This window comes from Rothia sp. P13129 (assembly GCF_048512865.1).
GTDB lineage: Bacteria > Actinomycetota > Actinomycetes > Actinomycetales > Micrococcaceae > Rothia.
On record NZ_JBLXYA010000008.1, the window covers coordinates 1 to 57671 of the forward strand.

General features: G+C 47.9%; 51 protein-coding genes, 3 tRNA genes and 2 riboswitches (1 of these 56 running past the window's edge). Of the genes, 44 read left to right on the top strand and 10 right to left on the bottom strand.

What is annotated here, in order from left to right:
* The first annotated feature begins 190 nt into the window (after window positions 1-190).
* Complete coding sequence (locus ACN081_RS06305) at window positions 191-913, top strand: transcriptional regulator (RefSeq protein ID WP_419103930.1); 723 nt, start codon at window positions 191-193, stop codon at window positions 911-913.
* Window positions 914-998: 85 nt separating this feature from the next.
* On the opposite strand, the gene ACN081_RS06310 is transcribed toward ACN081_RS06305, so the two are convergent.
* The gene (locus ACN081_RS06310; RefSeq protein WP_419107286.1) at window positions 999-1397 is read right to left on the bottom strand and encodes a globin; all 399 of its coding nucleotides are present in this window, start codon (window positions 1395-1397) and stop codon (window positions 999-1001) included.
* 133 nt (window positions 1398-1530) lie between these two features.
* Window positions 1531-4077: an aminopeptidase N gene (gene pepN, locus ACN081_RS06315; protein WP_419107287.1), complete on the bottom strand. Its 2547-nt coding sequence runs from the start codon at window positions 4075-4077 to the stop codon at window positions 1531-1533.
* A 237-nt stretch (window positions 4078-4314) separates the two neighbouring features.
* Between pepN and ACN081_RS06320 the strand changes: the two genes are divergently transcribed.
* Together ACN081_RS06320 and ACN081_RS06325 are read left to right on the top strand one after the other, a co-directional pair.
* Entirely contained in the window at window positions 4315-4803 is a 489-nt protein-coding gene (locus ACN081_RS06320) for a ribose-5-phosphate isomerase (RefSeq protein WP_419103927.1), read from the top strand.
* Between the two features lie 29 nt (window positions 4804-4832).
* Window positions 4833-5711, top strand: a complete 879-nt coding sequence (locus ACN081_RS06325; protein WP_419107288.1) for an Fpg/Nei family DNA glycosylase — start codon at window positions 4833-4835, stop codon at window positions 5709-5711.
* A gap of 157 nt (window positions 5712-5868) precedes the next feature.
* On the opposite strand, the gene ACN081_RS06330 is transcribed toward ACN081_RS06325, so the two are convergent.
* Window positions 5869-5942: transfer RNA gene (locus tag ACN081_RS06330), tRNA-Gly, on the bottom strand.
* 273 nt (window positions 5943-6215) lie between these two features.
* Here ACN081_RS06330 and ACN081_RS06335 point away from each other — a divergent pair.
* The 6 genes from ACN081_RS06335 to ACN081_RS06360 all read left to right on the top strand — a co-directional run bounded on the left by ACN081_RS06335 (window position 6216) and on the right by ACN081_RS06360 (window position 11533).
* Window positions 6216-6290, top strand: a tRNA-Pro gene (locus ACN081_RS06335).
* A gap of 128 nt (window positions 6291-6418) precedes the next feature.
* Complete coding sequence (gene tig, locus ACN081_RS06340; RefSeq protein ID WP_419107289.1) at window positions 6419-7717, top strand: trigger factor; 1299 nt, start codon at window positions 6419-6421, stop codon at window positions 7715-7717.
* Window positions 7718-7948: 231 nt separating this feature from the next.
* The gene (locus ACN081_RS06345; RefSeq protein ID WP_419107290.1) at window positions 7949-8581 is read left to right on the top strand and encodes an ATP-dependent Clp protease proteolytic subunit; all 633 of its coding nucleotides are present in this window, start codon (window positions 7949-7951) and stop codon (window positions 8579-8581) included.
* 32 nt (window positions 8582-8613) lie between these two features.
* Entirely contained in the window at window positions 8614-9291 is a 678-nt protein-coding gene (locus ACN081_RS06350) for an ATP-dependent Clp protease proteolytic subunit (RefSeq protein WP_419103923.1), read from the top strand.
* Window positions 9292-9534: 243 nt separating this feature from the next.
* Entirely contained in the window at window positions 9535-10824 is a 1290-nt protein-coding gene (clpX, locus tag ACN081_RS06355) for an ATP-dependent Clp protease ATP-binding subunit ClpX (RefSeq protein WP_419107291.1), read from the top strand.
* Window positions 10825-10906: 82 nt separating this feature from the next.
* Window positions 10907-11533, top strand: coding sequence for a DsbA family protein (locus ACN081_RS06360; protein ID WP_419107336.1), 627 nt, complete (start codon window positions 10907-10909; stop codon window positions 11531-11533).
* A 68-nt stretch (window positions 11534-11601) separates the two neighbouring features.
* Here ACN081_RS06360 and ACN081_RS06365 read toward each other — a convergent pair whose 3' ends face one another.
* Together ACN081_RS06365 and valS are read right to left on the bottom strand one after the other, a co-directional pair.
* Complete coding sequence (locus ACN081_RS06365; RefSeq protein WP_419107292.1) at window positions 11602-13005, bottom strand: LssY C-terminal domain-containing protein; 1404 nt, start codon at window positions 13003-13005, stop codon at window positions 11602-11604.
* Window positions 13006-13128: 123 nt separating this feature from the next.
* Entirely contained in the window at window positions 13129-15756 is a 2628-nt protein-coding gene (gene valS / locus ACN081_RS06370) for a valine--tRNA ligase (RefSeq protein ID WP_419107293.1), read from the bottom strand.
* Between the two features lie 143 nt (window positions 15757-15899).
* Between valS and ACN081_RS06375 the strand changes: the two genes are divergently transcribed.
* The 5 genes from ACN081_RS06375 (at window position 15900) to ndk (ending at window position 22890) form a co-directional block, all read left to right on the top strand.
* Window positions 15900-16703 carry an SDR family oxidoreductase gene (locus ACN081_RS06375; RefSeq protein WP_419107294.1) on the top strand — a complete coding sequence of 268 codons (804 nt, stop codon included), beginning with the start codon at window positions 15900-15902 and terminating at the stop codon, window positions 16701-16703.
* A 550-nt stretch (window positions 16704-17253) separates the two neighbouring features.
* Entirely contained in the window at window positions 17254-20544 is a 3291-nt protein-coding gene (gene ileS / locus ACN081_RS06380) for an isoleucine--tRNA ligase (RefSeq protein ID WP_419107295.1), read from the top strand.
* A 2-nt stretch (window positions 20545-20546) separates the two neighbouring features.
* Window positions 20547-21983: a bifunctional folylpolyglutamate synthase/dihydrofolate synthase gene (locus ACN081_RS06385; RefSeq protein WP_419107296.1), complete on the top strand. Its 1437-nt coding sequence runs from the start codon at window positions 20547-20549 to the stop codon at window positions 21981-21983.
* Window positions 21983-22423, top strand: a complete 441-nt coding sequence (locus ACN081_RS06390; RefSeq protein WP_419103916.1) for a DUF4233 domain-containing protein — start codon at window positions 21983-21985, stop codon at window positions 22421-22423. The genes ACN081_RS06385 and ACN081_RS06390 overlap by 1 nt, the downstream gene beginning before the upstream one ends.
* A gap of 50 nt (window positions 22424-22473) precedes the next feature.
* On the top strand, window positions 22474-22890 hold the full coding sequence (ndk, locus tag ACN081_RS06395) for a nucleoside-diphosphate kinase (protein WP_419103915.1): 417 nt from the start codon (window positions 22474-22476) through the stop codon (window positions 22888-22890).
* A 93-nt stretch (window positions 22891-22983) separates the two neighbouring features.
* Here the strand turns inward: ndk and ACN081_RS06400 are convergent, their stop codons facing one another.
* The gene (locus tag ACN081_RS06400; RefSeq protein WP_419103914.1) at window positions 22984-23628 is read right to left on the bottom strand and encodes a vitamin K epoxide reductase family protein; all 645 of its coding nucleotides are present in this window, start codon (window positions 23626-23628) and stop codon (window positions 22984-22986) included.
* A 461-nt stretch (window positions 23629-24089) separates the two neighbouring features.
* Here ACN081_RS06400 and ACN081_RS06405 point away from each other — a divergent pair, with 461 nt between their 5' ends.
* The 17 genes from ACN081_RS06405 (at window position 24090) to ACN081_RS06485 (ending at window position 42312) form a co-directional block, all read left to right on the top strand.
* Window positions 24090-27104: an Rne/Rng family ribonuclease gene (locus tag ACN081_RS06405; protein ID WP_419107297.1), complete on the top strand. Its 3015-nt coding sequence runs from the start codon at window positions 24090-24092 to the stop codon at window positions 27102-27104.
* 168 nt (window positions 27105-27272) lie between these two features.
* Window positions 27273-27367: riboswitch (TPP riboswitch) on the top strand.
* Entirely contained in the window at window positions 27361-28962 is a 1602-nt protein-coding gene (locus tag ACN081_RS06410) for a bifunctional hydroxymethylpyrimidine kinase/phosphomethylpyrimidine kinase (protein ID WP_419107298.1), read from the top strand. (Overlaps the previous riboswitch by 7 nt.)
* Before the next feature lie 237 nt (window positions 28963-29199).
* A complete protein-coding gene (gene rplU / locus ACN081_RS06415; protein WP_419101641.1) occupies window positions 29200-29511 on the top strand; it encodes a 50S ribosomal protein L21 in 312 nt (103 codons plus the stop codon).
* 51 nt (window positions 29512-29562) lie between these two features.
* The gene (rpmA, locus tag ACN081_RS06420; protein ID WP_419101340.1) at window positions 29563-29820 is read left to right on the top strand and encodes a 50S ribosomal protein L27; all 258 of its coding nucleotides are present in this window, start codon (window positions 29563-29565) and stop codon (window positions 29818-29820) included.
* Window positions 29821-29994: 174 nt separating this feature from the next.
* Window positions 29995-31548 (top strand): GTPase ObgE, encoded by a 1554-nt coding sequence (obgE, locus tag ACN081_RS06425; protein WP_419103911.1) that lies wholly within the window; start codon window positions 29995-29997, stop codon window positions 31546-31548.
* Window positions 31549-31720: 172 nt separating this feature from the next.
* Window positions 31721-31954, top strand: coding sequence for a hypothetical protein (locus ACN081_RS06430; RefSeq protein ID WP_419103910.1), 234 nt, complete (start codon window positions 31721-31723; stop codon window positions 31952-31954).
* Window positions 31955-32009: 55 nt separating this feature from the next.
* Window positions 32010-32711: a nicotinate-nucleotide adenylyltransferase gene (nadD, locus tag ACN081_RS06435; RefSeq protein ID WP_419103909.1), complete on the top strand. Its 702-nt coding sequence runs from the start codon at window positions 32010-32012 to the stop codon at window positions 32709-32711.
* A gap of 242 nt (window positions 32712-32953) precedes the next feature.
* The gene (locus ACN081_RS06440; protein WP_419103908.1) at window positions 32954-34204 is read left to right on the top strand and encodes a hypothetical protein; all 1251 of its coding nucleotides are present in this window, start codon (window positions 32954-32956) and stop codon (window positions 34202-34204) included.
* Window positions 34205-34268: 64 nt separating this feature from the next.
* Window positions 34269-34703 carry a ribosome silencing factor gene (gene rsfS, locus ACN081_RS06445; RefSeq protein WP_419103907.1) on the top strand — a complete coding sequence of 145 codons (435 nt, stop codon included), beginning with the start codon at window positions 34269-34271 and terminating at the stop codon, window positions 34701-34703.
* Window positions 34704-34889: 186 nt separating this feature from the next.
* Window positions 34890-34965, top strand: a tRNA-Ala gene (locus ACN081_RS06450).
* 242 nt (window positions 34966-35207) lie between these two features.
* Entirely contained in the window at window positions 35208-35654 is a 447-nt protein-coding gene (locus tag ACN081_RS06455) for a hypothetical protein (protein WP_419103906.1), read from the top strand.
* An 83-nt stretch (window positions 35655-35737) separates the two neighbouring features.
* Window positions 35738-36826, top strand: a complete 1089-nt coding sequence (locus ACN081_RS06460) for an App1 family protein (protein ID WP_419107299.1) — start codon at window positions 35738-35740, stop codon at window positions 36824-36826.
* Between the two features lie 556 nt (window positions 36827-37382).
* A complete protein-coding gene (gene nrdH, locus ACN081_RS06465; RefSeq protein ID WP_419101333.1) occupies window positions 37383-37607 on the top strand; it encodes a glutaredoxin-like protein NrdH in 225 nt (74 codons plus the stop codon).
* 70 nt (window positions 37608-37677) lie between these two features.
* Window positions 37678-38145, top strand: coding sequence for a class Ib ribonucleoside-diphosphate reductase assembly flavoprotein NrdI (nrdI, locus tag ACN081_RS06470; protein WP_419101332.1), 468 nt, complete (start codon window positions 37678-37680; stop codon window positions 38143-38145).
* Complete coding sequence (gene nrdE, locus ACN081_RS06475; RefSeq protein ID WP_419101639.1) at window positions 38142-40295, top strand: class 1b ribonucleoside-diphosphate reductase subunit alpha; 2154 nt, start codon at window positions 38142-38144, stop codon at window positions 40293-40295. Before nrdI ends, nrdE begins: the two co-directional genes overlap by 4 nt.
* Window positions 40296-40401: 106 nt before the next feature.
* On the top strand, window positions 40402-41400 hold the full coding sequence (nrdF, locus tag ACN081_RS06480) for a class 1b ribonucleoside-diphosphate reductase subunit beta (RefSeq protein ID WP_419101638.1): 999 nt from the start codon (window positions 40402-40404) through the stop codon (window positions 41398-41400).
* 201 nt (window positions 41401-41601) lie between these two features.
* Window positions 41602-42312, top strand: coding sequence for a lipoyl protein ligase domain-containing protein (locus ACN081_RS06485; protein ID WP_419107300.1), 711 nt, complete (start codon window positions 41602-41604; stop codon window positions 42310-42312).
* Window positions 42313-42351: 39 nt separating this feature from the next.
* Here ACN081_RS06485 and ACN081_RS06490 read toward each other — a convergent pair whose 3' ends face one another.
* From ACN081_RS06490 to ACN081_RS06500, 3 genes are all read right to left on the bottom strand, one after another.
* Entirely contained in the window at window positions 42352-42870 is a 519-nt protein-coding gene (locus tag ACN081_RS06490; RefSeq protein ID WP_419107301.1) for a GNAT family N-acetyltransferase, read from the bottom strand.
* A gap of 171 nt (window positions 42871-43041) precedes the next feature.
* On the bottom strand, window positions 43042-43365 hold the full coding sequence (locus ACN081_RS06495) for a hypothetical protein (protein ID WP_419103724.1): 324 nt from the start codon (window positions 43363-43365) through the stop codon (window positions 43042-43044).
* Window positions 43362-43667, bottom strand: a complete 306-nt coding sequence (locus ACN081_RS06500) for an ArsR/SmtB family transcription factor (RefSeq protein ID WP_419103725.1) — start codon at window positions 43665-43667, stop codon at window positions 43362-43364. Before ACN081_RS06500 ends, ACN081_RS06495 begins: the two co-directional genes overlap by 4 nt.
* A 224-nt stretch (window positions 43668-43891) precedes the next feature.
* On the opposite strand from ACN081_RS06500, the gene thrS reads away from it, so the two are divergent.
* The 3 genes from thrS (at window position 43892) to ACN081_RS06515 (ending at window position 48832) form a co-directional block, all read left to right on the top strand.
* Window positions 43892-45922 (top strand): threonine--tRNA ligase, encoded by a 2031-nt coding sequence (gene thrS / locus ACN081_RS06505; RefSeq protein WP_419101327.1) that lies wholly within the window; start codon window positions 43892-43894, stop codon window positions 45920-45922.
* Between the two features lie 148 nt (window positions 45923-46070).
* Window positions 46071-48128: a M3 family metallopeptidase gene (locus tag ACN081_RS06510; RefSeq protein WP_419107302.1), complete on the top strand. Its 2058-nt coding sequence runs from the start codon at window positions 46071-46073 to the stop codon at window positions 48126-48128.
* 140 nt (window positions 48129-48268) lie between these two features.
* The gene (locus ACN081_RS06515; RefSeq protein ID WP_419107303.1) at window positions 48269-48832 is read left to right on the top strand and encodes an HIT family protein; all 564 of its coding nucleotides are present in this window, start codon (window positions 48269-48271) and stop codon (window positions 48830-48832) included.
* Window positions 48833-48838: 6 nt separating this feature from the next.
* Here ACN081_RS06515 and thiE read toward each other — a convergent pair whose 3' ends face one another.
* Entirely contained in the window at window positions 48839-49543 is a 705-nt protein-coding gene (gene thiE, locus ACN081_RS06520; RefSeq protein WP_419107304.1) for a thiamine phosphate synthase, read from the bottom strand.
* A gap of 44 nt (window positions 49544-49587) precedes the next feature.
* Window positions 49588-49725: riboswitch (TPP riboswitch) on the top strand.
* Between thiE and thiO the strand changes: the two genes are divergently transcribed.
* From thiO to ruvB, 10 genes are all read left to right on the top strand, one after another.
* A complete protein-coding gene (gene thiO / locus ACN081_RS06525) occupies window positions 49719-51032 on the top strand; it encodes a glycine oxidase ThiO (protein ID WP_419107305.1) in 1314 nt (437 codons plus the stop codon). It overlaps the preceding riboswitch by 7 nt.
* Window positions 51010-51252 (top strand): sulfur carrier protein ThiS, encoded by a 243-nt coding sequence (gene thiS, locus ACN081_RS06530; protein ID WP_419107306.1) that lies wholly within the window; start codon window positions 51010-51012, stop codon window positions 51250-51252. Before thiO ends, thiS begins: the two co-directional genes overlap by 23 nt.
* A 39-nt stretch (window positions 51253-51291) precedes the next feature.
* A complete protein-coding gene (locus ACN081_RS06535) occupies window positions 51292-52104 on the top strand; it encodes a thiazole synthase (protein WP_419107307.1) in 813 nt (270 codons plus the stop codon).
* Window positions 52105-52129: 25 nt separating this feature from the next.
* A complete protein-coding gene (locus ACN081_RS06540; RefSeq protein ID WP_419107308.1) occupies window positions 52130-53317 on the top strand; it encodes a ThiF family adenylyltransferase in 1188 nt (395 codons plus the stop codon).
* Window positions 53314-54603: a MurT ligase domain-containing protein gene (locus tag ACN081_RS06545; protein WP_419107337.1), complete on the top strand. Its 1290-nt coding sequence runs from the start codon at window positions 53314-53316 to the stop codon at window positions 54601-54603. The genes ACN081_RS06540 and ACN081_RS06545 overlap by 4 nt, the downstream gene beginning before the upstream one ends.
* The gene (locus ACN081_RS06550; protein ID WP_419107309.1) at window positions 54603-55325 is read left to right on the top strand and encodes a type 1 glutamine amidotransferase; all 723 of its coding nucleotides are present in this window, start codon (window positions 54603-54605) and stop codon (window positions 55323-55325) included. The genes ACN081_RS06545 and ACN081_RS06550 overlap by 1 nt, the downstream gene beginning before the upstream one ends.
* A 98-nt stretch (window positions 55326-55423) precedes the next feature.
* Window positions 55424-56182: a YebC/PmpR family DNA-binding transcriptional regulator gene (locus ACN081_RS06555; protein WP_419101318.1), complete on the top strand. Its 759-nt coding sequence runs from the start codon at window positions 55424-55426 to the stop codon at window positions 56180-56182.
* Between the two features lie 16 nt (window positions 56183-56198).
* On the top strand, window positions 56199-56882 hold the full coding sequence (gene ruvC / locus ACN081_RS06560) for a crossover junction endodeoxyribonuclease RuvC (RefSeq protein WP_419101317.1): 684 nt from the start codon (window positions 56199-56201) through the stop codon (window positions 56880-56882).
* A gap of 27 nt (window positions 56883-56909) precedes the next feature.
* A complete protein-coding gene (gene ruvA, locus ACN081_RS06565; protein WP_419107310.1) occupies window positions 56910-57530 on the top strand; it encodes a Holliday junction branch migration protein RuvA in 621 nt (206 codons plus the stop codon).
* Window positions 57531-57650: 120 nt separating this feature from the next.
* Window positions 57651-57671, top strand: partial view of a Holliday junction branch migration DNA helicase RuvB gene (ruvB, locus tag ACN081_RS06570; RefSeq protein ID WP_419101636.1) — the 5' end (the start) only. Its footprint extends 942 nt past the window's final position; 21 of the gene's 963 nt are visible here — the first part of the coding sequence; its start codon is at window positions 57651-57653; its stop codon lies beyond the right edge, outside the window.

The window sequence follows — 57671 nt, forward strand, 5'->3', positions numbered from 1 at the left end:
AAAAACAATTGTTTTTTTGTGCCACCCCTCCTTTAACGGTCTCCCTCAAGAAAAGCTGAGAGAATTATCAGTGCTCTCGTTCTTTATCTTCTGTACACGATATTCTTATATAACGACTTGCACTAAAACTATGGTGCAGATATAAGGCCATATCACCTAAAAATATACGACGAATAGGTAGGACCGAAGAGTGCTTAACAAAACAGCAGAAAATGCTTCGTACCTTCAGCTGGTAGATGTTAACCAAATTAAAGACTTCAAAACCTATCTCGCCCGCGCAAAATCTTTAGATACACAAGCTTCAGTACGGCTCATTACTCGTGGCATGTCTGTCGGCGCCTATGTCTGTGCGTTGTCACCTGAAACACTCATCGATACCACCCCTACCATCCTTGGGCTCAGAGCACTTAACATCGCCTCTGCCCAGACACTTGACACAACAGTAGAAATCAGCGCTGTGCTAGATCGTCTTGCTCGTATCGACCAACAGAAAAATTATCTTTTTATACCGCCTGTGGTCACAACAGCATCATGGAGTGGGCAACTACCGCCCTTTAGTCAGTGGGAAAGAATTGGACACATCACAGTAGGAGAGCTTAAAAAAATAGCTCTTGACGGAATGAACGCGGTAGATAGTGCCCTTCCCAATAACCCTGGGCATGCTGTTTTGGCCACCGTTCGTTCCCGTATCTGGTCATCTCCTATGCCATGGGAAGCAACACCACATCCACAACATCATTACACCCCAGAGAACTACACGCTTCCTAGCGGCATTGCGTTTGCCGCAGAGGTGCTAGGCTTTTTGCCACCGGTGGCGCATATGCCAGTCTATATTTACTATTCTCAGGGGTGGATTAGATTATCTTGCCCCATGGGACACGTATTATGTAAAAAATCTTCAGCTACAGAATAACTTTTTATCTCCTTGCTGCCGGACTAAAACAACAAGCAGGTAGCGACTTTTAAACTGGTATACACATACAGAGAGATAAATACCTCTATGTGCGGTTTTGCATAGCGTGGGCTGCACGTTCTAAATAGTCAAGCATCACTGTTTCGTGAAGAGGAGATAGCCCAAGCGTCTTGACCGACTCCCGCATATACTGCAACCAAGTGTCTCGTTCTTTGGCTCCAATAGCAAAAGGGAAATGCCTCATTCTTAAACGTGGATGACCCCGTTCTTGCTGATAGGTGCTAGGACCACCCCAATACTGTTCTAAAAACATCCGAAGACGCCTTTCCGCTGGAGCAAGGTCCTCTTCCGGATACATAGCGCGAAACTCGGGGTCTGAGGCAACTCTTTGATAAAACTCTGAACAAAGCTTTTCAAAAGTTGGGGCGCCTCCAACTTGATCATAAAAAGACTGTTGTTCTGCTGGATGATTAAGGGAACTCACGTTCACTAGCCTACCAAGAGAAAAAGAGAGGTTGAAACATCAAAAGACCCCTCAACGAATATAGGAGTAAAACAACTTCTATTCGCTAAGGGGCTTTTCTTGACCCAACGTTTTATCAATAAAACATTGGAATTTATGAACGAACGTCTGCTTCTTGAGCCTTCAACGCACGCACCATAGAATCTCGACATTCAGCAACTTGCCGGTACAAGGAACCGGCATCTTCTGGTAACGATGCTAAATACTGTTCGGTACGTTCCAATAACTGTGCAGAATAATTCTGGGGGAATAGCCCGCCGATAATTTGCTGAGAAATCTCATGGCTACGAGAACGCCAAACCTGCTCAATCGCATCAAAATATCGTTCAACATAGGGTTCCATGAGCTGTTCGTCTGCACCGGTAAAGAATCCTGCAATAGCAGAGCGCTGAACAATATTCGAGAGCTCACCGGTTTCTACGATGTCATGCCACATCTTAGCTTTAGCTTCAGCTGTAGGAATGGACGCTTCAGCAGTAGCAGCAGCCTGCTGACCATTTGATGTGCGGTCTTGTTCGAGAGCTTGCGCAATTTCTTCTGCGCTGTATCGCCCACCGGCAGCTAGAGATTGAATAAAAGACCATCGCAAGTCCGTGTCTACGACGATACCTTCAAGAACAGTTGAACCATTCATTAATGATTGAACGCAATCAAGCTGTTGATCAGATTTTGCAAGACGCGCAAAAGCACGTACAAGCTGTAGCTGCTGATCAGAATAAGGCTGAGCTGCTTGAGTGATATCCCATAGACGATCTGCAACACGGATACGAAGCTCTTGTGCCTGAGAACGAGAGACATAGAAGGAGAGAGTATGCTCAAGATTGAGCAACTGCACACGCATCGATGTCGAGTTTGTCTCAGCACCAATATTATTGAGAACGAGCTCAACAAACTGGTGTGCGGGCATTTGCGCATCACGGGTAGTATCCCACAATGAGCCCCATACAACGCTACGAGCCGTGGGGGAGTCGATATCACCAAGATGGTCAATAGCTGTTTGCAAAGAGCGTTCGTCTAGACGAATCTTTGCATAAGCTAAATCTTCATCATTTAGAAGAATCAAATCAGGTCGTTCAACGCCGGAGGCTTCAGCCACGTCTGTAAGTTCACCATTAACGTCTAACTCAATACGCTTGGTACGTGTTAGTTTTCCTTCACTCAAAGAATAGAACCCGACGACAAGGCGATGCGGACGTAACGTCTCATATCCTTCCGCATAGCTTTGACGAATCTTCAACGATGAGATGTTACCGTTTTCATCTTCTTCAACTTCGCTAGTTAGCGTATTAACACCAGCGGTTTCTAACCATAGTGCAGACCATGAGCGAACGTCACGTCCGGAGGTAGCCTCTAACTCAACGAGTAAATCATCGAGGACAGTATTACCCCAAGAATGTTTTGCAAAATATTGGGTGAGTGCGGACATAAAGTTCTCTTGTCCAACCCATGCAACAAGTTGACGTAAAACAGAAGCACCTTTGGCGTAGGTGATACCGTCGAAGTTCACTTGCACATCGTTGAGGTCACGAATAGGCGCAACAATGGGGTGTGTTGATGAAAGCTGGTCTTGACGGTATGCCCAAGTTTTTCCTGATGCGGCGAAGGTTGCCCACGCTTGAGAGGAGAAACGAGTATTTTCCGCCGCTGCGAGAGTGCACATAAACTCAGCGAATGATTCGTTGAGCCAGAGGTCGTTCCACCATTTCATGGTGACGAGGTCGCCAAACCACATGTGCGCTAGCTCGTGAAGAATCGTAATGGCACGGCGCTCGACAAGAGCTTCAGTGGGTTTTGAACGGAAGATGTAGTTTTCTAAGAAGGTGACTGCACCAGCATTTTCCATGGCACCAGCATTGAACTCTGGTACAAATAGTTGGTCGTATTTCTCGAAAGGATATGGGGTGTTAAACATCTTTTCGTAGAATTCGAATCCTTGACGTGTCAAGGTGAAAATCTCTTCAGCGTCTAGGTATGGCATGAGAGATTTGCGGGCAAAGGCACCTAAGGCGATGGTACGTCCCTCAGCATTAACTAAAGAGCTTGTGACCTTCTCATAGGGGCCGGCAATGATTGCGGTGATATATGAGGAGATACGGGGAGTGGGCTTGAAATTCCACAGCATGCTATCTGCTTGTTTTTGAACAGATGTTTCGGGCTGGTTTGAGATAACTGTCCAATGCTCCGGTGCTTTAACGGAGAACGTAAAGGACGCCTTGAGGTCTGGCTGTTCAAAGACGGGGTAGACTCTGCGAGAATCTGGAACCTCAAACTGGGAATAGAGATAAACTTCTTGGTCAGCTGGGTCAACGAAACGGTGCAGACCTTCGCCGGTGTTGGTGTAGAGGAAATCTGCATCAATGATGAGGGTGTTCTTCTCTGCGAGTTCTGGTAGCTGAATACGCACTCCATCAGCGAGGTCTACTGGAAGTTCAACACCATTGAGGTTGATGGAACGGACAGTGTCGGTAATGGCATCAATAAAGGTTGAGGTGCCAGCTACTGCATCAAAGGTGATGGTTGCGTGGGTGCTGAAAATTCTTTCGCCTTGCGTCAAATCCAGTGTGATGGTGTAAGAATCAACGTGAGTTACGACGTTTGCACGTTCAGTTGCCTCAGCGCGTGTAAGGTTCATTCCCGGCATATAGCCCTCTCTTTTTCTAAAAATACGGGTGCAACGCAGACGCGTAGAATGCGTTACTCCTCAATCGTTACTAGAATCATTAGATAAGACCTAGCAGAACTATGAGCAAGTAGCTCTTCTCTCAAAGTCTAATGCCCTAGTTCACAAAGATGAAATAGGCGCTACCTGAATAACCACTGCACATAGCAGAAGAACTCCCCGTCTCTGCTGGCGTTATTGCTTTCAAGGAGCTTTATTATGCGCGTACATATTGCTACTGACCATGCTGGTTTAGAGATGAGTCAGTATTTTGTTCAGAAGTTAACTGAGAATGGGTACGAGGTGATTGATCATGGTCCCCGTGAATATGACCCATTAGATGATTACCCCAGCTTCTGTATTAATGCTGCTCTTGGCGTCCGGAAAGATAGGGAAGAGGGGCTAGACTCTCTTGGCATTGTTCTGGGAGGTTCGGGAAATGGTGAGCAGATGGCTGCAAATAAAGTAACTGGTATCCGTGCTGCTTTGGCGTGGAATCACGATACTGCTGCCTTGGCGCGTGAACATAATAATGCTCATGTGGTGGCTATTGGTGGCCGTCAACATAGCCTTGAAGAAGCGTGGGAAATTATTCGTGTTTTTCTCACGACTGTTTGGACTGGTGAAGAACGTCATCAGCGACGCATTCATCAGATGGCAGAGTACGAGGCAACTGGTGCTATTACTGGCCAAGAGATTAACTCTTAAAAGTTTTTTGAGAAGCCAATACGATAGTTATGCCAGAAGGTCACTCTATCCATCGTCTTGCTCATCAATTTACGGAGCTATTTTCAGGAAAAACTGTTTCTGTCACCAGCCCTCAGGGGCGTTTTAGTGATGGTGCTCAGCTCCTTGACGGGCAGACTATTATCGATGCATATGCTCATGGGAAACATCTTTTTGTGGGGTTTGACCATGAGCTGACTCTTAACGTTCATTTGGGGATTTATGGTGCTTGGACTTTTGGTGGTGAACATTTTATTGGTTCTACTGCCATTGGTGCCCCTCGTAAAGCTCACGAAAGAGAGCAGAGCGGACAGCATGTAGTAGCTACTGCTCCGCCTAAGGTGGCTCCAACTACGCGAGCGAGGATTATCGCTGACACATGTTGGGCTGATTTAGTTGGTGCAATGACTTGCCGTGTGCTAACACCTGCGCAAGTGCAAAAAGTGCGAGGCGACCTAGGGGAGGACCCCCTTTCTGTGGAGGGATCTGCAGAAAGGTTCTATCGTTCTCTGTGTCGTACGACTCGTCCCATTGCTGTTGTCTTAATGGACCAAAAGATTATTTCTGGTGTTGGAAATATTTTTAGAGCAGAATCATTATTCAGGTTAGGTATTGACCCGATGCGTCCGGCGCGGGAAGTCTCTGAAGAAGAAGCTGTGCAGCTGTGGGATGATCTTTGCGAACTATTGCATATTGGTGTTCGTTTGGGGAAGATTGTGACAACTCGTGGTGAGCATCGTGTTGGTATTTCTTTAGAAGATGCTTGGCCTGATGCTGCGTATTATGTGTATCAACGTCAGGGGCAGCCTTGTCTTTTATGCTCTTCTCATATTCTGATGAAAGAACTTGCTGGGCGTAAGTTATATTGGTGTCCTCAATGTCAGCAATAATCTTTGCGCATACGGTGAGCTGAACTTAATTTTTATAAAGCGTACGGCGCTATCTACACTTCTCTACGAATTGGGATTGTTAGGTAGCGCCGTATTGTTGTATCTGAGGGTATAAAAAAATCTCCCAGACTGTACTGTCTGGGAGATTTTCTATATTTGGAGGGGATGACGGGAATCGAACCCGCGTAATCAGTTTGGAAGACTGAGGCTTTACCATTAAGCTACATCCCCGTGGGACTCAATCAAGTAAACACTAGTTTTGGTGCCGTGTCAACTCGAAAAAGAGAATTTTTTTGATTTTTCTGCCAAAAGGGGTTTTTTAGGGGTTCTTGGAAAAATTTTTGAGATTTTTTCTCGTGTTATAAAAAACAGTTTTCACTAGGTTAAATGTTATTTTTTCAACGGTTGTAACGCTGTTTTTTGAGTTGAAAATTGCTCAAAAAATATTTTTCGAGTAGCGAGGATGAAAAAACTGTTATACACTGGATAACGCCTTGTGCTGAACGGGGTGTGGCGTAGCTTGGCTAACGCGCCTGCTTTGGGAGCAGGAGATCGCAGGTTCGAATCCTGTCACCCCGACATGAGTTAGCAGAACCCGTCGAAGTATTCTTTCGACGGGTTTTGCTTTATCATAAGAACCATTACAAGAATCTGCGAGTTAACAACGCTTGCGGATAACCGACTAAATATTCAGGAGATCAGCGGACGTGAAAACTGCCGTCGAGAAGATCAACCCGACCCTCGCAAAAATTGAGGTCGAGGTTCCTTTCGCAGAGTTCAAGACTTACCTTGACCGTACCTACAAGTCTCTGGCTCAGCAGATCCAGGTTCCCGGCTTCCGCAAAGGTAAAACTCCTCGTGCGCTTATTGAACAGCGCGCCGGATTCGACTTTGTTGTAGAGAACGCTCTCAACGAAGGACTCAACGAGTTCTACCAGAAAGCACTCGCTGAGAACGGTCTTATTCCTCTTGCGCAACCAGAACTGGAAATCCTTAGCAAGCCAGAAGAATCTGCGCGTGAAAATGATGTAAAACTTTCCATTCAGGTTACTGTTCGCCCTGAAATTGAACTTCCTGACTACTCTGGTTTGAGTGTAGAAGTTGAAGAAGCAACTGTTTCTGCAGAAGATGAACAGAAAGCTCTTGACGACCTTCGTGCACGCTTTGGAACCCTTAAAGCTGTTGACCGTCCCGCCGCAGATAAAGACTTCGTGACGATCAACCTCACTGCTTCTATCGATGGTGAAGAAGTAGACGCTGCAAACGACCTCTCTTACCAGGTTGGTGCGGGTACTATGCTTGAAGGTCTAGACGAAGCTCTCACTGCACTTTCTGCTGGCGAAGACGCAACTTTCGAAACCAAGCTTGCTGGCGGAGAACACGCTGGCAAAGACGCTGTTGTTAAGGTTGAACTTACCGCAGTCAAGGAACGCGAACTTCCAGAAGCTGATGATGAGTTCGCTCAGCTAGCTTCAGAGTTCGACACCATTGAAGAGCTCAAAGAAGATCTCAAAAAGCAGGCTCTCGAGTCTAAAGTTGCAGAACAAGGCGCGCAAGCTCGCGACAAAGTTCTTGCTCAGCTCGTAGAAATGACCGAAGTTCCTGTTCCTGAGAAAGTTATCGAAGATCAGCTAGAACAGCACTTCAAGTCCGCTGGTACTGAAGCTGACCACGATAACGAAGAGCACCGCGAAGAAATCCGCAAGAATGCAACCGAAGCTTTCAAGAACGAAATGGTTCTCGATGCTATTGCTGAAGCTGAAGAAATTGGTGTTGAACAGTCTGAAATTATTGACTACATCATTACCATGTCTTCTCAGTACGGTATGGATCCAAACCAGTTCGCTCAGATGTTAGAAGGCTCTGGACAGGCTGGTCTCATGGTCGGCGAAGTACGCCGTTCTAAGGCTCTTGCTTCTGTTCTTGAAAAGGCAGAGGTTAAAGACGCTAAGGGCAACATTGTTGACTTGTCTTCCTACCTAGGAACTGCAAAAGACGCAGAATAAATTTTCTGATATGACGGTGGGGCACACTCCTTGGGGAGTGTGCCCCACCGTCATATTATCTGAACGTTATGACCGAAACATCGCCATTAAATAGTGCAGGGGTGACACGAGGTGTTTCGTTGAACGTGAACTCACACCCGAAGCGATGAAAAGTTCGCTAGTCTTCTAAGTAACCGATATTTTCAATGAACCGACCCCCGTTCGGTATCAGCGAGTAAGGAAAAAGAACTTATGTCTGATATTTTGCCTCTACCATCGTTCTCTGCTGGAGTTACTTCACACGCAGAAACTCCCGCTGGGGGACAAGACGATTATGTATATAACCGTCTGCTCAAAGAACGTATTATCTGGCTTGGATCTGAAGTTCGCGACTCCAACGCAAACCGTATCTGCTCCCAGATGCTTCTACTCTCTGCAGAAGATCCTGAAGCTGATATCTACCTATACATCAACTCACCTGGTGGCTCAGTCACTGCAGGTATGGCAATCTATGACACGATGCAACTTATCCCTAATGATGTTGTAACCGTCGTAACCGGTATGGCTGCATCCATGGGACAGTTCCTCCTCACCGCAGGAGCGCCAGGGAAACGCTACGCAACTCCTAACGCCCGAATCCTCATGCATCAGCCTTCTGGCGGTTTAGGCGGTACCGCTTCTGATATTCGTATCCAAGCAGAACTCATCTTAGATATGAAAAAACGTCTATCGCAGATTACCGCAGAACGTACCGGACAAACCTTGGAAACTATCCTCAAAGATAACGACCGAGACAACTGGTTTACTGCAGAAGAAGGCCTTGCCTACGGCTTCTTTGACCACATCGCTACCAGTGCAGGAACACAGGTCTCAGCACAAAAATAATTGTGTATTGACAAAGTTTGAGGAGAATAATAATGAACTATAACCCCACATCAATGCCTGCTTACGGAATGCCTACTAACCGTTACGTACTACCAAATTTTGAAGAACGCACCCCCTACGGGTACAAGCGTCAAGACCCCTACGCTAAACTCTTCGAAGACCGTATTATCTTCCTTGGAACTCAAGTAGATGACGCCTCAGCAGATGACATTATGGCGCAGCTACTCGTGCTCGAATCTCAAGATCCAGATCGTGACATCACCCTATACATCAACTCACCGGGTGGTTCTTTCACCGCGATGACAGCAATTTATGACACTATGCAGTACATTCGTCCTGAGGTTCAAACCGTTTGCCTCGGTCAAGCAGCTTCTGCTGCAGCTGTGCTCTTAGCAGCGGGAACGCCCGGTAAACGTTTGGCTCTTCCCAACGCCCGTGTGCTAATTCATCAGCCAGCGTTGGGTGGACAACAAGGCGGGCAGGCTTCCGATATCGAAATTCATGCTAATGAAGTGATGCGTATGCGCCAATGGCTTGCAAACACCCTAGCGCTACACTGCGATAAAGATCCTGAAGAAGTAGATCGTTCCATCGAACGAGATAACATTATGACAGCACAAGCTGCTCTTGAATATGGCCTTGTCGACCAAGTGCTTGAATCACGTAAAGCGGTAAAACCAAAATTTAACACTGCAGAAGACTATAGCTAAAAATCGTGGTAGCCCCTTGAACACTCCTGTCAAGATGAGTGTTCAAGGGGCTCACTTGTATATTTACGATAAAAAGAAAACAAATAGTATAGTCTTATCTCAAACACCTCAAATGCCGTTATGATAGAAGTCAAAACTCTGTAACACAACCGTAGTTAAGACTTAAAACTGTGTGTAATTTGGACTCTGAGAGAATCAAGGTAGCCTAGAGACTGACAGAATCCGACGGAAAGGAATAGCAGCGTGGCGAGAATCGGCGAGGCAACCAACCTTCTCAAATGCTCCTTCTGTGGCAAAAACCAAAAACAAGTCCGTAAACTCATCATGGGGCCAAACATCTACATCTGTGATGAATGTATCGAACTGTGTAACGAAATACTTGAAGAAGAACTAGCAGAAACTCGTAAAAACAACGAACCTCTAGAGTTGCCTACACCACGAGAGATCTTTGCACACCTTCAAGAATACGTCGTCGGACAAGAAGCCGCGAAAAGAGTTCTCTCCGTTGCTGTCTACAACCATTACAAACGTATTCGCATGATGGAAAACCCCATCACCGAGGCGAGCGCACTCCTTGCCGCTGACGGGGAAGATGTTGATATTGCGAAATCTAACATCCTTCTCGTGGGGTCTACGGGTTCTGGAAAAACTTATCTCGCTCAGACTCTTGCTAAAAAACTGAACGTTCCTTTTGCCGTGGCTGATGCTACCTCTTTGACTGAAGCTGGATATGTTGGTGAAGACGTTGAGAATATTCTGCTTAAACTTATCCAAGCTGCGGATGGAGACATCAAAAAAGCTCAAAAAGGCATTGTCTACATTGACGAAATCGATAAAATCTCACGAAAAGCTGATAACCCGTCAATTACTCGAGACGTTTCAGGCGAAGGCGTACAGCAAGCGTTACTGAAAATTCTTGAAGGAACGGTAGCGGCGGTCTCTCCACAAGGAGGGCGCAAACACCCTCAACAAGATTTTATGCATATCGATACAACGAATATCTTGTTTATCGTTGCGGGTGCGTTTGCCGGTCTTGAAGAGATTGTGAGCGGGCGTGTTGGACGAAAAGGTATTGGTTTTGGTGCACGCATTGATAATGCTGGGCAGGACACTGATATCCTTCAAAAACTGATGCCAGAGGATCTGCTCAAATTTGGTTTGATTCCTGAGTTTATTGGTCGTTTACCGGTTCTTGCTACATTGAATACCTTGAGCGAAGAAGACCTCACAAGAATCCTTACCGAACCCAAAAATGCTTTGGTGAAGCAATATAAGCGGATGTTTTCTATGGATGGTGTAGAGCTTGTCTTTGAAGACTCCGCTTTGTCAGCTATTGCGAGACTTGCTATTGAACGTGAGACCGGTGCGCGTGGGTTACGAGCAATTATGGAAGAGATTTTACTTCCTGTCATGTTTGATATCCCATCACGTCAAGACGTATCTATTGTTATCGTCGACGCGGAGGTCGTTCAGGGGCATAAAGATCCCATTATGGTACTGGATGCAGGGGATAATTCTCAGAAATCGGCCTAAACGTTAAAGAACCTTTCTCTGAAAACACGAAGAAGATAGTATAGGGACTTAAAACCTTATCTCTCAATATTAAGGAGCCATGATGGCAGATAAAGCATCCGTAGAATTTTGGTTTGATCCAACTTGCCCTTGGTGTTGGATTACCTCACGCTGGATTAAAGAAGTTGAGAAAGTTCGTGATATTGACGTCGTGTGGAATCCTTTCTCACTATCCGTATTGAACGAGGGGCGTGACCTGCCTGAAAAATATCGTGAACATATGGAACAGGTCTGGGGTCCAGCTCGTGTTGTTACTGCGGTAGCTGAAAACTATTCACAAAAAGAAGTTGATGCACTATACACCGCTTTAGGTGAACAAATCCATCACCAACAGAACCATGGCGGTACCCGCTACGAAGAAGCTATTGTTGCTGCTTTAGCCGTGGTCGGTTTACCTGAAGAATATGCGCAGTACGCCCATCAGGACGAATACGATGAGCAGATGCGTTCTTCTACTCGTCGTGGTTTAGAACAAGCTGGGGGAGACGATATTGGTGTTCCGCTAATGAGCATTAACGGTGTCACCTTCTTTGGCCCTGTCATTAGTCCCGCCCCAACGGGAGAAGAAGCTGGAAAGCTCTTTGACGCTGCTCTCGGTTTAGCTTCCTATCCCGGTTTCTTTGAGCTGAAACGGCCCCGTACTGTTGGGCCAATCTTTAACCACCAATAAAAAGACCCTTAAAAGATAGAGGGGTTGGGACACAAAAGATATTGTGCCCCAACCCCTCACTTTTTGTCCTAACGGCGAGATTTCTGCCGAGTCATGTTGAAGGTATAGTTCACTGCACCGTCAGAAGTGAACTCTAAGAGTGCATACACTTGAGAGGCCATGAGCACATAGATGGTATAGGTAGTGCTAATATCTTGCTCCGTACCAAATACAAGGCTAAGTGCATTAGATATAAAAGAAAAAGACAATAACGCTAACAGAATTTTACGTGCTAGCTGGCTTCCGCGAATCGTCCACACCACGAGAAAAATTTGAATAATCGTGATGACTAGGACAACAACAATAACAACCGGTGCAATGTACATCTGCCAGAACCTTTGAACATCTACTTCAAAGGAATCTTTTGGGTTAACCAGAACACCTAAATGCGTAACGCTCAAGAACGCTTGTAGAAGAATCACTAAAGATGTAAAAGCAGAAGCAAGCCACACACTCAACGGCGCTTGTTCTACTAATTCCCAAGGCCTACGACGATGCATGCGCTCATGTCGTTGGGCGTTGTGACGTTCATCTTGACGATTGCATACCGACGTCAAATCGAGGATAGGTAAATCCCCATCGGTAAGAATGGTGTCTCCGCCACCGTTACGGGAATGATACCCAGAAGAGAAATCCTCGATCAGATCAGAGCGTGCCTTCTGATTACAGTACAACACTGTTTCAACGACATAGTCACGTTCTTTATCTGTCTCAGCGTCAATCTTATGAGTAATTTGAAAAGTGAATAGGGAGAGTCCTACTGCTCTGTCAAAAGTTGCTGCAGCAAGCCAATCAACGGGTTCGCCACCTGGCAATTTCCACCCTTCAGGTGCTTTCCAAAAACGAACATGGTGACGTTTGCTAGGGGAGCCATCTACCTCTTGCTGATAGGCAAAATTCTCAGAACGATGAAATAAATAAAGAGGTGAAACCGGAGCCGTTGGGTAAGGACGCTTCCTGAGCGTATTGACGATAATACGCCATGAGGATGCCAACGTAACGGGGTCTGCCTTGACCCATCCTGCTTTTTTCATCGCAGTATGAATCTCTTCTGCTGTTCCACGGAGTCCGATATTGACAGGGTCTCCGAGAAGACCATCACCTGTGCGGGTGCGTCCAATAAAATAGTCGGGAACATATAGGTCTGTCATGATGCGATGAAAACGAGGCAACGTGAGATAAGCAGAGAAGAACCAAAAACCAAAGGCGATGAGAATACCCCACCAGCTGTGATACCACGAATCAATCAGCGCTACCACCGCAAGCCAGATAGAGGCGATTCCAGCAAATACAAAATAAAGTTTATCGGCCCACCCTTCCAGAACTCGCTTTCCCATATTCATCATAAAATAGCGTTGTTTGCTGACGTTATTGGGATCTCCACGATATTTGGGGTACTGCGCATCAAAAGGGCGGGGAGAAGAATCCGACATAAGAAAATCCAAAATTTTGAAAAGAACTAAGAAAACAAAGATGGGGAGAACACCACCTGCTAAAACGCAGTGTTCTCCCCATCTTCTCGTTAACCGGATAGGTGCGGTAACGTGAGAGACATTTTATGCTTCGGTCTCTTCTGTAAGAAGCTCAACTTCTGAGACAGAGAGCTCAACGTCGGCGACAACAAATTGAAGCTCTCGCACATTTCCAGCAGCCTTAAGATCTTCGACACCAGCTTTAACCTGTTCTAGAACTTCTTGCGATGCAGAAATAGTTGCGGTAGCCACTTCGGTACGCTGTTTAACTTGAGCTTCAGACTTTGCCTTGCGTAAACCACCTAAGGCTAGACCTACGGTAGGCAGAACCTGAACATCTGCGTTCTCGAGTACCGCCTTATACCCCTCAGAGGTTGGCCATGAAGCACGGTGAACTGAACCTGAACGCCACCAGCTCCACACCTCATCGGTAGCAAATGGCAAGAACGGTGCAAAAAGACGCAAGAGTGCATCGAGAGTTGTTGCCAAAGCCGCTAGGACAGATGCTTGTTCTTCTTCACCGCGAGAACCATAGGCGCGGTCTTTAATGAGTTCTACGAAATCATCGGTGAAAGACCAGAAGAACGTCTCACAAAGCTGAAGAGCGCGAGCATACTCATACTTTTCAAAAGCAAGAGTGGCTTCTTCTACGACCTGTGCAAGTTTTGCCAGAAGAGAACGGTCCAAAGCGTTGGTCAGAACACTTGTTTGTTCTGCAGTAGTCAATACAGAATCTTGTGTAGCGCCAAGTCCGAGCACAAACTTTGAAGCGTTCAACAGTTTAATAGCAAGACGACGACCGATTTTCATTTGTCCTTCGTCATAGGCGGTATCTGCACCAAGACGAGCCGAAGCAGCCCAATAACGCACCGCATCAGAACCATACTTTTCGAGGACTTCATTGGGGACAACAACATTGCCCTTAGACTTAGACATCTTCTTACGGTCTGGGTCAAGAATCCACCCTGATAGAGCAGTATTTGCCCACGGAACAGAGTTCTCCAAAGAGTGTGAACGTACTACCGTAGAGAACAACCAGGTGCGGATAATGTCATGACCTTGAGGGCGCAAATCCATCGGGAACGTCACCTGATGAAGCTGTTCATCTACTGCCCAACCCGTAGCAATCTGAGGAGTCAATGATGAAGTCGCCCATGTATCCAGTACATCGGGGTCTGCAACGAATCCTCCGGGTACACCACGCTGATTTTCAGTGAATCCAGGGGCAGGCTCTGCGGCAGGATCGACCGGAAGCATCTGCTCATCAGGAATAATGGGCTCGTCGTAGTTTGGTTCGCCATCTTCATCAAGCGTGTACCAGATAGGGAACGGCACACCGAAGAATCGTTGGCGAGAAATCAACCAGTCACCGTTAAGACCTTCAACCCAGTTCTCATACCGTGAACGCATGAACGAGGGGTACCACGTCATCGCACGGCCGCGTTCGAGTAGTTCTTCTCTACGTGATACGTCACGTCCACCATTGCGGATATACCATTGACGGCTTGCCACAATTTCAAGAGGCTTGTCGCCTTTTTCATAGAACTTGACCGGATGGGTAATCTTTCGTGGCTCTCCATCCATTTCTTGAGCTTCAACAAGCATCTCAACAACGGTTTTCTGAGCGGTGAAGACGGTGGCTCCGGCCATACGTTCGTAGTTAGTTCGTCCTTGCTCGTCAGTAATCCACTCGGGGGTGTCACGGCTGAAACGACCATCACGACCAATCAGAGCACGAGTAGGAAGCTGTAGTTCACGCCACCAGGTGACGTCTGTGGTGTCACCAAAAGTACAGACCATCGCAATACCAGCACCTTTATCGGGCTGAGCCAACGGGTGAGCCTTAACCTCCACACTGACGCCAAATAGCGGTGAAGTAACAGTAGTACCGAAAAGTTCTTGGTACCGTTCATCATCAGGGTGAGCTACAAGAGCTACACAGGAAGGCAACAATTCGGGGCGTGTCGTTTCAATCCACACTTTTTCACCATTAGGACGGTGGAAAGAAATACGATGATATGCACCTTCACGTTCTTTATCTTCTAACTCTGCCTGTGCAACTGCCGTGCGGAACGTGACATCCCACATCGTAGGTGCCTCTGCCATATAAGCATCGCCATTTTTGAGGTCGTTGAGAAACGCAAGTTGAGAGACCTTACGTGAGTGAGCATCAATAGTTCGATATGTATGAGACCAATCAACAGAAAGCCCTAATGTGGTGAAAAGCTGCTCAAAGACCTTTTCGTCTTCAGTAGCTAGAGTCTCACATAATTCAATAAAATTTTGGCGCGAAATACGTGGCCAGTCACGCTGATTTTTAGCGGGCTTCTCTGGTGCTACAAACTCTGAGTCATAGGGGATAGCTGGGTCACAAAGAACACCATAATAATTTTGAACACGACGTTCAGTTGGCAGACCATTATCGTCCCAACCCAATGGGTAAAAGACATTTTTCCCACGCATACGCTGGTAACGGGCGATTACGTCAGTCTGGGTATAAGAGAACATGTGCCCTACATGTAAAGAACCCGATGCGGTCGGTGGCGGGGTATCAATAGAATACACTTCTTCACGTGTTGTCTCACGATTGAAAGCATACGTTTTTTCGTTAGCCCAACGTTCAGAAAGTTTCTTTTCGAGACCTTCTAAGCCGGGACGGTCAGGAACATTAATTGTTACGGGCGTGTCTGTGCCCTGGTTATTTTCAGCCATGCTGGTTATTCTCTCATGCTCTGGTTCTGTTCTGGGGGAAATCTGAGGTGATATCGGCAGGTGAACGCCCAGATAGAGAAAATGCTCTGTCATTTTTAAGGAATATCTTCCGCTGCTTAGCCATCTATCGGTAAGTTGGAACCATGGTAGAGACTTATATTCCTCAAAATCCTTTTGACGCCCAAGCCCACACCGGAAAAATTGCTGTCGTCACTGGTGCTTCTTCCGGCATTGGTAGAGCCACCGTCGAACAGATGTGCGCTAGCGGGTGGACTGTATATGCTGTAGCACGTCGTGTCGAACGTCTTGAAGAACTTGCCCAACGCACTGGTGCTATTCCTACACCGATAGATATCACCGACATTAACGCAGTACAAGCTACCAGTGCGCAGGTTCTCGAACAAACTGGAGGCACCTTACACGCCCTCGTCAATATCTCTGGTGGTGCTGTAGGCGTTGATCACGTAGCTGATGGAAAGCCTGATGATTGGGCTTTTATGTATCGACTCAACGTTTTGGGTACTTTGAACATGATTCAAGCCTTCCTACCTGCATTGCGCCAATCTGCAGAAGGAACCATACTGAACCTCACCTCTACTGCTGCTGAAGCTGGATATGAAGGCGGGGGAGGGTATAACGCTGCAAAGTTTGGTCAGCGAGGACTGACCGAAGCGCTCCGTCTAGAAGAAGCAGAACATAATATTCGAGTCATTGAAATTAGCCCAGGGATGGTTCACACGGAAGAGTTCTCAGCGAATCGTCTTGGCTCTGCTGAAGCTGCACAAAAAGTCTATGAAGGAGTTGAACACCCTCTGACTGCAGCAGATGTTGCACAAACTGTCACCTTTGCTGTCAACGTTCCACACCATATCAACCTAGACCGAGTAGTGATGCGCCCAGTAGCTCAAGCTGCACAATATAAAGTAATTCGTCGGCGCCGCTCCTAAAACACCATAAAATGGTGTTCAACGCGCCAGAATAAAATTGTAATTTTGGTGAGTCTGCTCGCCACAAAAAACTCCTTAACCACCACTATCTAGGGTTCGAACATAACTTTGACACAAGATATGGGGTTAAAAGACCTCAAAAACACTGTTTCACTGTGGATAACCTCTCACGGGGTGAACACTACAGAAAACACCCTGTTAGACAGACTCCCAAAACCTGCCTAAAATTGAGGTAGTTGCAAAGACCCGGCCATCACCGGCGAGCAATCCGGAAGAACAGGCCGTACCTGCACCTGTCCACTGTATCGTTGCGACGAGGATAGACTGCGGAATAGATACAGCCTTAGTAGAACCGGACGGGTAAGCCCGTCATAGCAGTCACGAAGCGACTGATAACGCTCGACTGCATTGTCTCCCCAACACTATGCTGCTGGGGAGACAATGCACGTTAAGTAGAATCAGTAAGCAAGGTGGTACCGCGCCATATCAAGACACCTTGAACGGCGTCCTTGCATGACCCATACAACTGACAAAACTCAAGGGATCATTCGTGACCACGAACAACATCTACCCACGCGTTAGCGCATCCGGAGCGCAAAACGTCGAATCATCACCGTCCTTCCCGAAACTTGAAGAATCCATCCTCGAATACTGGAAGAACGACGGAACCTTCGCTGAATCAGTGGCATACCGTGAAGCAGGAGAAAACGGCTCCAACGAATTTGTCTTCTACGATGGACCTCCCTTCGCTAACGGACTACCACACTACGGACACCTACTCACCGGCTACGTTAAAGATCTCGTTGCCCGCTACCAAACCCAACGAGGCCACAAAGTTGAACGCAGATTTGGCTGGGACACCCACGGACTTCCCGCCGAACTTGAAGCAATGAAACAGTTGGGAATGACCGACAAACAAGAAATTCTCGACATGGGAATTGACAGCTTCAACGACGCCGCACGAAGCTCCGTGCTCAAATACACCAATGAATGGCAAAACTACGTCACCCGTCAGGCCCGCTGGGTAGACTTCGAAAACGACTATAAAACCCTCAACATCGAATACATGGAATCGGTGATTTGGGCGTTCAAACAACTCTACGACAAAGGTCTCACCTACCAAGGCTTCCGCGTACTGCCTTACTGCTGGAAAGACGAAACACCCCTCTCCAACCACGAACTCCGCATGGACGACGACGTCTACAAAGACCGCCAAGACCCATCCGTGACTGTAGCGTTCACCATTACCAACGACACCTCACTGGCAAAAAATCCTGCCATCGCACAAGAACTCGCTGGTGTAGAAGCCATGGCATGGACAACCACACCATGGACCCTACCAACGAACCAAGCGCTCGCCGTCGGGCCGGACATCACGTACGTAGTAGTCGCTGGTGCTGGCAACTATGCAGAACGTCGTTTCCTCATCGCCGAAGACCTACTAAACAACTACGCTAAAGACCTCGGCTACGATGAGGCTCAAGAAGTACAAAACGCTATTATCAGCCGTTATCAAGGTCGTGATTTAGAAGGTCTACGATACGCTCCACTATGGGATTACTTTACTGATACCGAAAAGTGGAATACCCACAAAGCCTGGCAAATTCTTGTCGCTGAATACGTCACCACAAGCGACGGTACCGGCCTCGTTCATCAAGCACCTGCCTACGGTGAAGATGACCAAAAAGTCTGTGAAGAATACGGCATCCCCGTTATCCTTTCCATCGACGAAGGCGCAAAATTCTTACCGCTCTTTAGCGAAAAGACTCCAAGCGGTCAGAACGAGCTTGCTGACATTGCTGGCGTACAAATTTTTGATGCAAACCGCACCATCATCAACGCGCTCAAAGCGCAGGGTACTTTACTACGTGAAAAATCTTACGTGCACTCCTACCCACACTGCTGGCGTTGCCGCACACCATTGGTCTACCGTGCCATCACCTCATGGTATGTCAAAGTCACCGACTTTAAAGACCGCATGAGCGAATTAAACCAGCAGATTAACTGGATTCCTGAAAATGTTAAAGACGGACAATTCGGTAAATGGGTAGAGAACGCCCGTGACTGGTCCATCTCCCGAAACCGTTTCTGGGGTTCACCCATTCCTGTCTGGGTCTCTGACGACCCGAACTACCCTCGCATGGATGTGTACGGTTCCTTAGCTGAACTTGAAGCTGACTTTGGGCGTCTACCTTTGAACAAAGATGGCGAACCAGACCTACACCGCCCCTACATCGATGAATTGACTCGACCTAACCCCGATGATCCCACCGGAAAATCGACGATGCGTCGTGTAGAAGATGTCCTTGACGTATGGTTCGATTCTGGTTCTATGCCCTACGCACAGGTGCATTATCCTTTCGAGAATAAAGAATGGTTCGAAAATCATAATCCAGCTGACTTCATCGTAGAATACATCGGACAGACTCGCGGATGGTTCTACACCCTTCACATCCTTGCTACTGCACTCTTTGACCGTCCCGCCTTTACAAACGTCATCTCGCACGGCATTGTACTTGGCTCCGATGGCCAGAAAATGTCGAAGTCTCTACGGAACTATCCTGATGTCTCTGAAGTTCTTGACCGTGATGGTTCTGACGCAATGCGCTGGTTCCTAGTTTCTTCACCTATTTTGCGTGGCGGAAACCTCATCGTGACAGAAGAAGGAATCCGTGAAGGTGTCCGTCAAGTGATGCTTCCGTTATGGAACGTCTATCATTTCTTTGCTCTATATACGAACGCCGCTCACCAAGGTGCCGGATACCAAGCTCAACTACGTTACACCTCTGAGCACGTGATGGACCGTTTTATCCTCGGCAAAACGCGTGAACTCATCACTGCCGTAACTGAAGCCATGGACTCCTACGACGTCAGCGGTGCAACAGAAGCGTTACGTCATTACACAGACACCTTAACCAACTGGTATGTGCGTCGTTCTCGTGAACGTTTCTTTGAAGAAGATACCGTTGCTTTCGACGTGCTCTACACAGCGTTGACGACCGTTGTAAAAGTAGCAGCTCCTTTACTTCCTCTTGTGAGCGAAGAAATTTACCGCGGTCTAACCGGTGAGCGTTCTGTGCACCTTACTGACTGGCCAGATGTTGAATCATTTACTGACGAGAGCGACCTCATTGCTCTGATGGAGACAACTCGTTCGATTTGCTCTGCAGGTTCGTCTCTTCGTAAAACCCATAAACTACGTGTGCGTCAACCTTTGAGCTCTCTTACTGTTGCTGTTGCTCATGGTGCGGCGTTGTCTGGGGTATACGAGAATATTATTGCTGATGAACTTAACCTGAAAAAGGTACAGCTTCTTGATGCTGCCGATGTGAAGCCTGCAGATTTTGGTATTTCACAGCAGCTAAAGGTTAACGCACGCGCGGCTGGACCTCGTCTTGGAAAAAATGTTCAGCAAGCTATCAAAGCGACAAAGACCGGAGACTGGTCTGTTGCCGAAGACGGCACAGTGAGTGTTGCTGGAGGTTCTATTGCTCTGGAACCTCATGAGTACGAACTGCAAACTACCGTTGATGAATCTGCTGGACAGGCTCATCAGGCAGTTTCTGTTCTTCCTGGTGGAGGGTTCTTAGTCCTTGATACTCAGTTGACGGCAGAGCTTGAAGCAGAAGGAATCGCTCGTGACGTGATTCGCGCAATTCAGCAGGCTCGTAAAGACGCTCAGTTGGTTGTCTCTGACCGTATTGAGTTGACGGTCGCTGCACCTGAGCAGATTCGTCAAGCTGTGCAAGGTTTTGAACAGCTCGTTGCTGGTGAGACTCTTGCAACTTCGGTACACTATCAGGACGCTTCAGAACTTTCTATTACTGTGAAGAAGGCCTAATTTTGTCAGAAAACATGGATTCTCAATCCTTGTTGAACACCTCAAACGCCGTAGATACTTCTGCTGAAGATACCTACGGCGTTGAGGGCGTTTATCAAGAGTTACTCTCTCGTGCCCCTGAAAATGCGATGGCACCGAGGCTTAATGCGGTTCAGGACGCTTTAGATATTTTGGGTGCGCCTCATCAGGCGGCTCCCGTTATTCATATCACCGGTACGAACGGTAAAACCTCAACAGCACGTATGATTGAGCGTTTATTGATGGCTCATGATTTACGAACAGGGCGGTACACTAGCCCGCATCTGAGTAAAGTAACAGAGCGTATCAGTATTGATGGGCATCCGGTATCTGATGAGACGTTCGTGTGCATCTGGCAAGAGATTCGTCCTTATCTGGATATAGTGGATGCACAGTTGAGTGCTGCTGGTGAGCCTCGTATCACCTATTTTGAGGCACTTACGATTCTTGCCTTCGCCATTTTTGCTGATGAGCCAGTAGACGTTGTTGTTCTTGAAGTTGGTATTGGTGGAGTGTGGGATGCTACGAATGTTGCGCAAGCTCAAGTTTCTGTTGTAACACCTATCTCCTATGACCATACTGATATTTTGGGGCAAACATTAGCTGAGATTGCTGCTGAAAAATCAGGGATCATCAAAGAGCATGGGATGCTCATTAGCGCTGTGCAAGACCCAGAAGCTGCTCAGGTTCTCTTAGAACGGGCGCAAGCAGTTTCTGCTGGGTATCGTTTTGAGGGTGTTGAATTCGGTGTTCTTGACCGTCGTCCAGGTGTTGGCGGTCAGATGGTCGATATTCGTGGATTAGCGGATACCTATACTGATGTTCCTGTTCCTCTCTTTGGGGAACACCAAAGTCAAAATGCTGCGGTAGCTATCGCTGCGGTTGAAGCATTTTTAGGAGGGGCGGAAAAGCCTCTCAACGTTGAGCTGATTCGACAAGGATGGGAGGAATTAACTTCTCCCGGACGTTTAGAAGTTCTCAAGACTGCTCCGACAATTATTCTTGATGCCGCCCATAACCCTCACGGTATTCGGGCTTCTGCCCACGCTTTTAAAGAATCTTTTGCTGTCGGTTCTTTGGGCATCGTGATTGGTGTTTTGGGGGAGAAGGATGCCGTGGGCATCTTTGAAACAATTCGTGAAGAATACTTTGATTCTGCTGATTTTCAGACGAAGCTATACCTCACTGCATCTGACTCTGCTCGGGCCATTGACGTAGACACTCTTAAAGATATGGCTCTTGATGCTGGGCTTTCAGAGTTCGATCTTCAGACCTATGAGCGTCTTGACGATGCTTTGAGTGCTGCTGTCGATCAGAGCCTAGAACATGAAGAACACGCTTCAGCCATCCTGATTACTGGTTCCATTACGGTCATTGGGCAAGTGCGTTCTTCGTGGTTGCCTGATGGGGAAGGAGCATAATGGTTCGTTTGACGAAGGCTCAGCGTCAGTGGCGCCCAGGGCAGGTGAAGAAACCAAGCTCTATCAAGGTGATGTTTTCTTCTACCGTGCTAACATTGGAGGCTTTTGTAGCGTTCTTTGCAACATTGGCAATTTTTGGATTGAATTTCAATAGCCCTCTCCTCTATAAAATCATGATTTGGGTGTTAGGGCTTGCCTTAATTGGTGCGTTTTTAGCTGCGCCAGCATTTTTGCGTAAACCATGGGGCTATACCTTTGGGTGGGCCTTGCAAGGTTTATTGATTCTTGCTGGTGTGGCGTTACCGTCATTAGTGTTCATCGGGTTGTGCTTTACGGCTGCGTATTGGTATGCGGTACGTACCGGTGAACGTCTTGACCGCGAGAATAAAGAGCGTGAACGTGAACAGCTTGAATGGGAGAAACAACAGAAAAACCTGTAACCCCTGTTACACTAGGTGCAAGATGTTGCTTCACAAGGAAGGTTCCGTTCATGAGCGAACGTACTCTGATTCTGATTAAACCTGACGGTGTCAAACGTCAATTAGTGGGGGAGATTCTTCATCGTATTGAGCGAAAAGGATACACTCTAGCTCAGATGAAAATGATCACGCCCACTGAAAGTCTTTTGGCGCAGCACTATAGTGAACACCTTGAAAAACCGTTTTACCCAGCGCTTTTAGAGTTCATGCTCTCTGGCCCAGTGGTAGCAGCGGTCTTTGAAGGTGAGGACGTCGTAGAAGCTATTCGAACTATCATGGGACCGTCTAACCCCGTCAGTGCCCCTGCCGGAACGATTCGTGGAGATTATGGACGCGCATGGAGCACCTCCGTGCAACAGAACCTCATTCACGGCTCAGACTCCGTAGCATCTGCAGAACGCGAGATTGCTATCTGGTTTAATTCCTAAATCAGTATTGTGCTAACACCTAAGAGCGGGTGGGGAGAACCAAAATTTGGTTCTCCCCACCCGCTCTTGTCTGTCGGTGTTGATCAAGAAGTTTTAGAACATCCCGAGAATGATGTCGGAGAATCGGATAAAGATAATTCCGAAGATGAGAACAAAAACTAAAACAATAGCAAACCATGACCACCCAGCTACCGTCTCACGCAGGTGAAAAGGCGCCGGTATAATTCCCGCAATAATATTTCGTGCAGTAATCTTCCCCATCATAATGATTTGGGTAACCCACACAAACATACAGAAAAGACACAAAGCATTGATTTTGAACGTGGTGTTATACCAGAGCCAAAAAACGAAGACCGTTGCTAACAAATGCCCGATGTTCATTGCTAACCAATACCAGCGACTAAAACGAGCACCAGCCAAAATAGCGGTGCTAATCGTCAGAACAATGGCATAACCTACTAACCCAATAAACGGATTAGGAAACCCAAAAGCCTCAGCATAGGGGGTGCGCATGACCGTACCACAATTGAGCAAGGCATTAACATCACATGAAGAAACATGCGAAGCGTCAATATAAATTTGTAGACGTTCAAAAACAAGCATGCACGAAGACACGAAAGCAATAGCACCAGCAACAAGCACCAAAAAGGCAAGGCGACGGTCAAAACTTGCCTGCTCTGCGTCGCTCATTGTTATGGGGCCGTCGTCGATGAGTTTTTCTTCTGGAGTATAGGTCATGGGATTCTCCACACGGGGTACAAAACGTTAACTATCCTACTGTGTGAAGCTAAGTATTGGCTTTTCTTTTCTCGAAAGAATGCTTTAAGGGCACCGATTTTAGGAAGTATATGAGAGAATGAACATTGGTAGTCTTCTGCCCGCATACAGAAGTAGCTATCCAGTAGGTGGTACCGACACCGCGTTAATCAGATGAGACATAGCGCAATAAAAGTTCAGTGCGTAACGCACAGACTCGGGGAAACTACTGGCTCAGCTCATCGCGTGAAAACCTGCAATATGCCTTCAGACGTGTTCTAAGGTAAAGAAACAACACGCTAGAACTTGTATCAGACAACGAACAATAGCGTTGCTATAGCGTTTGAAACGAGCCGAGCAAGAATAAGCTTTTGTGAGATTTTCTCACCTGAAGCGTAAGAGCTAAATGCGGTTAGTTCCTTATGCAGGAGAACGTACATACTATGAGTGAAAACATCAAACATGATGTTGAGGTGAACGAAACCGAAGCGGATTCACCATCATCACAAACCACCCCAGAAGACAACTCGTTAACACCGGAAACAGAAGAGACTTCAACAGTAGAAGAGACCTCAGAAACTGAAACGGAAAATCACGAGACTGAGGACGAAAACAGCTCAGAACCTGCTAAGACCCCTGAAGAAGATTCTTCTGAAACAGAACCTGAGCCAGAAGAAAAACCTCAGCCTAAAACACAAAAAGAAATTCTCGCAGAAGAACTCAAAAACCTTACCGCTGCAGCTTCAACCTCAAACCTCTTATTCTTCTCACCAAACCTTGAAGAAATCGCTGAAAAAGCTCGTGCAGAACGTGAAGCTCGCCGCGAAGCACTCGAAGCAGAACGCCGTCAACGCCGACTCGCAGAAATCACTCTTGACGATGACGAAGTCACCTCACGTCGCCGTCGCCGCCGTCGCCGCGGAGAACAAGACATCGAAATTGAAGGTGGCACCGAGGGCGATCCAGAAAATACCGTCACCAAGGTACGCACCCCACGCCTATCAGACTCACACACTACAAACCGTGTCACCGGAGTACGTGGCTCTACCCGTCTTGAAGCTAAGAAAATTCGTCGCCGTGAATCACGCCATTCAGGGCGCCGTCAGCGCGGCATCACCGAAGCAGAATTCCTCGCACGCCGTGAATCTGTTGAACGACAGATGATTGTTCGACAAAAAGACGACAGAATCCAAATTGGTGTTCTCGAAGACGGCGTACTAGCAGAGCACTTTGTCTCAAAAACTCAACAAGATTCTCTCATCGGTAACGTCTACCTTGGTAAGGTTCAGAATGTTCTTCCTTCCATGGAAGCAGCCTTCATCGACATCGGACGTGGACGAAACGCAGTGCTCTACGCCGGCGAAGTTAACTGGGATGTCTCCGGATTAGAAGGTACTCCACGAAAAATTGAAAACGCCCTCAAATCAGGCGACTCCGTACTCGTACAAGTTACGAAAGACCCTGTAGGCCATAAGGGCGCTCGCCTAACAAGTCAGGTATCGTTACCAGGACGTTTCTTGGTGTACGTTCCTGGCGGCTCTATGACCGGCATTTCCCGTAAACTACCGGACACCGAACGCGCTCGTCTTAAGAAAATTCTCAAGGATAAACTCCCTGAAGGTGCCGGCGTAATCGTCCGAACTGCAGCGGAGGGAGCTTCTGAAGATGAGCTCACCCACGATATCAACCGTCTACGCGCCCAATGGGAAGACATCAAGAAGCTTGCTGAAGCGCCTAAGACTCTGGCTCCTGAAATGCTGTATCAAGAACCAGACCTCACCATTAAGACTGTTCGTGATGTCTTTAACGAAGACTTCAGCGCCATGGTTGTACAGGGAGACTCCGCATGGGACTCTATTGAAGCGTACTTAACCTACATGGCACCAGACCTTGTGGACCGTCTACAACGCTGGGATAACGAAGAAGACGTTTTTGAGCACTACCGTATTGAAGAACAACTTCATAAAGCTCTCGATCGTAAAGTTTTCTTACCTTCTGGCGGTTCTTTGGTCATTGACCGTACCGAAGCGATGACGGTTGTTGACGTTAACACCGGAAAGTTCATCGGCTCTGGCGGAAACCTCGAAGAAACCGTTACAAAAAATAACCTTGAAGCAGCTGAAGAGATTGTTCGTCAGCTACGTTTGCGTGATATCGGCGGAATCATCGTCATTGACTTCATCGACATGGTTCTAGAATCAAACCGTGAATTGGTTTTGCGTCGTCTGGTAGAGTGCCTTGGCCGTGACCGTACCAAACACCAAGTTGCTGAAGTGACATCTTTGGGTCTGGTTCAGATGACACGTAAACGTATGGGAACTGGGTTACTTGAAGTGTTCTCCGAAGCCTGCGAGAACTGCTCTGGACGTGGACTACTTGTTCATGACCAACCTCTTAAAGGACGTTCTGGCGGTGCTTCAGATTATATCCACCGTTATGAGCGTACTGATCGTGAAGATCGTCGCCGTGCTCGTCATCAGAAATCAGCACGTATTCGTGAATCTCATGCTGAGGCCCCTGCAGAAGAGTCCAACCTCGAACACGATCATCGTGAAGAGTCTCGTCGCGCTGCCGTTGCGTCTATCGCTGCTGCAACGCACGAGCATGAAGCTTCTGAGGACGTTACAGAGTCTAAGAGCTCTCGTAAGCGAAAGCGTCGTAAACCATCACGTCGTGATGTAGACGTGAAGAATGTTGAGCAGGCAGAAGACTCCTCATCAGAGCTAGTACTTACTATTGGTGGTGAAGTTGTTGAACTTCCTCATGCTCATGAGCAGGTAGAGGAACAAGAATCGTCAACTGAAGATTCTTCGTTTACTTTAGAATCTTTAGAACAAATCTTTGATTCTAAAGAAAGACAGAGCTCTGTTTCTGAGGACACTGCTGAACAGGAATATGATGAAAATCTTTCTTCTCGATTCACTCAGAACTCTGAACGTTTAGCGGCGATTCGAGCTGGAGAAGCTCGAGCGAGAGCAGCGCAAAAAGCTGGTCGAGATGTCCAACGTAAAGATGAGCAAGACTCATCTCAGAAAGAGGAGACTCCCGTCAAGCGTCGTCGTTCTCGTCGGGCATCTGCACCGGTCTCGTCTGCTGGTTCTTCGGTAGCGGTGAGCGTTTCTGACATCTCTAAAGAACAAGAAGCCCAGCAGTCTCTCGTAACTGGTGTTGCACAACCTGGACGTCAGCAGAGTATCGAAGAAAAAACTGTTCAGGAAGTAACCACTCCCGAGCAGGCTCCTGAGCATACACCAGCACCTCGTAAACGTCGTTCGCGTCGAGCAGTGAGCACTGGTGTGGGTTCTGAGGTGCAGCGTCAAGAACTTTCAGAAGGACAAGCTGCTAAAAGTATTGTTGCTTCTGTTGCAGAAGTACCAACAACCTCAGAACATGAGGAGCATACGGTCATGCTCGGTGTTGGGGTTTCTGCCGACCAGATTAAACGTGAAGGACGATAATCTCATCGTCTCCGCGGTGTGATAAAAGATGGTGTGTTCTATACAGAGCACACCATCTTTTGTTTTGCTGTAAAGAAGAGTCATAATCGCTGTCTTTGCTGAAAACTCTAGCCGTCAGAGTCTATTTTTCCTAGGCTAGTTTAAGCACTTCTACCATAGGTGCATGAATATCAGGACACGGGGTGCTTTCTATTGAGAGCTGAGAAAAACCCGCAGAACCTGCTCTTGTTAGTACAAGCGAAGGGATGTCGATTTTATGGGCGACACTTTAACACCGCATCAACTTTCTATTCAAACACGCGAATATCCGAGAGTGCTGACCATCGCGGGGTCTGATTCTGGTGGTGGTGCGGGAATCCAAGCCGACTTGAAATCTATTGCAGCGCATGGCGGGTACGGGTTGAGCGCTATTACTGCTTTGACTGCTCAAAACACTCGTGGTGTGCAACAGGCTTTTTTTCCTCCGGCACAGTTCTTATCTCAACAATTAGAGGCACTCAGCTCTGATATCGATATTGACGCTGTCAAAATTGGCATGTTAGGCACTTCTGACGTCATTGCTGCTGTGCGTTCATGGTTGCAAAAATATCGTCCTCCCGTTGTGGTTCTAGACCCTGTTATGGTTGCTACAAGTGGAGATTCTTTAGCTGAAGAAGACTCGGTAGCAGAGCTTTCTTCATTATTTCCTTATGCTGATGTCATCACCCCTAACGCTCATGAGATGGCTGTTCTGCTAGGTGAAGAATCTACTGAACAATGGTCAGTTTTATGTGAGCAGGGGCAGCGTCTAGCTGATTGTTATAAAGTCGCGGTTCTTGTTAAAGGTGGACATTGTTCAGGGGAGAGAACTTCTGATGCGCTGATGATGCCAGGTCATAGTGAACCAGTATGGGTTGGTTCTTCTGAACGTGCACAGGTTCGTACCACACATGGTACGGGGTGTTCTTTTTCTGCTGCTTTAGCGACTGAGCTTGCGCGTACAGGGTGCTGGCAGACTTCTCTAGAACGCGTTAAACGGTGGATTACGGGAGCTATTAACAACGGTCAAAGACTTGAGGTTGGTGGCGGGAACGGGCCGATTGATCATTTTTATCATGTTCATTCTGTGATATCTGAACAAAGTGCACGAGTTAGCGATGTCGATAAATATTTGCTACAGGCTCAAGACCTTGACATGGTGCGTTTGCGTGAGAGCTTCTCTGAATACGCCTGGGAATTGAGTACCTCTATCAGAGAACAGGTTAACAGCTGCCCTTTTGTTGAAGGTCTTGGTGACGGCTCTCTACCTCAGGATGCTTTTATCTATTATTTAGACCAAGATGGTTTATATCTTAAAGAATATTCTCGTGCTCTAGGGCAGGTTAGTATTCGTGCAACGGACACTGAGTCACGGATGTTCTTTGCTCACGGTGCAGTTGAAGCTGTTGAGGTTGAATCTGAGTTGCATCGCCGGTGGGTGAGTCGTTTTAGGGATTCTGCGTATGTTACGGGGATACCCAGTACGACGACAGAGGCCTATACTGGTTTTCTTTTAGCGCGCACCATGGAAAGTTATGGTGTGGGTGCCGCTGCTGTTCTCCCGTGTTATTGGTTATACGCTGAGATTGGAAAAAACCTATACTCTGCCTATCAAGAGTATGCGGGGGAGCACCCCTATGGTGAATGGCTTGAGGCGTATTCTTCAGAAGAGTTTCAAACATCAGCCCATCAGGCTGTGAACTTCGTCAATAAAATAGCTAGAATAGTGTCGGATGGCGAGCTGATTTCCATGAAAAACGCCTTTTTGAGAGCTTGTTGGCTAGAGCTTCGTTTCTTTGAAGAACCAATTTCGGCGTGTCACTTGCCCTTGCGGGGGTAGTTGTCGTAGTCTTGTCTTTCGGTGCTTCTTAAGTTCGTTTTACACGTTCGAGCCTAAGATAGCTACCACTGGTAGGAAACTACTAGATATAGCTCGATGAGCGCGAATCCTTAGAAAGCTCAAGATTCAACGAGAAATCTTCTCAGAGTCTTGTTGCACTACATGTTTTGGTACCAGGATCTGCGCTCTTTCGAAAAATTGTTCAATATAAAGACGTCGAGAGAAGTGAGTTCCCAAGTGGCATACGCGATTGTCCGCGCTGGCGGCCGCCAGGAAAAGGTTTCCGTAGGAGACCTCGTTACCCTTGACCGCGTCGCTGGCGAGCCCGGTAGCACCATTGAGCTACCTGTACTGCTGCTGGTAGATGGGGACAAGGTCACTGCAGATGCAAAGACCCTGGCTTCCGCCAAGGTAACTGCTGAAAAGATTGAAGACCTTCGCGGTCCTAAAATCGTTATTCAGAAGTACAAGAATAAGACCGGTTATAAGAAGCGTCAGGGCTTCCGCGCAGAGCTTACTACCGTTAAAATCACTGCGATTAACGCGTAAGTTCAGAACGTCCCGGATTTTCACATAATCTTTTACCTAAGGTAGGCACAGATGGCACATAAGAAGGGCGCAAGCTCCACCCGCAACGGCCGTGACTCTAACCCCCAGTACCTCGGTGTTAAGCGCTATGGCGGTCAAACCGTCAATGCAGGCGAAATTATCGTCCGCCAGCGTGGCACCCATTTCCACCCCGGCAACAATGTTGGCCGCGGCGGAGATGACACTCTGTTTGCTTTGGCAGCAGGTCAGGTTGAGTTCGGTACCCGTAAGGGCCGTAAAGTTGTCAACATTCTCGAAGTAGCTGAGTAATCTTAACTATTACGGAATGAATAAAAGAGGGCATGCACAGCTTGTGTTTGCCCTCTTTTGCATATAGTAAGCTATTAACCTTTAGAGGTATAGCGTCCAATACCGAGAGACTATTTCCCCAACCGATGAAATATATAAGAAATAGCCGCTCAAAGAAATAAGGAGAATTTTTTCGTGGCAGAATTTGTTGACCGCGTTGTACTGCATGTATCTGGTGGCCATGGTGGCAACGGTTGCGTATCTGTTCGTCGCGAGAAATTCAAACCATTAGGCGGACCGAACGGCGGTAACGGCGGTAACGGCGGAGACGTCATTCTCACCGTTGACGGGCAATCCACCACCTTATTGGAATATCATCACACCCCACACCAGCGTGCCCCTCATGGAGATATTGGACGTGGAGATATGCACCATGGTTTCAACGGGGAAAATCTCGTACTATCAGTACCTGAAGGAACCGTCGTCAAAGATAAAGACGGCAATGTTCTTGCAGACTTATTACATATTGGTGATGAGTTTATTGCTGCCCGTGGAGGACAAGGCGGACTGGGAAATGCTGCCTTAGCATCTGCAAAACGTAAAGCACCAGGCTTCGCTCTATTAGGTATCCCCGGTGAAGAACGCGATATTGTTCTTGAACTGAAATCAATTGCAGATATTGCCCTCGTAGGATTCCCCTCTGCCGGAAAATCTTCTCTGATTGCAGCCATCTCTGCTGCACGTCCTAAAATTGCTGACTACCCTTTCACTACTTTGATTCCCAATTTGGGCGTAGTACAAGCCGGTGACGTGCGGTACACGGTAGCAGACGTTCCCGGTCTTATCGAAGGCGCTTCAGATGGTAAAGGGCTAGGACACCGTTTCCTACGCCATGTTGAACGTTCTTCTGCTCTCGTCCACGTCATTGACTGTGCCACCTTGGAACCGGGGCGTGACCCCATCTCTGACTTCGACATTATTCGCGGTGAACTTGAAAACTATGAAGTTGATCCTACCGCTGGTGTGACAGTTCCTTTGCATGAACGTCCTCAAATTATTGTGCTCAACAAAATTGATGTACCTGAAGCTCGTGAACTAGCTGATTTTGTGCGTCCTGAGTTTGAAGAGCGTGGTTACGAAGTATTTGAGATTTCTACGGCATCACACGAGGGTCTACGTCAGCTTACCTTTGCGATGGCAAAACTCGTACAAGAAGACAGAGACCGCAGAGCTGCAGAAAAAGAACAAGCGGGCGAAGACGTTGCGGTTATTCGTCCTAAAGGATTCCGTCACCGTAAACAGCAAGAATTTATGATTCGTCGTGAAGAACGAAATCTTGAACCTCTCTTCCGCGTCATTGGCAAAAAACCTGAAAAATGGATTCTGCAAACAGATTTCAACAATGATGAAGCTGTCGGATACCTTGCCGACCGTTTTGCCCGTCTTGGCATTGAAGAAGAACTCTTTAAACAAGGTGCCCGCGCAGGGGACGCTGTCGTCATTGGTGAATCGAACGATTCTGTTATCTTCGATTGGGAGCCTACGATGGTTGGTGGTGCAGAACTTCTGACATCTCCTCGTGGAACCGACGTACGTCTTGAAGAAATCGTTCGTCCGACTCGAGCTGAAAAACGTGCTGAGTATAAAGACCGCATGGATGCTAAAGCTGCTGCTCGTGCAGAGCTTGAAGCAGAAAGAGTTGCAGGGGTTTGGACTGAATCCGTGGACGCTAAGAAAAAGAACAACTAGCCGTTGAGTTTTCTTTGCTGTACTCAGGGTCCAATCTCTGAGCGGAGAATTGGCTAAGATTCTATTTTCTCGTTGGTGTTATCTCACATTAAGAGCGAGATAACAGGTAGCATATGAGTGGGCTTTGAGCCTGCACCACACAATCATTACTTTGATGGAAGGAACTTCGAATATGCGTGAGGCACTAATTTTAGCGAGTGAGCACGGCGAACACGCGGAACATCTTGTATACGGCATTCCAACCTATGTGTATTTAGCATTGGCGGTTATCGCTTTTACCGTGATGTTCTTTATCTGCATTTCTTTTAGCGGTCGTGGTATTGTTCGCCCTGAGCACGGACCTAATCATATTGGTAGCGATGAAGTTGAAGCGCTCGCTGATTATCACGCAAAGCATAGTCATTAGAGCTGCATCTTTGGCTCAAGAGATATAAAGGATATAGCTCTGGAGCTGATGAGGCATGATGTTCACGTCAAGGAGTCCTGTGCGTCAGGAAAATACTGGTCAATCAGCCCCAAAAAATATGCTTTCTCGTGTTCCTGGTCGTACCCGATTAGGAGTTATGGGTGGTACTTTCGACCCCATTCATCATGGTCACTTGGTGGCAGCTAGCGAGGTTGCTGCTCGTTTAGATTTAGATGAAGTAATGTTCGTTCCGACGGGGTTACCTCTTCAGAAAAGTAAGCAGCGGACGGTAACCCCTCCCGAGGATCGTTATTTGATGACGGTTATTGCGACCGCTTCTAATCCTACGTTTACGGTGAGCCGGATTGATATAGACCGGGCGGGCCCTACGTACACGATTGATACGCTAACAGAGTTGAAGGAACAACGCCCCGATTGTGATTTGTTCTTTATTACTGGTGCTGATGCTATGAATCAGCTTCTGACCTGGAAAGATTCGGATAAGTTGTGGGACCTCGCGTTTTTTGTGGGGGTAACACGCCCTGGTCACGAACTTGAAAAACCAGAAATTGACCAAGAAAACTATATCTTGATGGAAGTTCCTGCATTGGCGATTTCTTCAACCGATATTAGGGATAGAGCGATGGCGCAAGCACCTATTTGGTATCTGGTTCCTGATGGAGTTGTCCGTTATATCGATAAACATCATTTATATGATGGAAAATCTTTGGATGAGAAGAACATCGCCGAGCGGTAAAGAAGAACCGTACCTGCGTACTATCCCATAAAAAAGGGGCTGTGTCGCCATAAGATTTATATTATTGGTTCCTTTTACAGTTCAGTATTACGTAAGAGAATAAACAAGACACCAACACAAAAGTAGCGGTTGTTCTTTTAAGATGAACATATAATGAGATAAAGATCGTGCCGCACTGTATTAGTTGGTAAAATCTTCAAAAGAATATGATTTATTCGATGCTAATAGTTTGAGGGGAATCAGTGACAGAACATAACGCTGAGGAACAGAAAGATTCATTGGAGGACTCTTACCTCTACGAATCCTTTGTGACCGAAGACGGAATTGAGGTTCCGCCTCCTACTCGCCCCATGGGGCCACGCCGTCTTGCGCGTTATCGTATTGATGCTGCAGCGTATTTGCGTGCTTTACGTGATGGGACTGAACTACCTGAAGAGACTGTCGCATATATGCCAGTTGCCCATGTGGGGTCAGGCGAAGCGTCGATTAGTGATGAGGCTTTGTCTGTTCAACAACGCTTCTCTGCACTAGCTGAACAAGGCGATATTCACTCTCATGATGATTTAAGCGGTGAACAGTTCACTGGTGAGAACGACACACGTGCAGATGTTGGTGTGATAGCTACTGCTCTAGGTGAAGAGGTTTCTTCTTTGCCCTCAGATGGGGAGCAGGCAGAGGCTCCTGACGTTCCTGCGCATGCTGTCTCTGCAAGTGACTATTCTTTTGCTGAAGATGAACTGGTGAGCGCAGAAGAATTTGAAGAGAGCGAAGCGGTCGATACAGCAGAAGCTGAGGCGGATAACTCCTCCGTATCAGAAACTCCAATCGAAACTGCGTCTGAAAACGAGCGAGAAGAACAGCCTGAAGAGCAAAGTTTGCCGAAGCCTGTCGCCGCAGTAGATGCTCACGGCTTAGATTTGGAATCTTGTGGTTACCATGTCCCAGAAGAGACCCTTGCTGATACTGAAGAAGAAACCTTACCTGCTGAACAAGCAGTAGACTCTACTGCGGCTATTCCGTGGGAGGGTAGTTTGACCTCTGCAACAGAAGAAGACGCAACTGCTGAAGCCTCAAGCACCACGGAAAATACTGTGGCACCTCAAGACACCGTAGAATCTACGGGTGAAACATCCTTTGGTGCTCTGCCTGTTGTTGCAAAAGATACTTCCTTTGAATCAGTGAATTTTGCTGACGATGTTGCCTCTATTGCCCAGAAAACAGCTAAGAGTCAAGATTCTGTTGCCGATAGCTCTGCTATGACACAAGAAACGATGAGTATTCGTGAACAGCTTGCTGCTTCAAGCGCCAAATACAACAATGATTCTTCTTCGTTAGTAAATGCTGAAGAATATGAGAACACAGACTATTCAGCGTTATCAGCATCTGAGAATACAGAGAATGAAGTAGAGTCTTCCTCTAAAGTGTGGCTCTTTATTTTGCTGGCTCTTGTTCTTGCGGCTGTTATTGCTGTATGGTTTGTATTCTTTCAATAATTTTTATCTCAGATGATTCGTGTCCTAGATTTTCACTGGATGCGAAGTGTCATGAAAGGACACGATGACTGCTTCCCCTCGATCTGTCGAAGCATTAAAAATTGCGGCTCAAGCTGCTGAGGATAAGCAAGGAACAAACCTCTTTGCTGTAGATACTGCCGAGAGAATGGGCCTTATTGACGGCTTCCTCGTTGTCTCAGCGCATAACGAGCGTCTTGTTAACGCCATTGTTGACGCGGTGGAAGATGACCTTCGTGAAAAAATGGATATGAAACCCGTTCGCCGTGAAGGTCGTTCTGGCGGACGTTGGGTTCTTCTAGATTTTGAAGATATCGTGATTCATGTTCAGCATGAAGAAGACCGTGCTTTCTATGCTCTTGATCGTTTATGGTCTGATGCTCCACGTATTACTCTTGGACTAGAGAGCGAAGCACCCGTGGTAGAAGAAACGATTGATCAAGAAAAAGATCAACAAATGATTCGTGAAGACGAAGGCTAACATCTGAGGCCGTATTTCTTGCAGAGGTTAAACATAGCGCAAACACATAGTTTGAGATGTTTAGCTTCTGTAAGAAAAACGATGAGTCAAAAGAATCATGGCAAAAATCTACTCAAGATATTTGCCTCCTGTCTTTTCTGTCGTGTATGATGGATGAGTACTTTGGTACAAGAAAAATTTATATATGGGGATATGGCGCAGCTGGTAGCGCACTTGCATGGCATGCAAGGGGTCAGGGGTTCGAGTCCCCTTATCTCCACCACTGAGATGCTGGCTTGGATACAATCCAAGCCAGCATTTTTTATCCTCAGGAAGGGGACAGCGCAGCTTTGCTAGTGCACATTTGAGCCAAGACCGAGCATCAAATCTGATAGGTTTACGGAGCATAGCATGTTAGGGGATACCTGAAGAGAAAACTTTACCCCACAAAATTTATTGACGAACTGTCGCAAAATACCTGAAATATACCCCGTCTTTTACTCGGAACACGCTATATTTTTGGGTATGGCTAATAAATCAGTTTTCGCTTCAATTGCATTGGTCGCAACGGCTCTACTTAGTGGTTGCGCTGAAGGATCAGTTCCTGGTCTTACCATCGAAAAGACCTCAGGTTTCGAAGAAAATCGCGACTTTGTGGTTATTGAGACAGAAGTGGTCACTGGCAATGCAGAAATCGGTGAAAAGCCACAACCTGGTACAGCGCGTTTCTTTATCGATCAGAAAGAATTCTCTGGCAACGAACATTCTTTTGGCGCAGAGCCAACCTTCTACCGAGTTAACGCAGACGACATCCATGACTTATCAGGTCATGTTATTGCGGTATCTGTTTATGCTAAAACACCTGAAGAGACTGTTCGGTGCGCTATCAAATCGATGGGAATTTTTGAGCCTGTAGAATCTGCTGAAGCAGAAGGTAAAGGGTCTGCTCATTGCGTCCTGACAATGCACTAAAAGAAAAACTTTTTAATGGTGTGAAGGTTCGTTATAAGACGAATCTTCACACCATTGTTTCGTTAATGTGAAAAACTAGAGGTATGGATTCATTAGGTACTCAAGATCTGCGCCAGATGGCCACCGAAGCCGCTGATGGTGCTGCTCATCTGGGATATCGTGTGGCGGGTTATATCCACCAATGGAGAGAAAAGCGAGCTCGCAAGGCAGCTAAAGAGCCCGTATTTGTTCCCAGCGTTGGCTATGGCACAACACGCTGGATTCGTGTCTTAGGGCGAGCGCTCTACAAAACTGACCTCTTTGAAAAGTTTTTTAATGCGGGGCATGATGATGCGCCCGAACAAAAAATTCGTGGTTGGCGTTCTTTCACCGCGATAGCGATTGCTCATGCCGAAGTGTCGGTTCAGATTGGTTCACAGATATTCTTGCTCAGGACAGATCGTGGTGGTGTACTTGATGCGCAATTAGAGATTTCTCTCGAGCCTGGTTTACATCGGGTAACCATGTCAGTTCTTGGGGGAGAGAGCGCAGAAACAACCGTGTATGTTGTTCCTCCAGAACAAAAAATTGGTGTTATTTGCGATGTTGACGATACCGTCATGGTAACGGCTCTGCCTCGTCCACTCTTAGCTGCGTGGAACTCTTTTGTTTTGAATGAGCACGCGCGTATTCCCACTCCTGGTATGTCCGTTCTTTTAGACCGTATACACCGTGAACATCCTTATGCCCCTTTCATGTACCTATCAACGGGGGCGTGGAATGTAACGCCTACGTTGCAACGTTTCCTATCACGTAATGCTTACCCTAAAGGGACGTTTCTTTTAACGGATTGGGGGCCGACCCCTCAACATTGGTTCCGTTCCGGTACAGAACATAAGGTGGAGTCGCTTAAGCGTCTTGCTGCAGAATTCCCTGAGATGAAGTGGATTCTTATTGGGGACGATGGGCAGCGAGACCCCGAAATTTATAACGGGTTTGCTGTGCGTTACCCTCAGAACGTTGCTGCTATTTTGATCCGTAATCTGACGATTGGCGAGTCCGTTCTAGCCTCGGGACGAGTGTGGGGAGATAGCCGCGCTCAAGAAATTACTAAAGGTAAGAGCTGGTCTGAAGCTAATGATGGGGCGAGCCTTATCCGCGAATTGCAAAATAGAGGGATTCTCAAAGATTAGAAGCATGGGGATTTTGAGCTACCTGCTATTTTTGATGCTTTGAGCCATATTTGAAGGCTTTAGAAGAGGGTGTAAGAAGTTCCTGTAAAAGCCTTCTTGACCCTCAATACGTGACGTGATATTTCGTTCTAGGCGACACACCAAGAGTAAAAAAAGCGTTAAAAATTTCTCTCAGAAGTGCTGGTAACAGCAAAGTTCAGGTTTGGGTTGAATCTCCTCCGTTGAGAATACGGGGCGCATTGGTGACACCTTTTTGCCGGTGTGTTAGAGACCTCCAAAAGGAGGGTGTCTAGACAGGTGTTTAAATGGGATTGTGGATAACTGCCATAAGCCCTATAAATAAGCGAAAAATGCTGTGGATTAAGAAAAATGGTGAGTAGACCACACTATCTAGGGCATCTAGAACTCCTCGCACACTAGATGTAGTATTAATCCGGTCGTTGCTCACCGACTTGATAAACACTGGTCTTCAAAGAGCTCACCACAACGAACCCATAATCTATAGCCCTACGACGAGAACCTATCGCCACCTGCTGGTGATACCAAGGAGATAACAATGTCAGTAACGGTGTACACTAAACCGGCTTGTATGCAGTGCAATATGACATATCGTGCACTAGAGAAAAACGGTATCGAGTACAACATCGTAGACATCACCGAGAACGAGCAAGCACTCGAAGACATCAAAAAACTCGGTTATCTCCAAGCCCCCGTCGTCATCGCTGGAGACCAACACTGGTCAGGCTTCCGCCCAGACCTTATCAGCTCCTTGAGCGCATAAACCTTTGAACCTCGCATCAGTCTGGCTCATCACCGCACCCTAAACCGCATAGATAAGGTTGGAGCTTCTCATGGAACAACAAACACGCGAAGCAGACTCCACCGTGACCACCACATCTGGTAGCCCTCTGGTTGTTTACTTCTCATCGGTTTCTGAAAATACTCATAAATTTATTCTTAAAACGGGGGTTCGAGCCATACGCTTACCCCTAAAAACTAGCGAGGAAACTCCACGAGTACACGAACCGTATGTACTCTGTGTTCCGAGCTATGGCAGACCCGGCGGATCAGGCTCTGTTCCACCGCAAGCCACAAAGTTTCTTAACGTTCCCGAGAACCGTGCTCTAATGCGCGGAGTCATAGGAGCCGGAAACACCAACTTTGGTTCACTCTACTGCGTCGCCGCAGATATTGTGTCAGCAAAATGTCAGGTTCCTGTCCTCTATAAATTTGAGTTGATGGGAACACCCGAAGACGTCACCAACGTTCAAGAAGGATTGGAAAAATTTTGGATTCAAAACTCCCTGTGCCCGGCATGAGCCACGAACCTGGACACGAAGACCCCACCGTGCCAGAAAAGTTCCGCGGACTTGGATACCACGAACTCAACGCTCTTCTCAACCTTTATGATGAAGACGGACAAATTCAGTTTGACGCTGATCGTCAAGCCGCACGCCAATACTTTCTCCAGCACGTCAATAACAACACCGTTTTCTTCCACGACTTGGAAGAAAAAATGGATTACCTCGTCAAACACCAATACTATGAAGAGCGCATCTTTGAGATGTATGACTTCGAGTTCATTAAATCTCTTTCTAAATTGGCGTACTCCAAAAAGTTTCGGTTTCCTACCTTCTTGGGTGCATTCAAGTTTTATACCTCATACGCTCTCAAAACCTTTGACGGTCAGCGCTACCTAGAACGCTTCGAAGACCGCGTTGTCATGGTCTCATTGCTCCTTGCTGAAGGTAACGAAGAACTAGCCGTCAAAATTGTTGAAGAAATCATCTCCGGACGATTCCAACCAGCAACCCCAACCTTCTTAAACGCAGGTAAAAAACAGCGTGGCGAACTCGTCTCTTGCTTCCTCCTTCGTGTTGAAGACAATATGGAATCCATCGGACGTTCCATCAACTCCGCTTTGCAACTATCTAAACGTGGCGGCGGTGTTGCTTTCGCCTTGACAAACCTTCGTGAAGCTGGTGCACCTATCAAAAAGATTGAGAACCAGTCCTCTGGTGTCATCCCCGTGATGAAACTTCTTGAGGATTCTTTCTCCTACGCAAACCAGCTAGGTGCTCGTCAAGGTGCTGGTGCAGTATACCTGCACGCTCACCACCCCGACATCTACTCGTTCCTTGACACCAAGCGTGAAAACGCGGACGAAAAAATTCGTATTAAGACGCTCTCTCTCGGTGTTGTTATCCCCGATATCACTTTTGAGCTGGCAAAGAAGAACGAGGACATGTACCTCTTCTCCCCGTACGACGTTGAACGAGTATACGGCAAGCCACTTTCTGATATTTCTGTCACCGAAAAGTACTACGAGATGGTCGATGACGCCCGCATTAAGAAAACCAAGATTAATGCCCGTGAATTCTTCCAAACTCTCGCAGAAGTACAGTTCGAATCCGGATACCCCTACGTCATGTATGAAGACACCGTCAACCGAGCAAATCCCATTGACGGTAAAGTCATCATGTCGAATCTCTGCTCAGAGATTCTTCAGGTATCAGAACCGTCCTATTACAATGCTGACCTAGGATACGAGACCATTGGTAAAGACATCTCTTGTAACCTTGGCTCTCTCAACATTGCGTTGACGATGGACGGCAAAGACATCGGCTCAACCGTTAACGCGGCAATTCGTTCTCTTACCGCAGTATCTGATCTTTCAGATATTCGTTCCGTGCCCTCTATTGAACGCGGTAACTCGATGAGCCATGCCGTGGGACTTGGCCAGATGAACTTGCACGGTTATCTTGGTCGTGAACGCATCAAATATGGTTCAGAAGAAGCTCTAGACTTCACCAACATCTACTTCTATACGGTCACATACCACGCGATTCGAGCCTCAATGGAAATTGCGCGTGAACGCCAAGAAACCTTCGTTGGCTTTGAGAAATCAAAATACGCTAGCGGAGAGTTCTTCCAGAAGTACATCCAACAAGAATGGGAACCTGCAACTGAACGCGTGCGTGAACTTTTTGCAGGACACAGCATCCCCACCCAAGAGGACTGGAAAGCTCTTGCAGCTGATGTTGCACAATACGGTATGTACAACCAGAATCTTCAGGCTGTTCCGCCTACAGGTTCTATCTCATATATCAACGGTTCAACATCTTCTATCCACCCCATCGCCTCAAAAATCGAAATTCGTAAAGAAGGTAAGCTTGGGCGCGTCTATTACCCAGCTCCTTACCTTTCAAACGAGAATATCGAATACTATGAGGACGCATACGAGATTGGGTACGAAAAGATTATTGACACCTATGCTGTGGCAACACAACACGTTGATCAGGGTCTCTCGTTAACACTGTTCTTCCGTGATACAGCTACCACTCGTGACGTGAACAAGGCACAAATCTACGCATGGCGTAAAGGCATTAAGACCATCTACTACTCACGTATCCGACAGATGGCTCTTGAAGGAACAGAAGTTGAAGGTTGCGTTTCCTGCATGCTCTAATGTCGCTGTGCGCGCATAAACTATGATGGTGTGGGGTAGTAGCACTCGAACTGCCCCACACCAGAGCAACAACACATACATCACATGAGATTGTGAAGAACAGTTCATCGATAAGGAGAACACAATGATGATGAGCGAAAAGGTGAAACTGATTCACCACGTTGAAGCTATTAACTGGAACCGTATTGAAGACGAAAAAGACCTCGAAGTGTGGGATCGCCTAACCGCTAATTTCTGGTTGCCTGAGAAAGTCCCACTGTCTAACGACGTTCAGTCGTGGAAGACGCTCACTCCTGAAGAACAACAGCTCACCATGCGAGTCTTCACAGGCTTGACTTTGCTCGATACCATTCAAGGTACTGTTGGTGCAGTTTCTTTGCTACCTGATGCTGTGACTTCCCACGAAGAAGCTGTATACACCAACATCGCGTTCATGGAATCTGTCCACGCGAAATCATATTCTTCAATTTTCTCCACTCTTGCTTCAACGAAGCAGATTGATGAGGTATTCCGCTGGTCTGCAGAGAATGAACACTTGCAGAAAAAAGCAAATATTGTGATGGACTACTATCAAGGCGAAGACCCCTTGAAGAAGAAAGTTGCTTCTACATTGCTAGAATCTTTCTTGTTCTACTCTGGTTTCTACCTTCCGATGTACTGGTCTTCTCACGCGAAACTCACGAACACTGCTGATTTGATTCGTCTGATTATTCGTGATGAAGCTGTTCACGGATACTACATTGGTTACAAGTTCCAGCGCGGTCTAGAAAAAGAAACTCCTGAACGTCAGCAAGAACTCAAGGACTACACCTTTGACTTGCTCTATGAACTGTACGAGAACGAAGTTCAATACACTCATTCTCTCTACGATTCTGTGGGCTTGAGCGAAGATGTTAAGAAATTCTTGCACTACAACGCTAATAAAGCGCTGATGAACCTTGGGTACGAAGCAATGTTCCCTGCATCGGTAACAAATGTTTCTCCTGCTATCCTTTCGGCGCTGTCTCCTAATGCTGATGAAAACCATGACTTCTTCTCTGGTTCTGGTTCTTCATACGTTATTGGTAAAGCTGTTAACACCGAAGACGATGACTGGGATTTCTAAACCGTTCTGAATAACATTTAAAAGTTGATGGTGGTGCGCTTTCTGTCCGGTAAGGGCAGAGGGCGCACCACTTTTCTTAATATATGGGGGGGGAGAGAGAGACACCGTATCTGTTGTGTTATGTCTCAATGCATGTTCTCTTTCTATCAGCGATGATAGAAAGAGATGATTGCTGGTGTACTAGGTTAAGAGGGCTTTGTCATGCAAATTATTTTAGATACCGAACACCCCGGAGAACATATTCATCCGTTCTCAGAGTCTGTGGAGTTCTTGCGCCGTGTGGCTCGAGGTCAAGAGGAACAAACGCTTCGTTTGTATCGTCCTGCCCCCAATATGGCGTTTGGGCGACGAGACAAACATAATCCTTCTTTTGAGGATGCAGCTGAAGCCTCTCGCCGTTTAGGGTTTTTACCGCAGGTGCGACCTGTGGGCGGTCATGCTGCTGCTTATCATGCGGGCTCGTTAGTTATTGATCATTTTGCTCCTTCTGCTGATGCTATTAGTGGGAACAATCGTCGTTTTGAGTTTTTTGCACAATTTTTTGTTCAGGTGCTTTCATCCTTAGGGTTTTGTGCAGAAGTGGGTGAGCTACCGGGGGAGTATTGTCCTGGTGAATATTCTGTTTTTGTTCACTCTGCTCAAGGTCAACGTTTTAAGATTATTGGCACTGCTCAACGCGTTGTTTCTGGCGCGTGGTGGTTTAGTACGGGAATTGTTGTAGAGGATTCTGCTTCGTTGAGAGGTGTGACGGAAGAAGTGTATCGTCACTTAGCGATGCCTTTAGACCCGCAGACGGTTGGTGCGTTGAACGATGTTATCTCACAGGTCAAAGTTGAAGATGTGGAGGACGCTGTCCTTGAAGGGTACGAGAAGTTCTGGACAGAACACGTTGTAGAATCCCGTGGGCTATGAAGATGAGGAGGGCATAGTCCAACGGTGCATATCTGTCTATTAGGGGAGAAGTGCGTCGTCTTGAGGAGTCCAGCGTTGCCACCCGAGAGTGAGGTAGAGAGCGAGCGCTGCGGCGTTTCTTTCGCTGATATGTGTACTTGCCTCGTCATAATGATGATTTTGCATAATGTCGAGGGCGTAGGTGATGAGTTCTTCGGCAATTCCTTCACGGCGTCGTGAAGGTGCAGTGATGAGCTCTAATAGTGTGGGTGTTTCTTCTGGACCGTTATGGTCTAATCGGTTTTTGAGGCTGAGGAGAACAGCAACTGCTCGACCGTTATCGTCAATGAGGAGAGGGGAAGCTTCGGGGTAGAACTCTCCGTATGTTCCAGCGAGTATTTCTTTGACTTGGCGTTGTGCATCTTCTTGGGTGACGAAGGTTGATTCGTCGTAGGAAGAGAATAAGAGCCGTGCGATGGCTTCTGTATCTTCTGGCGTGGTGGGGCGTAGAGTGAGACGCTGAGGTGATTTGCGCAGTGGAGTGGTGGTGTTGGTGATGAGGGTGATGTACTTTTCCATGGCAAGTCCTAGGTATTGTGGGCAACGTCATGTATGTAAACAGGCTAGCGGATATTTCTCTTAACCGGCAATAGCTTATTGTGTGGTGTCTTGATGATTTTAAAATACGGTGGGTGATAAGGACTAAGTCCTTATCACCCACCGTATTTTAGCCTGTGTGTTGAGCTATATTTATGCTGCGTGGTTGCAGGTTGCGCACTGGCAGTTTTCGCAGACGCAGTTGACGCATGCGTCTGAGCAGTCGCCGCATTCGCAGGTTGCGTGGTTGCAGGTGGGGCAGTTGCAGTTGTCGCATTCGCAGGTTGCGCAGCTATCGTTGCAGTCGCCGCATTCGCAGGTGACGCATTCGTCGTAGTGTCCATCGTGTTCACGGTGTACGTGGTCGCCGTGGATGTAGTCGACGTGGTCGTGGTGGATGACTGCTAGGTGACCGCAGTTTGGTCCGTGGGTGTGTGCATGTGCTTCTGATTCGCGGTGCAAAGTTGCGGTGCTCATGAGTTATTCTCCTTGGTGTGTTCGTAGACATCGTTAATGATGTGCGTGACGTGATGGTCTGCTACTTCGTAGATGATGCTACGTCCTGTCTGTGTGCTGGTAATAACTCCAGCTTCTTTGAGGATTTTGAGGTGGTGGGAGACAAGAGGTTGTGAGACTCCCATACATGTAAAAAGCTCACTGACGGTATGTGATCCTTTGGACAGATGGTGAGTCAAAGCTAGGCGCAATGGGTGCGCTAATGCTGCAAAGAGTGCAACGGAGCCACTGTACTCTGTTTCCCAAGTTCTCTCGCTATCCATAAAAGAAACTTTATATAAAGATTTCTTTGTGCGTCAAGGTATGTATCAAAAAAATTTTATGGATGTTAGATACTCCACAACCAGTCGTCACGACACTGCAGATAAAGAACCCCCATGACAAAACACATGTAAACTAAAGAACAATGTGCGCTCTTGTACCGCGCACTATCAATACCGAGCATGCCCTTAGTACGGGCGTGCACAACACACAAACAAGGAGACAGATGTCTGTCGCACACATTTCTGTAGACGTTGCCGGAGAAAAACGCACCATTGAAGACGGCACCACAGCCGCCGAACTCTTCACCGAAGACCGCGATATTGTCGTTGCCCGTATTAACGACAAACTCGTAGACCTCTCAACACCCCTACACGAGGGGGATTCTATCGTCCCCGTCAGCATCCACGAACAAGAAGGTCTAGAAGTCCTCCGTCACTCCGCCGCGCACGTCATGGCTCAAGCAGTCCAAGAATACCGAAAAGACGCAAAACTCGGCATCGGACCATATATTACCGACGGCTTCTACTTCGACTTTGACGTTGAAGACCCCTTCACCCCTGAAGACCTCAAAAAAATTGAGAAAATGATGATCAAAATCATCAAATCAGGACAAAAATTTGTACGCCGCGTTGTGACCCCAGAACAAGCAGCGCAAGAAATGGCGCAAGAACCCTACAAGCTCGAATTGCTGAGCCTCAGCCAAGGTCCCGGTTCTGGGGCTGACGCAGCAGAAGGCGCCTCCGTAGAAGTCGGCGCCGGCGATATCACCATCTACGACAACGTTCACCCCAAAACTGGGGAAACCGTATGGCGTGACCTCTGCCGTGGCCCACACCTACCCAACACAAAACTTATCGGAAACGGGTATGCCCTCATGCGCGCAGGTGGAGCCTACTGGCGCGGTTCTGAAAAGAACCCCATGCTCCAACGCATTTACGGAACTGCATGGCCTAGCAAAGAAGAGCTCGTAGCCTACAAGGAACGTATCGCAGAAGCTGAACGACGCGACCACCGACGACTCGGAGAAGAACTAGACCTCTTCTCCTTCCCTAAAAACATCGGCCCCGGTCTACCCGTCATCCACCCCAAAGGTGGCATTATCAAACGTGAGATGGAAGACTACGTACGCACACGCCACATCCAAGAAGGCTTCCAATACGTCAGTACCCCTCATATCTCCAAAGAAGACCTGTTCTACACCTCTGGGCACCTGCCATACTACTCAGACGGTATGTTCCCCTCCATGGAACTCGATAACGGAAACTACCGTCTCAAGGCCATGAACTGCCCCATGCACAATGAGATTTTCCGATCACGAGGACGCTCCTACCGAGAGCTACCATTACGACTATTCGAATTTGGAACCGTCTACCGTGACGAAAAATCAGGTGTACTACAAGGACTCACCCGAGTTCGTATGATCACCCAAGACGACTCACACAGCTACGTCACCAAAGAACAAGCACCCGATGAGATTCGTCATCTGCTCAAATTTATGCTCAGCCTGCTAGAAGATTTCGGTATGACAGACTTCTACCTCGAATTGTCTACCCGAGACACAGAAGGCGATAAAAAAGACAAATTTATCGGCACCGACGAACAATGGGAACAAGCAACAGCAGTCCTTGAACAAGTCGCCTCCGAAACCGGTCTAGAACTTGTACCAGATCCAGGTGGAGCAGCATTCTACGGACCTAAAATCTCCGTACAAGCGAAAGACGCCATCGGCCGTACCTGGCAGATGTCTACTGTTCAATATGACTTCAACCAGCCACAACGATTCGGGTTAGAATACCAAGCCTCAGACGGAACACGTCAAGAACCTGTCATGATTCACTCTGCAAAGTTTGGTTCGTTTGAGCGCTTCCTCGGAGTTCTCACCGAACACTATGCAGGAGCATTCCCCGCATGGCTATCACCCGTACAAGTTGTAGCAGTGCCCGTAGCAGAAGCCTTCAACGACTATATGGCAGATATTGCTACCAAGCTTCGAGCTGAAGGGGTTCGCGTAGAAGTCGACTACGGAACTGACCGTTTCCCCAAAAAGATTCGTACCGCTTCCAAAGAGAAAACACCGTTTATTCTCATCGCCGGCGGAGAAGACGCAGAAAATGGGGCAGTATCGTTCCGCTACCGTGATGGCTCCCAAGAAAATGGTGTGCCTGTAGCAGAAGCTATCCAACGCATTGTTGAACACATCAAGAACCGTGTGAACGAAGACCCTCGCGCAACAACTGAAACACCGGCAGAATAGAAGAAAAACCTATACAGCCAAGACATCTCATGTGTTGAAACTGTCGCTCTTGTAAAGAATCCTTCCGACAAGGAAAAACTTTACAATAGCGACAGTTTGCTTTAACACAGCAGACAGGAGGAAAAAACCACCGCTAAAATAGAGAACTATGACACATAAACTATTACAAGCATCATCAGATATCGGAGGATACCCACAACTAGCCTCCACCACCAGCCATGACATACACCAAGCGTTAGAAGAAGCCGTACAGGCTCAAAAACTTGCGTGGAACAACATCTGTGCAAATAGCGAAACACCAACCTTTGCAAACACCATTGAACCGTTAGAAGACAGCTACCGAGAATTCTCACGAGCAACAGGCATCTACTACACGTACCTGTCCTCCATGGGAACACCAGAAATACTAGAACTCAGCGAATACTGGGAACCCAAACTCGCCGAACACACAACCGCCATGGCAAATAACGAGCCTCTTGCTACTCGCATCGCCAACGTTGAAGAGCACAACCTCACCCCAGAACAACAACGAGTGCTCAAGCTCTGGAAAGAAACATTCACCGACGCAGGAGCATACCTCAGCAAAGATGCACAACAACAGCTCGCAGCACTCGAGGCCGAACTAGCAAAACTGAGTGCAGAATTCTCTAAAGCACTGCTGACCGGAGCACAACAAGCAGCACTTCTCATCCACGACGAAGAAGAACTTGCAGGACTCGACGAAAGCACCCGAGAACGTCTTGCCCTCAACGCCGCAAAAAACGGACACGAAGGAGCGTTCCTGCTACCTCAAGATCTCTTTGCCGCACCGGCACTTCTTGAATCACTAGAGAACCCCGCGACCCGCGAAAAATATTATGCAAACTCCATCAACCGTGGACGAGCACACACTCGAGATGCCGGTAGCGCAGATACACCACAAACCATCCAAACTGGCGCAAAAATGTCATACCTGCGAGCGCAACGAGCAGCACTCTTCGGAGCAAAGAACCACGCAGAACTGACCATTCGCCGAGCTGTAGCACAAAAATCTGATGAAGCACTAGCGATGCTTGAAAAAATGTTGCCACAAGCATTAGCAAACTTCCGTAAAGAACTAGAAACCATGGCAGAAGTTGCGGGAGTGCCTGTTGAAGACATCCATGCTGCTGACGTACCTTACTACCTCAAACGTGTGGCAGAAGAAAAATATCGTGTCGATATACAAGCTCTACGACCCTACTTTGAGCTTAACTCTGTAGTAGAACGAGGCGTCTTCTACGCCGCTGAAACTCTTTACGGAATCAGCTTCACCGAACACCCCGAACTGTCGAGTTATTACCCCGACATGCGGGTATGGGAGGTCAAAGACGAGAACGGCACTCTCATCGGTATTTTTGCTCTTGACCCGTATGCTCGCGCCACCAAACAAGGCGGAGCATGGATGAACGACCTTGTACCACGTGATGAACGCATCCAACAAGTGCCAGTAGTGCTCAACACCCTCAACATTGCAGAACCTGCTGAAGGTGCACCGGCGCTACTGACCCTTGATAATGTACGGACACTTTTCCACGAATTTGGCCACGCACTACATTCCTTGTTAAGTACCGCTAAGTATCCTTCTGTTGCTGGTACGAACGTTCCCCGTGACTTTGTTGAATATCCCTCACAAGTTAATGAGATGTGGATGTTCCACCCAGCAGTAGTAGGGAACTACGCACGCCATATTGATACAGGAGAAACACTCCCACAAGAACATATTGATGCGCTACGCGCTAGCGAACAGTGGGGAGAAGGATTTGCCACCAGCGAATATCTAGGAGCCGCCCTCCTCGATATGGCATGGCACACCCGTAGCGTTGAAGACGGGCTCATCGACAGTTGTGAAGATGCTAAAGCCTTTGAAGATGAAGTGCTCAAACGTTATGGCTTCGACCAATACCCAGTATCTCCGCGCTACCTTACCGGAATGTTCAAACACATCTTTGGTGGAGGATACGCCGCCGGATACTATGCTTACATCTACTCCGAGATGATGGACGCAGAAACTGTTGATTGGTTTGAAGAGTCCGGGGGAGCAACCCGCCACAACGGTGAAACCTTCAAAAACGCTATCCTCGCAACAGGAAATAGCCAAGACCCAGCAGAGTCTTTCCGACAGTTACGAGGACGAGACCCACGAATTGAACCACTATTACGTCGACGTGGACTACTTGAAGAATAGTTAGAACCTATTCTGCTAGGAGTATCGCGCTCGCATAATCTGTGTGGATGCTACCGGAAAAGACTTATCCGGTAGCATCCACAAGAATCTTTTAGCAACATTCACATAGAGCGTATGAGCCTACAGGTACACTAAAGACCATGGAGTACACCACCGATAGCTTTGAACTGCCACAAGTCCCAGATGCTTTCCAACGGCTTTGGACACCTCACCGTAAGGCATACGTCAGCGGAGGGCAAAAAGACTACCAAGAACAGACGTGCCCCTTTTGTAGTGCTCCCGAACGCTCCGACGAAGAATCTCTGATTGTTCATCGAGGTAAATACGCATACGCCATCTTAAACCTCTACCCATATAACCCAGGGCACCTGCTGATTCTGCCCTACCGGCATATCCCATATTACGATGACGCAACCGTCGAAGAACTAACCGAAATAGGGGTTCTTACCCAACAAGCGATGCGTGTGCTACGTCAAGTCAGCAAAACAGACGGATTCAATATTGGGATGAATCAAGGCAAAATTGGGGGAGCCGGAATAGCCGATCACCTACACCAGCATATCCTCCCACGATGGTCTGGCGACACCAATTTCTTACCGATTATCGCCCACACAAAAACCATGTCACAGACACTAGGACAGATACACACTCTCGTAAAACAAGGGTGGGAAGAATACCTTTCAACGACAACCAAAACTCTTTAGAGAAAGCTAAACAACTTCTAACGCACCCTTCAGCTGTTTTGCTGCGCTACGAACATCAGTAGCTTCGGTTAAAGCACGCACCACAACAATACGTGAGGCACCTGCCTGACAAACCTCTGACACCGTATCCACGTTAACGCCACCAATAGCAAACCACGGTTTCTGACCGGCAAACTGAGCAACCTGCTCAAGATACTCCACGCCTGTTGCTGCACGCCCCGGCTTCGTCGGTGTCGGCCACACCGGCCCACACGCAAAATAATCAATATTCTTATCGGTAGCAGCCTCCTGCCCCTGAGACACTCCATGTGTTGAAGCACCTACAAGAACATCGGCACCTAATAACCTGCGCGCCTGCACTGCAGAAAGATCGTCTTGACCTCGATGAAAAATATCAGCACCCATAAGAGCGGCAATATCAGCACGGTCATTGACCGCAAAAAGCTTATCGTGACGACGCGCCACCTTTTTGAGAACCTCTAAAGCTGCTAGCTCCTGTTGCACAGAAATCTTCTTATCACGCAGCTGAATAATATCAACACCGCCACTATAGGCTTCATCCAGAAAAGACTCTAAATCTCCACGAGATAAACGCGCATCCGTACACAAGTACAAGCGTGCTTTGTGAAGCTTTTCAAGGCGCTCGCGACGAAGCGTTGAAGAAGAATTCACGAAAGAAGTGGCGAAAGGCTGTTGTTCATAAACGGACATAGTTTTGAGGTCTCCTTGTATCAAAAAGATTGAGGCTTATACTTAGAGTGACCTACGGGAGCGTCAGATATATCGCGCCATATCACAGTAGATATATCTTCACGACGCTGAGAGGGCTAAGAGAGCCGACCGTCTTACTTGATGCGGGTTATGCCGCCGGAAGGAAGTGTTCGTCATGGGTGCGACGTTGTTTAACCCGCACGATGAAGATTCAACTATTCATCAATATATACCCGAACTATCCAAAGAACCACCCTCAACAGTAGATATTGCAGTCATCGGTGCAGGAATTATCGGATTATCGACCGCGTACCGTCTCCAAAAAATAGGGTATAGCGTTGCTGTCTTAGACCCACAGCCTGCTTCAGAAGCAACACGAGCAGCCGCCGGAATGCTTGCCCCAGCATCTGAAACACAATTTCGCCAAGAACCATTAGTTCAGCTGATGAAACGGGCAGCGCAACTATACCCATCCTTTGCACAACACATTCAAGAAGAATCCGGTATTCATGTTGGTAGACAAGAAACAAAAACCCTCGTGTGCGCCTACGATCATGCTGATAAAAATGCTCTAGAAGACCTCCAACAATATCAGCAAGAGCTAGGTTTAGAAACCCAAAAAATATCCATCCGAAAAGCTCGTTCTCAAGAACCAAGCCTCTCCTCGCGTCTTGCAGGAGTCGTGGAAATAGCCGGCGACCACCAGATTAACCCGCGCTGGTACTGCCAAGGGCTCATACACCTCTTACACGAACAGCTCTACCCTGTGAGAGCCCAAAAAATTCTTCTCGACGCAGACCAAACACACGCTCGCGGCATCTACTGGGAATACCAAAACCCCACGACAGGGCAACAGCACACCGGAGAACTCCACGCAACATATATCATCGTCGCTAACGGCCTCGGAACCTTAGAACTTCAGGGCATACCAGCGCTCAAAGAACTCCCTTTACGACCCGTCTACGGTGATGTGCTTCGTCTCCGCGTACCTGAAAACCAGCGGCCCTTCATCACCTCAACAATTCGCGGTATCGTCCGCTCCCAACCTGTTTACATCGTTCCCCGTGAAGACAACACCGTCGTCATCGGTGCAACATCACGTGAAGACCATATGCCCGGTATCAACGCTGGCGGAATATACCAACTACTACGTGATGCAAGAGAGCTTATCCCCGCCATCACAGAACTCGAACTCTACGAAATAATCTCACGAGCACGCCCCGGAACACCCGACGACCTGCCCCTCATCGGCACAATCGAACACCACGGTAAACCACTCAAAAACCTCATCCTCTCAAACGGCTACTTCCGTCACGGAATACTGCTTTCACCACGAGCAGCAGAACTCGTAGAACACCTCATCACCGAAACCCTCACCGAAGACGACAGAAAAGACCTCTACGCTTGCCGTCCACAACGCTTCACGCCAACCCAACAAAACCCTAAACCAACGGAGGAAAACCCCAATGAACATCACCCTCACAATTAACGGTGCAGAACACACCTATACGACACCACAAACCATCAAAAAACTCGTCGAAGACACCATCAACACCGCCCTCAACGACCAAGGAAACGCCCAAGACGGAACACCCCTTGGCATCGCCGTAGCACTCAACGACACCGTACTACCACGCAATCAATGGGCACACACCACCGCAAACCACTATGACAGGCTAGAAATCATCACCGCCGTACAAGGCGGATAACACCACCAGCACAAACAACAAACTCGAGATAAAAAGAACATGACACCAACAAACATTCCACCACTGAACATCGACGGAGTAGACCTCAACTCACGACTTATCATGGGCACCGGAGGAATCACCTCACTACAACACCTCGAAGAAGCACTCCTTAGCTCAGGAACAGAACTGACCACCGTCGCCATGCGACGATACAACCCCAGCGGAAAAGAATCTCTCTACTCCATTCTGAAACGCAACAACATCAAAATTCTGCCGAACACCGCAGGCTGCTACACCGCAAAAGACGCACTACTAACCGCAGAACTTGCCCGAGAAGCACTCCAAACACACTGGATTAAGTTAGAAGTCATCGCAGACGAAACAACACTCCTACCCGACACCTACGAACTAATCGAAGCCACCGAAACACTCGCCGAACGAGGCTTTACCGTATTCGCCTACACCAACGACGACCCCATCACCGCACGACACCTACAAAATGCAGGCGCCAGCGCCGTCATGCCCCTCGGCGCACCCATCGGCACAGGACTAGGAATACTCAACCCACACAACATCCAACTCATCACCAGCGAACTAGATGTTCCCGTCATCATCGACGCCGGCATTGGAACAGCTAGCCAAGCAACACAAGCAATGGAACTAGGCTGCGATGCTGTCCTCCTCGCCTCAGCCGTCACCCGAGCCCAAAACCCCGTAGCAATGGCAGAAGCCATGAAATACGCAGTACACGCCGGATACCACGCCTACCATGCTGGACGCATCCCCACCCGAACCCACGCGCAGGCCTCATCACCAACCGAAGGACGAATCCTCACCGGAGCACCCACCCAAGAAGACCTCACCCCCTAACCTCAACGAAGAAAGCACCCCAACCATGCCACTGGCACCACTGACCACACCCAAAAAACAACTCAGCACACAAGAACAACTCCGCTACGGGCGACACTTCACCCTGCCCGGCATCGGAGAAGAAGGACAACGACGACTCGCCAACGCAAAAGTCCTCAGCATCGGAGCCGGAGGACTCGGCTCACCCCTACTGCTCTACCTCAGCGCAGCAGGAGTCGGAACCCTCGGCATCATCGACCACGACACCGTCGAATACAGCAACCTCCAACGCCAAATCATCCACAACAACAACACCATCAACACACCCAAAACACACTCCGCACAACAACGCATCCACGAACTCAACCCACACACCAACGTCCACACCTACCACGAAAAACTCAACGCAAACAACGCCGAAAACATCATCAAAAACTACGACCTCATCATCGACGGATCCGACAACTTCGCCACCAAATACCTCACCAACGACATTTGCGAACACCTCAACAAACCACTCATCTGGGGGAGTATCTCCCAATACACCGCACAAATCTCACTCTTCTGGGCACACCCCAAACACCTCAACACCACCCAACACACCCAAGGAACCACCCTCCGAGACCTCTACCCACAAATACCAGCAGCAGACTCCATCCCCACCTGCGCACAATCAGGAGTACTCGGATCCCTCTGCGGAACCATCGGCTCCATCATGGCCACCGAAGCCATTAAACTCATCACCGGAGTCCCCGAACCACTCCTAGGAAAACTCTGGATGTACGACAGCCGAACACACACCACCAAAACCCTCAACATCACACCCGATCCACACCGCACACCCACACCACTGACCGAAACACTCCAACAAATACAACAATCAACACCACAACCCCTCAACGTCCCCGAAATCACACTCCACGAAATCAACCAACACCCCGAACACTACACACTCATCGACGTACGCGAACACCACGAACGCAACAACGGACACTACCAAGACCACGCACACATCCCACACCAAGAACTCCTCACCCTCATCAACAACACCCCAAACCCCCTAGAAAACATCAACAACACCCTCACCAAACACCTCAAAAACAACACCACACCAGTGTTCTACTGCGCCAGCGGAAAACGCTCAGCACTCATCGTCCACACCCTCAAAAAACAACAACCACACATAACAGCCCTATCCCTTACCGGAGGATTCAACCAAACACCTATAAAATAAAAAACATGTCTAGACCCATAACACGACTCATCGGCCAAGGCGTACGCTACGCCACCAAACTCCGCGGAGGCGGATCCGCATTCCCCGGACTCGTCATGGAAAAACTACACCCCAACTTCGTCCCCGAAGAACTCGCAAAACTACCTCACGGCGTAATCGTCGTCTCTGGAACCAACGGAAAAACCACCACCACAAAAATGGTGGTCCAACTACTCCAAGCCCAAGGGCTCAAAGTCTTCACCAACAAAACAGGATCAAACTTCGTTCGAGGAGTTGCCGCCTCACTCCTCGCAGAAATGAGCCTCACCGGAAAACTCGACGCAGACATTGCCGTCCTCGAACTCGACGAAGCCCACGCCGTACACTTCGTCAAAAAAGTCAAACCACACTACGCACTACTACTCAACGTCCTACGCGACCAACTCGACCGCTTCGGTGAAATCGACACCACCCGAAAAATGCTCACCACCGTAGCAGAAGCAACCACCAACACCGTCGTACTCAACCGAGAAGACCCACGCATCCTCAGCATCGCAGAACACGTTAAAACAGGAACACACACCAACTATTTCGGACTCAGCCAAAAACTCCGAACCATGTTCCCATCCGACGACGAAATGCGCTCGCAACAACGAACCAGCACTAAAGAAAACCTCCCAGAAGCCACCGTCACCCTCAACGACTTCAACGGAACCAACGCAACATTCACCCTCAACGGACACACCGCACAAGGAAAAATCAACCTCTACGGCGTCTACAACATCTACAACGCCGCCGCAGCAATGGCACTCACCCAAGCAGTCATGGGAGAAAACCTCAACGAAGAAAAACTCATCGAAGAACTCCAACACATCACACCCGCCTTTGGACGAGGCGAAACCCTCAACATCAACGGCCAAACACTACAACTACTACTCGTCAAAAACCCCTCAGGATTTAGACTCTCCCTCGCCAGCGCAGACGCACAAGACTACGCAACCATGATTACCATCAACGACCAATACGCAGACGGCAGAGACGTCTCATGGCTCTGGGACGTAGACTTCCACAGCCTACAAACAACCGGAGTCAACACCGTCTCCGGAACCCGCGCATGGGATATGGCACTACGCCTAGAACACGACGAAATCACCACCGAACACGTCGAAGAAAACCTCACCGAAGCACTAGAACACTTCATCAAAAACTCCCACGGCAAACCCATGCGCATCTTCTGCACCTACACCGCCATGCTTGCCATCCGCAAAGAACTCTCCAAAATTACCAACGTAGAGGACATCTCCTAATGAGCAACAAAACACTCACCATCGTCCAACTCTACCCACAAGATATGAACATCTATGGAGACTGGGGCAACACCCTCGCCCTAGCACGTAGAGCAAAAGCCCACGGATACACCCCCGAAATCATCGACTACAACCCCTCCGACACCTTCCCCGAAAACCCCGACATCATCCTCGGCGGAGGCGGACAAGACTCCGGACAAAGCATCATCCAAGAGGACCTTCACGCCATCGCCCCCAAACTCAAAGAACTCGCAGAAAACGGCACACCCATGCTCGTCATCTGCGGACTCTACCAACTCTTCGGACAAGAATTCCGCACCAACCAAGGAGAAACACTCCAAGGTATCGGCATCTTTGACGCCATCACAATCGGCGGAGAAGAACGACTGATTGGAAATATCGTCGAAGAATCCGAAGAATTCGGAACACTCATCGGATACGAAAACCACTCCGGAATCACCACACTCTCCGACGGCACCCGCCCCCTAGCCACCGTCACCAAAGGCGAAGGGAACAACACCACCGACACCACCGAAGGCGCTCGCAAATACAATGTCATCGGCACCTATCTACACGGCTCGCTCTTGCCGAAGAACCCTGCCGTGGCTGACTTCTTAATTGCAGAAGCTGCCAAGAAAAAATATGGGGAATTTATCCCTCAAACAATAGATGACACGACTATTGACCGTGCACGTGAAAGCGCCATGAATCGACCCCGTTAATGCGGTGTCGTTGAAACTGTTTACAATAGAACCTAGTATCTAAAGAGAACCTGCGCTGATGAGCCACATCAGCGCACAGCAACAAAAGGAGACAACGTATGTCAGGTCACTCCAAATGGGCAACAACCAAGCACAAAAAAGCAGCTATCGACGCTAAACGTGCAAAAGCATTTGCCAAATTTATCAAAGCTATTGAAGTTGCAGCTCGTATGGGTGGCGCAGACGTATCTGGTAACCCTGCACTAGACCTCGCTGTTTCTAAAGCTAAGAAAAACTCTGTCCCTAACGACAACATTGACCGTGCTATCAAGCGTGGTGCTGGTCTCACCGGTGAAACCATTGACTACACCGAAATCATGTATGAAGCCCGCGGACCTCAAGGAACAGCTCTTTATATTGAATGTTTGACCGATAACCGTAACCGTGCAGCAGCAGAAGTTCGTACTGCCGTTACTCGTAACGGTGGCACTATGGCCGATCAGGGATCTGTAGCGTTCCTCTTTGAACGTAAAGGCGTTGCCGAGGTGACCAAGACCGAAGGCCTTACCGAAGACGACGTCCTCATGGCAGTGCTTGATGCTGGAGCTGAAGAAGTTATTGATGAAGGCGATATTTTTACTGTCGTATCAGAAGCAACTGATCTTCCAGCCATCCGCCAAGCATTGACTGAAGCAGAACTTGAATATAACAATGACGACCCTGTTTTCCGTCCTACCATGAATGTCGAAATTGACGCTGAAGGTGCTCGCAAATTCCTCAAACTAGCAGATGCTATTGAAGAACTTGACGACGTTCAGAACGTTTATTCTAACGCTGATATTAACGAAGCTGTTATGGAAGAACTTAACGCAGACTAAGGAGATAGTAGGCACAATGCCCCTATCCACAACACAGCGCCCGAAACTTGCGAGTATTCCGCGAGTTCCGGGCGCTGCCCGTATTCTTGGAGTAGACCCAGGGCTGACACGGTGCGGTTTTGGTGTTATTGATATGACCGCTAACCGCCAAGCCCGCTATGTGAAAGTTGGTGTGGCAGGAAGCGCCCCCGCCCAGAAACTTGACCAACGTATTTTCACTGTTTTTCAGGCGGCAGAAGAATGGCTAGAGGTGTATCAGCCAGATGCTTTAGCCATTGAACGAGTATTCGCGCAAGAGCAAGTCAATACGGTGATTGGCACGGCTCATGCTTCTGGTGTTGTGATTGCTGCTGCTGCTGCACGTTCCATTCCCGTATATTTTCATACTCCTTCAGAAGTTAAAGCGGCTGTGACTGGTTCCGGTAAAGCAGATAAAGCTTCTGTCGGAAGAATGGTCACGCGTATCCTTAAATTAGAGAGGCTACCTCAACCTGCTGATGCCGCAGATGCTTTAGCTATTGCTATTTGTCATGGGTGGCGTGGTGCAACGGTCGGCTCTGGTATTGATATGAGCGCTGGCGTGCAAACTCATCAAGGTTCGCGGCCTCGTCCTCAGATGGGTGCGCTAACCCCAGCCCAAAGAGCGTGGAAAGCGGCAGAAGCTCAAAGTGCTCGTCGTGGGCGAGGACAATGGAAATAGTACATATATTCGAATAAGATAGAGATTATGATTAGCACCCTCACGGGAACCGTGACTCAGATTTCCCTCAATAGCCTCATCCTTGACGTCAATGGTTGGGGGCTGATGGTACATACTCCAGCTCGAACACTCTCTCAGCTTTCGCAAGGGGAGACAACTACTCTTTTAACAAGCTTTATCGTTCGTGAAGATTCCATGACTCTTTACGGCTTCTTAGAACCGGCTGAACGTGAAGCCTTTGACCTTTTGCTCTCTGTCTCTGGTATCGGTCCGCGTATTGCCTTAGCAGCATTGTCGGTGCATACGGCCCAAGATATTGAACGAGCTATTGCCACAGGAGACGATAAAGCCTTCACTAAAGTTCCTGGTGTTGGCCCTAAAACTGCTCGAAGAATTGTTTTAGAACTTGCCGGAAAGCTGATTCTCAACGCGAACTCCGACACCGATCAGCTACCGCTTAACACTGGCGTAGCATGGAAATCTCCCGTTCTCGAAGCGCTCATAGGATTAGGCTGGAGTGAAAAAGATGCAGAACGTTCGGTGGAATCCTACCTCAAAAAGAGTGCGCATCCTGAGAAGTTGTCGGTGCCACAAGCCCTCAAAGAAGTCCTTGCAACATTAGGGCAACAACACAGCACCCGTCATTAGCACTCACGAACATTATCGCCTCAAGAATGAAGAACGGATACTTTGGTGAACCATCGCGCAACAGAACCTGAATATCGAGAGCAACGGCTCGTCGGGTTAGAAGAAGAACCTGAAGAAAAAATGATTGAAGCCGCTTTGCGT

Excerpts from the sequence above, each read along its gene's own strand:
- valS (WP_419107293.1), bottom strand. The coding sequence starts at position 15,756 with ATGGCTGAAAATAACCAGGGCACAGACACGCCCGTAACAATTAATGTT.
- ACN081_RS06495 (WP_419103724.1), bottom strand. The coding sequence starts at position 43,365 with ATGAGCACCGCAACTTTGCACCGCGAATCAGAAGCACATGCACACACC.
- ACN081_RS06360 (WP_419107336.1), top strand. The coding sequence starts at position 10,907 with ATGGCAGATAAAGCATCCGTAGAATTTTGGTTTGATCCAACTTGCCCT.
- ACN081_RS06325 (WP_419107288.1), top strand. The coding sequence starts at position 4,833 with ATGCCAGAAGGTCACTCTATCCATCGTCTTGCTCATCAATTTACGGAG.
- ACN081_RS06375 (WP_419107294.1), top strand. The coding sequence starts at position 15,900 with ATGGTAGAGACTTATATTCCTCAAAATCCTTTTGACGCCCAAGCCCAC.
- ACN081_RS06320 (WP_419103927.1), top strand. The coding sequence starts at position 4,315 with ATGCGCGTACATATTGCTACTGACCATGCTGGTTTAGAGATGAGTCAG.
- ACN081_RS06455 (WP_419103906.1), top strand. The coding sequence starts at position 35,208 with ATGGCTAATAAATCAGTTTTCGCTTCAATTGCATTGGTCGCAACGGCT.
- ACN081_RS06510 (WP_419107302.1), top strand. The coding sequence starts at position 46,071 with ATGACACATAAACTATTACAAGCATCATCAGATATCGGAGGATACCCA.
- pepN (WP_419107287.1), bottom strand. The coding sequence starts at position 4,077 with ATGCCGGGAATGAACCTTACACGCGCTGAGGCAACTGAACGTGCAAAC.
- ruvA (WP_419107310.1), top strand. The coding sequence starts at position 56,910 with ATGATTAGCACCCTCACGGGAACCGTGACTCAGATTTCCCTCAATAGC.
- ACN081_RS06365 (WP_419107292.1), bottom strand. The coding sequence starts at position 13,005 with ATGTCGGATTCTTCTCCCCGCCCTTTTGATGCGCAGTACCCCAAATAT.
- ACN081_RS06400 (WP_419103914.1), bottom strand. The coding sequence starts at position 23,628 with ATGACCTATACTCCAGAAGAAAAACTCATCGACGACGGCCCCATAACA.
- nrdI (WP_419101332.1), top strand. The coding sequence starts at position 37,678 with ATGGAACAACAAACACGCGAAGCAGACTCCACCGTGACCACCACATCT.
- ACN081_RS06430 (WP_419103910.1), top strand. The coding sequence starts at position 31,721 with ATGCGTGAGGCACTAATTTTAGCGAGTGAGCACGGCGAACACGCGGAA.
- thiE (WP_419107304.1), bottom strand. The coding sequence starts at position 49,543 with ATGTCCGTTTATGAACAACAGCCTTTCGCCACTTCTTTCGTGAATTCT.
- ACN081_RS06500 (WP_419103725.1), bottom strand. The coding sequence starts at position 43,667 with ATGGATAGCGAGAGAACTTGGGAAACAGAGTACAGTGGCTCCGTTGCA.
- ACN081_RS06390 (WP_419103916.1), top strand. The coding sequence starts at position 21,983 with ATGGTTCGTTTGACGAAGGCTCAGCGTCAGTGGCGCCCAGGGCAGGTG.
- ACN081_RS06555 (WP_419101318.1), top strand. The coding sequence starts at position 55,424 with ATGTCAGGTCACTCCAAATGGGCAACAACCAAGCACAAAAAAGCAGCT.
- nrdH (WP_419101333.1), top strand. The coding sequence starts at position 37,383 with ATGTCAGTAACGGTGTACACTAAACCGGCTTGTATGCAGTGCAATATG.
- ACN081_RS06515 (WP_419107303.1), top strand. The coding sequence starts at position 48,269 with ATGGAGTACACCACCGATAGCTTTGAACTGCCACAAGTCCCAGATGCT.
- thiS (WP_419107306.1), top strand. The coding sequence starts at position 51,010 with ATGAACATCACCCTCACAATTAACGGTGCAGAACACACCTATACGACA.
- nadD (WP_419103909.1), top strand. The coding sequence starts at position 32,010 with ATGATGTTCACGTCAAGGAGTCCTGTGCGTCAGGAAAATACTGGTCAA.
- ACN081_RS06490 (WP_419107301.1), bottom strand. The coding sequence starts at position 42,870 with ATGGAAAAGTACATCACCCTCATCACCAACACCACCACTCCACTGCGC.
- rsfS (WP_419103907.1), top strand. The coding sequence starts at position 34,269 with ATGACTGCTTCCCCTCGATCTGTCGAAGCATTAAAAATTGCGGCTCAA.
- ACN081_RS06410 (WP_419107298.1), top strand. The coding sequence starts at position 27,361 with ATGGGCGACACTTTAACACCGCATCAACTTTCTATTCAAACACGCGAA.
- nrdE (WP_419101639.1), top strand. The coding sequence starts at position 38,142 with ATGAGCCACGAACCTGGACACGAAGACCCCACCGTGCCAGAAAAGTTC.
- ACN081_RS06345 (WP_419107290.1), top strand. The coding sequence starts at position 7,949 with ATGTCTGATATTTTGCCTCTACCATCGTTCTCTGCTGGAGTTACTTCA.
- ACN081_RS06485 (WP_419107300.1), top strand. The coding sequence starts at position 41,602 with ATGCAAATTATTTTAGATACCGAACACCCCGGAGAACATATTCATCCG.
- ruvC (WP_419101317.1), top strand. The coding sequence starts at position 56,199 with ATGCCCCTATCCACAACACAGCGCCCGAAACTTGCGAGTATTCCGCGA.
- thiO (WP_419107305.1), top strand. The coding sequence starts at position 49,719 with ATGGGTGCGACGTTGTTTAACCCGCACGATGAAGATTCAACTATTCAT.
- ACN081_RS06350 (WP_419103923.1), top strand. The coding sequence starts at position 8,614 with ATGAACTATAACCCCACATCAATGCCTGCTTACGGAATGCCTACTAAC.
- ACN081_RS06550 (WP_419107309.1), top strand. The coding sequence starts at position 54,603 with ATGAGCAACAAAACACTCACCATCGTCCAACTCTACCCACAAGATATG.
- ACN081_RS06535 (WP_419107307.1), top strand. The coding sequence starts at position 51,292 with ATGACACCAACAAACATTCCACCACTGAACATCGACGGAGTAGACCTC.
- ndk (WP_419103915.1), top strand. The coding sequence starts at position 22,474 with ATGAGCGAACGTACTCTGATTCTGATTAAACCTGACGGTGTCAAACGT.
- rpmA (WP_419101340.1), top strand. The coding sequence starts at position 29,563 with ATGGCACATAAGAAGGGCGCAAGCTCCACCCGCAACGGCCGTGACTCT.
- ACN081_RS06460 (WP_419107299.1), top strand. The coding sequence starts at position 35,738 with ATGGATTCATTAGGTACTCAAGATCTGCGCCAGATGGCCACCGAAGCC.
- ACN081_RS06405 (WP_419107297.1), top strand. The coding sequence starts at position 24,090 with ATGAGTGAAAACATCAAACATGATGTTGAGGTGAACGAAACCGAAGCG.
- thrS (WP_419101327.1), top strand. The coding sequence starts at position 43,892 with ATGTCTGTCGCACACATTTCTGTAGACGTTGCCGGAGAAAAACGCACC.
- ACN081_RS06540 (WP_419107308.1), top strand. The coding sequence starts at position 52,130 with ATGCCACTGGCACCACTGACCACACCCAAAAAACAACTCAGCACACAA.